We start from the raw sequence: 57,340 nt of genomic DNA, 5'->3' as shown, positions 1-57,340 counted from the left end.
GCAGCGTGACGTGCGCACCGATCGGCATGCCCTCGCGCAGCTTGAACTGGGCGATGGACTTGCGGGCGCGGACGACCGCCGGCTTCTGACCGGTGATCACGGTGAGGTCGCGGACGGCGCCTTCGATGAGCTTCGAGTCGCGCGCGGCCTCGCCGACACCCATGTTCACCTTGATCTTGGTGATGGTGGGCACCAGCATGATGTTCTCGAACTCGAACTGCTCGTTCAGCTTCGCGATGATCTCTTCGCGGTAGCGCTGCTTGAGGCGCGGGAGGGCCCGCTGTTCGGTCTCAGTGGTGTTCGCGGTCATCAGTTGTCCTCACCCGTCTCCTCGGAAGCGGCCTTGGCCGACTCCTTCTTGGCGGGCTTGTCGTCCTTGGAAGGCTTCTCATCCTTGAGCTTCTTGACGTTGCTCACGTGGATGGGAGCCTCCATGGTCTGCACGCCACCGGCCTTGGCACCGCGCGGACCCTGGTTGGTCTCCTTGCTGTGCTTCTTGACCATGTTGACGCCCTCGACCACCACGCGCTCGTCACGCGGGTGGGCGGCGATCACACGACCCTTGGCACCCTTGTCCTTGCCGGCGATGACCAGGACGAGGTCACCCTTCTTCACATGAAGCTTCGGCATTACAACACCTCCGGCGCGAGCGAGATGATCCGCATGAACTTCTTGTCACGCAGCTCACGTCCGACGGGACCGAAGATGCGGGTGCCCCGGGGGTCGCCACTGTCCTTGATGATGACGGCGGCGTTCTCGTCGAAGCGGATGTAGGAGCCGTCGGGCCGGCGGCGCTCCTTGACAGTGCGGACGATGACGGCCTTGACCACATCGCCCTTCTTCACGGTGCCGCCCGGGATGGCGTCCTTGACCGTGGCGACGATGATGTCACCGATTCCCGCGTAACGTCGGCCCGAGCCACCGAGAACACGGATGCAAAGGACTTCCTTCGCACCGGTGTTGTCGGCGACCTTGAGCCGCGACTCCTGCTGGATCACTTGAACTCCTGTTTGTCTCGCCGGTTCTCACCCGTGGTTTCGGGTGAGCCTTGCGGAACCTGCTGGTCTTTTTCCTCCGGCGACAGCCCTCGCGGACCGCCGTCGCAGGCGGGGCGAAGATCGCTTCGCCCCCTTGGACGCCATCATGGGGGGTGACGGTGTCACCCCCCACGAGGCGCGTTACCTACTTGGCCTTCTCGAGGATCTCGATGACGCGCCAGCGCTTGCTGGCGGACAGCGGCCGGGTCTCCATCAGGAGAACGCGGTCGCCGACACCGCAGGTGTTGGCCTCGTCGTGCGCCTTGTACTTGGTCGTCCTGCGGATGACCTTGCCGTACAGGGGGTGCTTGACGCGGTCCTCGACAGCGACCACGACAGTCTTGTCCATCTTGTCACTGACGACCAGACCCTCACGGGTCTTGCGGTAGTTCCGCGTCTCGGTCGTGGTTTCCGTGGCCTCAGCCATCGATCGACTCCTTCTCTACCGTGACGATTCCGAGCTCCCGCTCGCGCATCACCGTGTAGATACGGGCGATCTCGCGGCGGACGGCGCGCAGCCGCCCGTGGCTCTCCAACTGGCCGGTCGCTGCCTGGAAGCGGAGGTTGAACAGCTCCTCCTTGGCTTCCTTCAGCTTCGTGACCAGGGTGTCCTGGTCTTCCACCCGCAGCTCACCGGCGGTCAGGCCCTTAGCCATCACGCCTCACCCACTTCACGCTTGACGAACCGGCACTTCATCGGCAGCTTGTGCATCGCACGACGCAGGGCTTCGCGAGCCACCGGCTCGGCGACACCCGAAAGCTCGAACATGATGCGACCGGGCTTGACGTTCGCGACCCACCACTCCGGCGAACCCTTACCGGAACCCATGCGGGTCTCGGCGGGCTTCTTGGTGAGGGGGCGGTCCGGATAGATGTTGATCCAGACCTTTCCGCCACGCTTGATGTGACGGGTCATCGCGATACGAGCCGACTCGATCTGACGGTTGGTCACGTAGGAGTGCTCAATCGCCTGAATGCCGAACTCGCCGAACACGACCCTGGTGCCACCCTTGGCGGCGCCGTGACGGTCGGGCCGGTGCTGCTTGCGGTGCTTGACCCTGCGCGGGATCAGCATGGTCAGCTCCCTTCAGCACCCGGCTGCGCAGCCGGGCCGGTCTCGGGGGCGGCCTGCGAGGCCGCCTCGGTCCTGGGGGCGGCGGAGCCACCCGAAGCGCGGTCACCGCGGCCGGCGCCGGCACCACGACGGGCGCCACCGGCGCCACGACGGGGACGGTCGCCGCCACCGGCACCAGGGCCACGACGGTCGTCGCGGTCACGGCGCTGGCCCGCGCGAGCACCGGCGGCGGCCGCCTCGCGCTCGGCGCGGCTGGTCGGAGCCTCACCCTTGTAGATCCACACCTTCACGCCGATGCGACCGAAGGTGGTGCGGGCCTCGTACAGGCCGTAGTCGATGTCCGCGCGGAGGGTGTGCAGGGGCACGCGGCCCTCGCGGTAGAACTCCGAACGGGACATCTCGGCGCCGCCGAGACGGCCGGAGCACTGCACCCGGATGCCCTTGGCACCGCTCTTCATCGCCGACTGCATCGCCTTGCGCATGGCACGGCGGAACGAGACACGGCTGGACAGCTGCTCGGCCACACCCTGGGCGACGAGCTGAGCGTCGATCTCAGGGTTCTTGACCTCGAGGATGTTCAGCTGGACCTGCTTCTTGGTCAGCTTCTCGAGGTCACCGCGGATCCGGTCCGCCTCGGCGCCGCGGCGGCCAATGACGATGCCCGGACGGGCGGTGTGAATGTCGACCTGTACCCGGTCGGTGGTCCGCTCGATCTCCACCTTGGAGATGCCGGCCCGCTCCATGCCCTTCTTGAGCATGCGGCGGATCGCCACATCCTCGGCAACGTACGACTTGTAGAGCTTGTCGGCATACCACCGGCTCTTGAAGTCGGTCGTGATGCCGAGGCGGAACCCGTGCGGGTTAACCTTCTGACCCACTAGCGGGTCCTCCCCTTCGGCTCGCGGGACTCCACGATCACGGTGATGTGGCTGGTCCGCTTGTTGATCCGATAGGCACGACCCTGTGCACGGGGACGAAACCGCTTCAGCGTCGGGCCCTCGTCGACCCAGGCACGGCTCACGAAGAGCGTGTCACGGTCGAGCTTGAAATTGTGCTCCGCGTTGGCAATGGCGCTCGAAAGTACCTTGTACACGGTCTCGCTCGCCGACTGGGGAGCGAACTGCAGCACGGCCTGCGCCTCCGAAGCGGGCAGCCCGCGAATGAGGTCCACCACACGGCGGGCCTTCATGGGCGTGTGGCGCGCGAACCGCGCCTGAGCCCTGGCTTCCATCGCTTACTCCTCTTACCCTTCGTTTTGGTCGAGTCCGTCTCGCCCGTGACGATCGCTTCCGATCGTTCTCGGCTCGACGTCCTCTTCCTGAGGCGCTTATCGCCGGCTGCGGCGGTCTTCCTTGACGTGGCTGCGGAAGGTTCGCGTGGGAGCGAACTCACCCAGCTTGTGGCCGATCATCGACTCGGTGACGAACACCGGGACGTGCTTGCGGCCGTCGTGAACGGCGATCGTGTGACCAAGCATGTCGGGCACGATCATGGAGCGCCGCGACCACGTCTTGATGACGTTCTTGGTGCCCTTCTCGTTCTGGACATCCACCTTCTTCTGAAGGTGGTCGTCCACGAAGGGACCCTTCTTAAGGCTACGTGGCATTTTGGCTGCTCCTACCGCTTCTTCCGCTTGGTACGACGGCGGATGATCAGCCGGTCGCTGGCCTTGTTCGCCGCACGGGTACGTCCCTCGGGCTTGCCCTTGGGGTTGACGGGGTGACGACCGCCGGAGGTCTTACCCTCACCACCACCGTGCGGGTGGTCGACCGGGTTCATCGCGACACCGCGGACGGTGGGGCGCTTGCCCTTCCACCGCATGCGTCCGGCCTTACCCCAGTTGATGTTGGCCTGCTCGGCGTTGCCGACCTGGCCGATCGAGGCCCGGCAGCGGACATCGACCTGGCGCATCTCACCGGAGGGCATACGCAGCGTGGCGTACTGGCCCTCCTTGGCGAGGAGCTGGATCTGCGCGCCGGCGGACCGGCCCAGCTTGGCGCCACCGCCCGGACGGAGCTCCACCGCGTGGATGAAGGTACCGGTCGGGATGTTGCGCAGCGGGAGGCAGTTGCCCGGCTTGATGTCGGCCGTGGGGCCGTTCTCGATGTGGTCGCCCTGCTTGAGGCCGGTCGGGCAGAGGATGTAGCGCTTCTCCCCGTCGGCGTAGTGCAGCAGCGCGATGCGAGACGTGCGGTTCGGGTCGTACTCGATGTGAGCGACCTTGGCCGGAATCCCGTCCTTGTCGTGACGCCGGAAATCGATGATCCGGTAGGCGCGCTTGTGGCCACCACCCTGGTGACGGGTGGTGACTCGGCCGTGGACGTTACGGCCACCCTTGCTGTGCAGGGGTGCAAGCAGCGACTTCTCGGGCGTGCTGCGCGTGATCTCGGCGAAGTCCGAGACGCTGGCGCCGCGGCGACCCGGGGTCGTCGGCTTGAGTTTACGGATGCCCATCTTTTTCGTTCATCCTTCGTCGGTTAATCCGGTCGAATGCCCCTCACCAGACGGCGAGGGGCTTTCTCCCTGTACTTACTGAGCGAGCGCGTCAGCCGATCTGGCCGAAGATGTCAATCCGGTCGCCCTCGACCAGGCTGACGATGGCTCGCTTGGTGGCCGGGCGCTGGCCGTAGCCGAACCTGGTCCGCTTGCGCTTGCCCTGGCGGTTGATGGTGTTGACGCTGGCGACCTTGACACCGAAGATCTTCTCAACGGCGATCTTGACCTGCGTCTTGTTGGCCGTCTTCCGCACCAGGAACGTGTACTTGTTGTGCTCGTCGATCAGGCCGTAGCTCTTCTCGGAGACAACCGGCTTGATGATGATGTCGCGCGGGTCGGCGATCTTCTCCATCAGGCGTCTTCCTTCCCGCTCTTGCTCAGACGCGCCACGGTCTGGTCGTACGCGTCCTGAGTGAAGACGACGTCGTCGTAGCAGAGCACGTCGTAGGTGTTGAGCTGCCCGGCGTCCAGGAGGTGGACCTCGGGAGCGTTGCGCAGGCTCAGCCAGCTGAGCTCGTCACCCTCGTCGACGACGACCAGGACGCTGCGGGCCTTGGTGAGCCTGCGAAGCGACTCAAGAGCCGCCTTGGTCTTCGGGGTCTCCCCCTCGACCAGACCGCTGACCACGTGAACGCGGCCGCCGGTCGCCCGGTCGGACAGGGCCGCGCGCAGGGCGGCGGCCTTCATCTTCTTGGGAGTCTTCTGCGAGTAGTCCCGCGGAACCGGGCCGTGGACGGTGCCACCACCGGTGAACTGCGGGGCGCGGGTCGAACCCTGGCGGGCGCGGCCGGTGCCCTTCTGGCGGTACGGCTTCTTGCCGCCGCCTCGGACCTCACCGCGGGTCTTCGCCTTGTGGGTGCCCTGCCGGCGAGCGGCGAGCTGGGCCACGACGACCTGGTGGATCAGCGGGATGTTGACCTTCGTGCCGAAGATGTCCTCCGGCAGGTCGACGGTGCCGGCCTTCTCACCGCGTACGTCGAGGACGTCAATGGTGCTCACTTGGCAGCCCCCTTCTTGGCGGCGGTGCGGACCAGGACCAGGCTGCCGTTGGCGCCGGGGATCGCACCCTTGATCAGGATGAGGCCCTTCTCGGCGTCCACGGCGTGAACCTTGAGGCTCTGGACGGTCGTGCGGACGTTGCCCATCCGGCCCGCCATGCGCACGCCCTTGAAGACGCGGCCGGGGGTGGCGCAGCCACCGATGGAACCGGGCGAGCGGTGCTTGCGCTGCGTACCGTGCGAGGCGCCCAGACCCTTGAAGCCGTGGCGCTTCATGACACCCGCGAAGCCCTTGCCCTTGCTCTTGCCCGTCACGTCGACGAACTGGCCGGCCTCGAAGGTGTCGGCGAGGAGCTCCTGGCCCAGGGTGTAGTCGCTCGCGTCGTCGGTGCGGATCTCCGCGAAGTAACGGCGCGGGGTGATGTCGTGCTTGCGCAGGTAGTCGCCGAGCGGCTTGTTGACCTTCCGCGGGTCGACCTGGCCGAAGCCCAGCTGAACGGCGGTGTAGCCGTCCTTCTCGGCGGTGCGGACGCGGGTCACGACGCACGGGCCAGCCTCGACGACGGTCACCGGGACCATCCGGTTGTCCGCGTCGAAGACCTGGGTCATGCCGAGCTTCTTGCCCAGGACGCCCTTGATCTTGTTAGCCATGTCAGTGCGTTCCCTCAGAGCTTGATCGAGATGTCAACGCCGGCGGGAAGGTCGAGTCGCATGAGCGAGTCGACCGTCTTCGGCGTCGGGTCGATGATGTCAATCAGCCGCTTGTGCGTGCGCATCTCAAAGTGCTCGCGGCTGTCCTTGTACTTGTGCGGCGAGCGGATGACGCAGTACACGTTCTTCTCGGTCGGCAGCGGCACCGGGCCCGCGACCTTGGCGCCAGTCCTTGTCACCGTCTCGACGATCTTCTTGGCCGAGACGTCGATGACCTCGTGGTCATAGGCCTTGAGCCGAATGCGGATCTTCTGTCCCGCCATAATGGCCTCGGTGTCCTTCACTGTCGTCTGAAAAAGTTACGTGCGGCCTGTTGCCGCTATGTCGTGGCCGGCCCATCTGGACGGTCCCGCCACGTCGTGCCGGAGCACGTCTCGCCCTGGGGCGGCGTCTCCGCACATGCCCCACGTAGCAGACGCTGTGAGTCCGCGCTTTCTTCCGTGATCTGGCAGTGAGTTCGGTCATCCTTCGGCCGAACCAACTGCGAGATCACGGTTCGTGGGGTCCTGCCGGGGTTCGCGCCCTGCGGCGCGGTCCCCTCGTGGTGAGGCGGTCGGCCCTGTTTCGAGGGCCGACCGCCACTCCGCGATCGTACTACTTGATGATCTTGGTCACTCGACCCGCACCGACGGTGCGGCCACCCTCACGGATGGCGAACTTGAGACCGTCCTCCATCGCGATGGGCTGGATCAGCGCGACGTTCATCTCCGTGTTGTCGCCGGGCATGACCATCTCGGTGCCCTCGGGGAGGTTCACCACACCGGTCACGTCGGTCGTACGGAAGTAGAACTGCGGGCGGTAGTTGTTGAAGAACGGGGTGTGGCGGCCGCCCTCGTCCTTGCTCAGGATGTAGACCTGGGCCTCGAACTCGGTGTGCGGGGTGGTCGTGCCCGGCTTGATGATGCACTGGCCGCGCTCGACGTCCTCGCGCTTGATGCCGCGCAGGAGCAGACCGACGTTGTCACCCGCCTGCCCCTCGTCGAGGAGCTTGCGGAACATCTCGACACCGGTGACCGTGGTGGTGGTCTTGGTCTCCTTGATGCCGATGATGTCGACGGTCTCGTTGACCTTGACGATACCGCGCTCGATACGGCCGGTGACGACCGTACCGCGACCGGTGATCGAGAAGACGTCCTCGATCGGCATGAGGAACGGCTTCTCGGTCTCACGGGTCGGCTCGGGGACGTTCTCGTCCACGGCGGTCATGAGCTCGATGATCGAGTCGCCCCACTTGGTGTCGCCCTCAAGCGCCTTCAGCGCCGAGACGCGGACGACCGGCAGGTCGTCGCCGGGGAACTCCTGGGCCGAGAGAAGCTCGCGGACCTCGAGCTCGACGAGCTCCAGGATCTCCTCGTCGTCCACCATGTCGGACTTGTTGAGGGCGACGACGATGTAGGGGACGCCGACCTGGCGGGCCAGGAGGACGTGCTCCTTCGTCTGCGGCATCGGACCGTCGGTGGCGGCGACCACGAGGATCGCGCCGTCCATCTGAGCCGCACCGGTGATCATGTTCTTCACGTAGTCGGCGTGACCGGGGCAGTCCACGTGGGCGTAGTGGCGCTTCTCGGTCTGGTACTCGACGTGCGCGATGGAGATCGTGATACCACGAGCCTTCTCCTCGGGCGCCTTGTCGATCTTGTCGAACGGGGTCGCCTCGTTGAGGTTCGGGAAACGCTCGTGGAGCACCTTGGTGATCGCCGCGGTCAGAGTGGTCTTGCCGTGGTCGATGTGCCCAATGGTGCCGATGTTTACGTGCGGCTTGGTCCGCTCGAACTTGGCCTTGGCCACTGCTCTCTCCTTAGAGATTCTGACGTGACTTGCGTCTTCATATTCGGGATTGGGGAGGCCGGTCCCTCTCGGAACCGGCCGGCGAGAAAGCTCTCGCCCCGCACCCCTCCGGTGGCGGGGTGACGATCTCCTCGCCTCCCGCACCCGGAACAGCGCTGGGGCCTGCTCGCCCCGCACCCCTCCGGTGGCGGGGTGACGATCTCCTCGTTACCCGCACCCGGAATGGTGCTGGACTACTCGCCCCGCACCTTCGCGACGATCTCCTTGGCGATGTGCGCGGGCACTTCGGCGTAGGAGTCGAATTGCATGCTGTAGCTCGCACGCCCCTGCGTCTTGCTACGGAGGTCTCCCACGTAGCCGAACATCTCAGAGAGCGGCACGAGCGCCTTGATGATCCGGGCGCCGGAGCGCTCGTCCATCGCCTGGATCTGCCCGCGGCGACCGTTGAGGTCACCGATGACATCACCCATGTAGTCCTCGGGCGTGGTGACCTCAACGGCCATCATCGGCTCCAGGATTACGGCGTCCGCCTTGCGCGCGGCCTCCTTGAAGGCCATCGAGCCAGCGATCTTGAAGGCCATTTCGGACGAGTCCACCTCGTGGTAGGCACCGTCCTGCAGGGTGACCTTGACCCCGACCATGGGGTATCCGGCGAGAACACCGAACTCGGCCGCCTCCTGGGCGCCCGCGTCGACCGAGGGGATGTACTCCCTCGGGATGCGGCCACCGGAGACCTTGTTCGAGAACTCGTAACCGTCGTTGCCCTCGCCCAGCGGCTCAATGTCGATGATGACCTTGGCGAACTGGCCAGAACCACCGGTCTGCTTCTTGTGGACGTAGTCGACCTTCTCCACCTTGCGGCGGATGGTCTCCCGGTAGGCCACCTGAGGCCGGCCGATGTTGGCCTCGACCTTGAACTCGCGGCGCATCCGGTCGACGAGGATCTCCAGGTGGAGCTCGCCCATACCCCAGATGACCGTCTGCCCGGTCTCGTCGTCACGACGGACCTGGAAGGACGGGTCCTCCTCGGCCAGGCGCTGGATCGCGGTGCCCAGCTTCTCCTGGTCACCCTTGGTCTTGGGCTCGATGGCGACGCTGATGACCGGCGCCGGGAAGTTCATCGACTCCAGGACCACGGGGTGAGCCGGGTCGGCCAGGGTGTCACCGGTGGTGGTGTCCTTCAGGCCCATCACGGCGACGATCTGACCTGCGACGGCCGACGAACGCTCTTCGCGCTTGTTGGCGTGCATCTGGTAGATCTTGCCGATCCGCTCCTTGCGGCCCTTCACCGAGTTGGTCACCGCGGTGCCGGTCTCGAGCGTGCCCGAGTAGATGCGGATGTAGGTGAGGCGACCGAGGTGCTGGTCGCTCATGATCTTGAAGGCGAGCGCGGAGAACGGCTCGTTCACGTCCGCGTGACGCTCGATGACCTCGTCTTCCTTGCCGACCGCGTGGCCCTTGAAGGCCGGGATGTCGATCGGGGCGGGAAGGTAGGCGACGATCGCGTCGAGCAGGGGCTGGACGCCCTTGTTCTTGAACGCGGTGCCGGTCAGGACCGGGTTGATGGCGCTGGCCAGCGTCGCGCGGCGGATGGCCGCGACCAGCTGCTCCTCGGTGGGCTCGACACCCTCGAGGAAGAGCTCCATCAGCTCGTCGTCGTTCTCGGCGACGGTCTCGACGAGCTTGTCACGCCACTCGCGAGCGGCCTCGGCGTGCTCGGCCGGGATGTCGACGGTCTCGTACATCTCGCCCTTGGCCGCCTCGGCGCTCCAGAGCAGACCCTTCATCTTGACCAGGTCGATGATGCCCTTGAAGTCGGCCTCGACGCCCCAGGGAAGCTGGATGACGGCGGGGGTCGCGTTCAGGCGGCTGATCATCATGTCGACGCAGCGGTGGAACTCCGCGCCGACCCGGTCCATCTTGTTGACGAAGCAGATCCTGGGCACTTCGTAGCGGTCGGCCTGACGCCAGACCGTCTCGGACTGCGGCTCGACACCGGCGACGCCGTCGAACACGGCGACGGCACCGTCGAGGACGCGGAGCGAGCGCTCCACCTCGATCGTGAAGTCCACGTGGCCCGGCGTGTCGATGATGTTGATCGTGTGGCCGAGCCATTCGCAGGTCGTGGCAGCGGAGGTGATGGTGATACCACGCTCCTGCTCCTGCTCCATCCAGTCCATCGTGGCTGCGCCCTCGTGGACCTCACCGATCTTGTAGTTGATACCGGTGTAGAACAGGATGCGTTCGGTCGTCGTGGTCTTGCCCGCGTCGATGTGGGCCATGATCCCGATGTTACGGACCTTGGCCAGGTCAAGAGCGGTCGTGGTGGCCACTTCTCTCGCGTCCTCGTCGTCTCGTCGAACCCGCTGTTACCAGCGGTAGTGGGCGAAGGCCTTGTTGGACTCGGCCATCTTGTGGGTGTCCTCGCGCTTCTTGACGCTTGCGCCGAGGCCGTTGCTGGCGTCGAGCAGTTCGTTCATGAGGCGCTCGGTCATGGTCTTCTCGCGGCGGGCGCGGGAGTACTGCACCAGCCAGCGCAGGGCCAGGGTGGTGCTACGCGTCGCGCGCACCTCGACCGGGACCTGGTAGGTCGCGCCACCGACACGGCGGCTGCGGACCTCAAGGGTGGGCTTGACGTTGTCCAGCGCGCGCTTCAGGGTGACGACCGGGTCGTTGCCGGTCTTCTCCTTGGCGCCTTCGAGGGCGCCGTACACGATGGACTGGGCGATGGAGCGCTTGCCGTCCAGGAGCACCTTGTTGATGAGCGCGGTGACCAGGGGCGAGTTGTGAACCGGGTCAGCCATGAGCTGACGGCGGCCAGGAGAACCCTTGCGAGGCATTCTTACTTCTCCTTCTTCGCGCCGTAACGGCTACGGGCCTGCTTGCGGTTACGGACACCCTGGGTGTCGAGCGAGCCGCGGATGATCTTGTAGCGAACACCCGGCAGGTCCTTCACACGACCACCACGGACGAGCACGATGGAGTGCTCCTGGAGGTTGTGGCCGACACCGGGGATGTAGGCCGTGACCTCGATGCCGTTGGTGAGCCGGACACGCGCGACCTTGCGGAGCGCGGAGTTCGGCTTCTTCGGGGTCGTGGTGTAAACGCGCATGCAGGTGCCGCGTCGCTGAGGGCTGGCCTTGAGCGCCGGAGTCTTGGTCTTTGTGACCTTGTCCTGGCGGCCCTTGCGGACCAGCTGCTGAATCGTGGGCACCGCGTCTCCGTTCGTGCTAGCCGGTAATTCGAATGTGGTGCATTTTGCAGGTGCTGCCGGTGTCATGACCTGCGGTTCTTTCATCCCCTCCGACCCACGCGGTCGGGCGTGTCGCGTAAGTTTCGCGCCACATCCCGGTTAAGGCCGGTCCGGTGGAGGAGGCCATACGGCGCCTCTGCCGACCCCTCATCGGGAAACTGGCGACGCGCACGCATGAAGACCCATGAAGACATGGGCACGAAGGGAAAGACTACCCAGCCCAACGCAACACGTCAAAACGGCTGCACTCGCCAGGCGTCGGCGTTCGTGTCATGACTCCCGCGATCGGTTTCCGACCGACCGCTTCCGGGTCCGTGTCGAGTTTACCCGGCGCGAAGCACTTCTCCGGCCGTTCTCCGCATTAACGTGTGGCTTTCGCCGCAACATTCCGGTCAAGAAAGGTCCACATCCCCAGCTATCGGGTCGGCAGGCGGGAAAGGCGACGGTGCCGGAGGGAAAGCGACGGCGCCCGGCCCCCTTGAAGGGGACCGGGCGCCGTCTGCGACCACTCTGCCGTCAGCGACCGCTCAGCGGTCGTGCCGTTCAGCGGTTGTACTGACCGAAGTCGTACTCCTCCAGCGGCACGGCCTCGCCGGAGCCCGAACCGAAGGTGTAGTCGGCCGCGGAGCCGTCGTAGCCGCCGACGGTGTACATGGCGGCCTTCGCCTCCTCGGTGGGCTCGACCCGGATGTTGCGGTACTGGGGCATGCCCGTACCGGCCGGGATGAGCTTTCCGATGATGACGTTCTCCTTGAGACCGAGCAGCGAGTCCGACTTGGCGTGGATCGCCGCGTCGGTGAGCACTCGGGTCGTCTCCTGGAAGGACGCCGCGGACAGCCAGGACTCGGTGGCGAGCGAGGCCTTGGTGATGCCCATCAGCACCGGGCGTCCGGAGGCCGGCGTGCCGCCCTCCGCCACGCACTCGCGGTTGATCCGCTCGAAGCGCGGCCGCTCGACGAGCTCACCGGGCAGCATGTCGGCGTCGCCGGACTCCAGCACGTTCACGCGCTTGAGCATCTGCCGCACGATGATCTCGATGTGCTTATCGTGGATCGACACACCCTGCGAGCGGTACACCTGCTGGACCTCCGCCACAAGGTGCAGCTGCACGGCCCGGGGGCCGAGGATGCGCAGCACCTCGTTGGGGTTGACCGCACCGGCGATCAGCTGCTGGCCGACCGTGACACGCTGCCCGTCGGAGACGAGCATGCGCGACCGCATCGACACGGGGTACGCGACCTCCTCGGAACCGTCGTCCGGGACGATCACGATCTTCCGGGTCTTGTCGGTCTCGTCGATGCGGACCCGGCCCTCGGCCTCGCTGATCGGGGCGACACCCTTGGGGACGCGCGCCTCGAAGAGCTCCTGCACACGGGGCAGACCGTGGGTGATGTCGGCGCCCGCCACACCACCGGTGTGGAAGGTCCGCATCGTCAGCTGGGTGCCGGGCTCGCCGATCGACTGGGCGGCGATGATGCCGACCGCCTCGCCGACGTCCACGAGCTTGCCGGTCGCGAGCGAACGGCCGTAGCAGGTGGCGCAGACACCGATCTTGGCCTCGCAGACGAGGGCGCTGCGGGTCCTGACGGTCTCCACCCCGGCCTCGACCAGGGCGGTGACGTGGATGTCGTTGATGTCGACACCCATCGGCGCGATGATCTTGCCGTCCACCTCCACGTCCTCGGCGAGGATGCGGCCGTGCACGTTGCTCTCGGCGTTCTCCGCCTTGACCAGGTTGCCCTGGGCGTCGCGGTCGGCCACGTGCAGCGGGACGCCACGGTCGGTGCCGCAGTCGATCTCGCGGACGATGACGTCCTGCGCGACGTCCACCAGACGACGGGTCAGGTAACCCGAGTCGGCGGTCCGCAGCGCGGTGTCCGCCAGACCCTTCCGCTGACCGTGGGTGGAGATGAAGTACTCCAGCACCGACAGGCCCTCGCGGAACGAGGCCTTGATCGGACGCGGGATCGTCTCGCCCTTGGTGTTGGACACCAGGCCACGGATGCCGGAGATCTGCCGGACCTGCATCAGGTTTCCTCGGGCGCCCGACTGGACCATCATCCAGACCGGGTTGGTCTTCGGGAACGCCTTCTGCATGTCGTCGGTCACGTCACTGGTCGCGTGCGTCCAGATCTCGATGAGCTCCTGACGGCGCTCCTCGTCCGTGATCAGACCGCGCTCGTACTCACGCTGGACCTTGTCGGCCCTGCGCTCGTACGTCTCCATGATGTCGGCCTTGTTCGGCGGCGCGATGACGTCCTCGATGGAGATCGTCACACCGGCCCTGGTCGCCCAGTAGAAACCGGCGTCCTTGAGGGCGTCGAGCGCCGCGGCGACCTCGACCTTGGGGTACTTCTCGGCGAGCTCGTTCACGATGACCGAGAGCTGCTTCTTGCCGACCTGCGAGTTCACGTACGGGTAGTTCGCCGGCAGGGTCTGGTTGAACAGGCAACGACCCAGGGTGGTCTCCAGGCGGTAGCTGTCACCCGCCTCCCAGCCCTCGGGAGCGGCCCAGCCTCGGGGCGGCGGGACGTCTCCCTTCATCCGGATCTGGATCAGCGACTGGATGTCCAGCTCGCGGCGGTCGAAGGCCATGAGCGCCTCCGACACCGAGCCGAAGACCCGGCCCTTGCCGACACCGTTCTCGTCCTCGTCCTTGAGCGTGGTCAGCGAGTAAAGACCGATGATCATGTCCTGGGTGGGCATGGTCACGGGCTTGCCGTCGGCCGGCTTGAGGATGTTGTTCGTCGACAGCATCAGGATGCGGGCCTCGGCCTGCGCCTCGGCCGACAGCGGCAGGTGCACGGCCATCTGGTCACCGTCGAAGTCCGCGTTGAACGCGGTGCAGACGAGCGGGTGGATCTGGATGGCCTTGCCCTCGACCAGCTGCGGCTCGAAGGCCTGGATGCCCAGGCGGTGCAGGGTCGGCGCGCGGTTGAGCAGCACGGGGTGCTCGGTGATGACCTCTTCGAGGACGTCCCACACGACCGGCCGGGCACGCTCGACCATCCGCTTGGCCGACTTGATGTTCTGCGCGTGGTTCAGGTCGACCAGGCGCTTCATCACGAACGGCTTGAAGAGCTCCAGGGCCATCTGCTTGGGCAGACCGCACTGGTGCAGCTTCAGCTGCGGGCCGACGACGATGACCGAACGGCCGGAGTAGTCGACTCGCTTGCCCAGCAGGTTCTGGCGGAACCGGCCCTGCTTGCCCTTCAGCATGTCGCTGAGGGACTTCAGGGGGCGGTTGCCGGGACCGGTGACCGGGCGGCCACGGCGGCCGTTGTCGAACAGCGCGTCGACGGCCTCCTGGAGCATCCGCTTCTCGTTGTTCACGATGATCTCGGGGGCGCCGAGGTCGAGAAGTCGCTTGAGGCGGTTGTTCCGGTTGATCACCCGGCGGTACAGGTCGTTCAGGTCCGAGGTCGCGAACCGGCCACCGTCGAGCTGCACCATCGGGCGCAGGTCCGGCGGGATGACCGGGATGCAGTCGAGGACCATCCCGTTGGGCGAGTTGCGGGTGTTCAGGAACGCCGACACGACCTTGAGACGCTTGAGCGCGCGGGCCTTCTTCTGGCCCTTGCCGCTGCGGATCGTCTCGCGCAGGTTCTCGGCCTCAAGAGCGAGGTCGAAGTTGGTCAGACGCTCCTGGATCGCCTGGGCGCCCATGCCACCGCGGAAGTAGCGGCCGAAACGGTCGCGCATCTCGCGGTAGAGCAGCTCGTCGCCCTCAAGGTCCTGGACCTTGAGGTTCTTGAAGCGGCTCCAGACCTCGTCCAGCCGGTCCAGCTCGCGCTGGGCCCGGTCGCGCAGCTGCCGCATCTCACGCTCGGCGCCCTCCCGGACCTTGCGGCGCTGGTCGCCCTTGGCGCCCGCGGCCTCAAGCTCGGCCAGGTCGCTCTCCAGCTTGCGCTGGCGAGCCTCGATGTCGGCGTCACGGCGCTGCTCGATGTGCTGCCGCTCGACGGAGATCTTCGCCTCCAGCGACGGCAGGTCACGCTCGCGCATTTCCTTGTCAACGTGCGTGATCATGTAGGCCGCGAAGTAGATGACCTTCTCAAGGTCCTTCGGGGCCAGGTCGAGCAGGTATCCCAGCCTGGACGGGACACCCTTGAAGTACCAGATGTGCGTGACGGGCGCGGCCAGCTCGATGTGGCCCATCCGCTCACGACGCACCTTGGCGCGGGTCACCTCGACGCCACAGCGCTCACAGATGATGCCCTTGAAGCGGACGCGCTTGTACTTACCGCAGTAGCACTCCCAGTCGCGAGTCGGACCGAAGATCTTCTCGCAGAAGAGTCCGTCCTTCTCGGGCTTGAGCGTCCGGTAGTTGATGGTCTCCGGCTTCTTCACCTCGCCGTGCGACCACTGGCGGATATCGTCGGCGGTCGCGAGGCCGATCCGAAGCTCGTCGAAGAAGTTGACGTCGAGCACTATGTAATCCCCTCCTCAGCTTCTAGATCAGACCTCTTCGACGCTGCTCGGCTCACGCCGGGACAGGTCGATGCCGAGCTCTTCCGCGGCGCGGAAGACGTCCTCGTCGGTGTCGCGCATCTCGATGGACATGCCGTCGCTGGAGAGCACCTCGACGTTCAGGCACAGCGACTGCATTTCCTTGATGAGCACCTTGAACGACTCCGGGATGCCCGGCTCGGGAATGTTCTCGCCCTTGACGATCGCCTCGTAGACCTTCACGCGGCCGAGGACGTCATCGGACTTGATGGTGAGCAGCTCCTGCAGGGCGTAGGCGGCGCCGTACGCCTCCAGTGCCCAGACCTCCATCTCACCGAAGCGCTGGCCACCGAACTGGGCCTTACCGCCGAGCGGCTGCTGGGTGATCATGGAGTACGGACCGGTCGAACGAGCGTGGATCTTGTCGTCGACCAGGTGGAGCAGCTTCAGGATGTAGATGTAGCCGACCGAGATCGGGTGCGGGAACGGCTCCCCGGAACGGCCGTCGAACAGCTGGGCCTTTCCGTTCGCGCCGACCATCCGCCCGCCGTCCCTGTTGACCAGGGTGTTGTCGAGCAGACCGATGATCTCTTCCTCGTTGGCACCGTCGAACACCGGCGTGGCCATGTTGGTGCGCGGGTCGACCTCGGCGAAGCCCTTGTCGCGCAGCCGCTCGGCCCACGCCTCCTGGATGCCGCTGATGTCCCACCCTCTGGCGGCGATCCACCCGAGGTGGGTCTCCAGCACCTGGCCGACGTTCATTCGGCCGGGCACGCCCAGGGGGTTGAGGATGATGTCGACGGCCGTGCCGTCCTCAAGGAACGGCATGTCCTCGACCGGGAGGATCTTGGAGATGACGCCCTTGTTGCCGTGCCGGCCGGCCAGCTTGTCGCCGTCGGTGATCTTACGCTTCTGGGCCACGTAGACGCGGACCAGCTCGTTGACGCCGGGGGGGAGCTCGTCGCCCTCCTCGCGGCTGAACACGCGCACCCCGATGACCTTGCCCTGCTCACCGTGCGGCACCTTCAGTGAGGTGTCACGGACCTCGCGGGCCTTCTCACCGAAGATCGCGCGCAGCAGGCGCTCCTCGGGGGTCAGCTCGGTCTCGCCCTTGGGCGTGACCTTTCCGACGAGGATGTCGCCGGGGACGACCTCGGCGCCGATGCGGATGATGCCGCGCTCGTCGAGGTCGGCCAGGACCTCCTCGGAGACGTTCGGGATGTCCCGGGTGATCTCCTCGGGGCCCAGCTTGGTGTCACGGGCGTCGACCTCGTGCTCCTCGATGTGGATCGAGGACAGGACGTCGTCCTGCACCAGACGCTGGGAGAGGATGATCGCGTCCTCGTAGTTGTGGCCCTCCCACGGCATGAACGCCACGAGGAGGTTCTTGCCCAGGGCCATCTCGCCCTCGTCGGTGCAGGGACCGTCGGCGACGACCTGGTTCACCTCGATCCGGTCGCCTTCGGCGACGATCGGCTTCTGGTTGAAGCAGGTGCCCTGGTTGGAACGCTTGAACTTGGCGACCCGGTAGGTCGTACGGGTGCCGTCGTCGTTCATCACCGTGACGTAGTCGGCGGAGACCTCCTCGACCACGCCCGCCTTGTCGGCGGTGATGACGTCGCCGGCGTCGGTCGCGGCACGGTATTCCATGCCGGTGCCGACCAACGGCGCCTCGCTCTTGAGCAGCGGCACCGACTGGCGCTGCATGTTGGAGCCCATGAGCGCGCGGTTGGCGTCGTCGTGCTCCAGGAACGGGATCATCGCGGTCGCCACGGACACCATCTGGCGTGCCGAGACGTCCATGTAGTCGACCTCGGTGGCGCGCAGGGACTCGAACTCCCCGCCCTTCCTGCGGACGAGCACGCGCGACTCGAGGAACGTTCCGTCGGGACCGATGGGCGTGTTCGCCTGGGCGATGACGTGCCGGTCCTCCTCGTCCGCGGTCAGGTAGTCGACCTGGTCGGTGACCCGGCCGTCGACGACCTTGCGGTAGGGGGTCTCGACGAACCCGAAGGAGTTGACCCGGCCGAAGGAGGCCAGCGAGCCGATCAGACCGATGTTCGGTCCTTCCGGCGTCTCGATCGGGCACATGCGACCGTAGTGCGACGGGTGAACGTCACGGACCTCGAAACCGGCCCGCTCACGGGACAGACCACCGGGGCCCAGCGCGGACAGACGACGCTTGTGCGTCAGTCCGGCGAGGGGGTTGGTCTGGTCCATGAACTGGGACAGCTGGGAGGTGCCGAAGAACTCCTTGATCGACGCCACTACCGGGCGAATGTTGATCAGGGTCTGCGGCGTGATCGCCTCGACGTCCTGGGTCGTCATCCGCTCGCGGACGACGCGTTCCATGCGGGCCAGGCCCAGGCGGACCTGGTTCTGGATGAGCTCGCCCACCGTACGGAGACGACGGTTGCCGAAGTGGTCGATGTCGTCGGTCTCGACGACGATCGGACCGTTCGCGCCGGGCATCTCCGTCTCGCCGGCGTGGAGCCGGACGATGTATTCGATGGTGGCGACGATGTCGTCCTCGGCGAGCGTGCCCTGGGTGATCTCGCTGTCGACCCCGAGCTTCTTGTTGATCTTGTATCGGCCGACCTTGGCGAGGTCATAGCGCTTGGAGTTGAAGTACAGGTTCTCCAGCAGCGTCTGCGCCGACTCCTTGGTCGGGGGCTCGCCCGGGCGCAGCTTGCGGTAGATGTCGAGCAGAGCGTCGTCCTGGCCGGCCGTGTGGTCCTTCTCCAGGGTGGCGCGCATCGACTCGTACTGACCGAAACGCTCAAGGATCTGGTCGCTGGTCCAGCCGAGCGCCTTGAGCAGCACGGTGACGGCCTGCTTGCGCTTGCGGTCGATGCGAACACCGACGCTGTCGCGCTTGTCGATCTCGAACTCGAGCCAGGCGCCCCGCGACGGGATCACCTTGCATCCGTAGAGGTCCTTGTCCGAGGTCTTGTCGACACTGCGGTCGAAGTAGACGCCCGGGGACCGGACCAGCTGGGAGACGACGACACGCTCGGTGCCGTTGATGATGAATGTGCCCTTACCGGTCATGAGCGGGAAGTCGCCCATGAACACGGTCTGGCTCTTGATCTCACCAGTGGTGTTATTGATGAACTCCGCCGTGACGAACATCGGGGCGGAGTAGGTCATGTCCTTGTCTTTGCACTCATCGACTGAGTACTTGGGCGGCTCGAACCGGTGATCGCGGAACGACAGGGACATGGTCCCGGAGAAGTCCTCGATGGGACTGATCTCCTCAAAGATCTCTTCGAGGCCCGACTGGGCCGGAACGTCCTTGCGCCCGGCCTGGCGAGCCGCCTCGACCCGCCCCTTCCACTTCTCGTTGCCGAGCAACCAGTCGAAGGACTCGGTCTGAAGAGCGAGAAGGTCAGGAACTTCTAGCGGCTCCTGAATTCGTGCGAAAGACACACGACGGGGACCGGCGGGTACGGCGGAGGCGTTGCGCGAGGCTGCCAACAGATGTCCTTCCGAGGGCTCGCGGCGGACTGACTACACGCACGCCAGACGACCATGCATCAGAGCACCAAAAGAAGCGGGTCGTCAAAGGGCAGCGCAAAGGGGCAGTGTAGCCGAACGGCATACACCTGTCCACTTCAGTCTCGCTGCAAGCTCCACGTTGGTCGCAGCATCGCCCGTCAGAGCCGAAACGTCAAGCCCGGGAGCCGACATTTCGGCAGGGAAACAGCCGAGACCCTGGGAGTTTTCCCACCGAGCGACCTGCGTACACCACCACAGCGGAGACAATGCCCGACCTGGTGTGGCTGACGCTGAGTCACGCGGCGGATCGAACACCGGCCGATGGATCGACCGACGATCGACGCTGCCATGGCCGGTGTACCCAACCGCCAACCCACCCCAAACCAAGGCTTTACTAACAATTGAATAAAGCGACGCGCCGATCAGGGGGGCGGAGGGTCTCCGAGCAGGGTGGACAGCTCCGAGACCAGCCACCGGGAATCCTTTTTGATCATGATGAATCTGGCCCGGTTCTGGCTGACGACCCGGCGTGGCTCCTTCTCCCCCTCGGGGGTCCTGACCGTGCTCATGCTCATGAAGAGCAGCACCTCGACCCGGCCGGAACCTCCCGACTCCACCGACTCGACCCCGGCCCCGGTCACCGTGGCCTGCTGCACCGTCTTCTGTCTCCTGGCCTGTGGAGCGATGCTCCTGGCCAGCTGCCGGTAGTGCAGACTGAGCGCCCCGACGGTGTATTCGCTCGCTCTTGCGAAATCCTGTTCGATCGTACGATAGTCATACGACAGCATGTCGGGGGCGACCGAACGGGCCGCGGCGAGCGCCTCCCGGCCCGCCGTCTCGTCCGCGCGCAGCCGGCTCAGGTCGGTGAACATGATCCAGACGGCCGCCGCGAGCGCGAGCGCGACGGCGACCATGAGTCCGATCGCCAGCCGGGAGGCATGTCTCACAGCACCAGCTCCGCCTGGGACACGAGCCACGATCCCCCGACCTTGGTCACTTCCATGTTCCACCGGTAGAACCGCTCCTGCGGGGCGTCCTTGCTCCCGTCCCGCCGGATCACCGCGTCGCCCACCACCATCACCTGGGCCGTGCTCCCCTTCAACGAGACCAGCCCCGAGGCCCGCAGCGCACCCGTCTGGAGGATCTTGTCCTTCACCGTGCTCCTCTTGAGCTCCGCGGCGGTCCTGGCGTACTCGGCCCTGGCCACGCCCGTGGAGGTGTCGAGGATGCGCCCGATGTCCTCGTCGACGCTCCGGTAGCCGACGGAGAGCAGATGCAGGGCGTGGGCCCCCGCCGCCCTCAACGCGGCCTGCCGGTCGTCAGCGGCCGTCTGGGCGTCGCGCAGGGCGGCACCGATCCAGAACGCGGCGACGAGCAGCGCCACGATCAAAACTCCCAGCATCGGCCCCATGATCCTGAGAGGGCGACGGGAGCGGCGTGAGCGACGGGAACGATTGGCGTGCACTGCCATGCGTTCTCTCCCATCGCACGGTCTGCGGAACGCGGGCCGGCGAGCGCGGCCGTCTCACCGCGCCGGACGGTACGCTCCCCGATCGCCGGATCATAACCCGCCGCGCAGATCCGCATAACGGCCTTCGCCCACATGCCCCGGGCCATTTCGCCCACCCATTCACCCCGGCCCTCGAGACGACGAGGCGTCCGGCCCGGTGAGGATGGCCCTCCCCCGCCGCCGCCGCGCATCCCGGCCGGCCGCTTCCCGCCCCTCCCACCCGGGTCCGCGTATGGATCGCAGGAGGGCGGAAACACGAGAAGAGCGGGCCACCGGCACCAGGTGGACCCGCTCTTCTCGATGAAACGAACTACTTGACGGTCACCGAGGCGCCGGCGCCCTCAAGGGCGGCCTTGGCCTTCTCGGCCTGCTCCTTGTTGACCTTGCCGTCGAAGACGGACTTGGGAGCGCCGTCAACGAGGTCCTTGGCCTCCTTGAGGCCCAGGCTCGTCAGGGCGCGGATCTCCTTGATGACCTGGATCTTCTTGTCGCCGGCGGCCTCGAGGACGACCTCGAACTCGTCCTGCTCCTCGACCTCTTCGACGGCGGCCGCACCGGGGGCGGCGGCGGCGACGGCGACGGGGGCAGCGGCCTTGACGTCGAAGGTCTCCTCGAAGAGCTTCACGAAGTCGGACAGCTCAAGAAGAGTCATCTCCTTGAAAGCGTCGAGCAGCTCGTCGGTGCTGAGCTTCGCCATGATGGTTCCTCCATACGGATCTGAACTACTAAAGAAAGTCGGGACCGCGGTTTGCGTTAATCCCCTGTGACCGCCTGCGCGGACCTACTCGCCGGCGCCTTCGCGCTTGGCGCGCAGGGCCTCGGCCAGCTGAGCCATGTTGGTGGGCAGCGCGTTGAAGACGGCGGCCGCGTGGCCCTGCTTCGCCTTCAGGGCACCGGCCAGCTTCGCGAGGAGAACCTCGCGCGACTCAAGGTCGGCAAGCTTGCTGATCTCGTCCGGCGTCATCGACCTGCCGTCGACGACACCGCCCTTGATGACCAGGAGGGGATTGGCCTTGGCGAAGTCACGCAGACTCTTGGCAGCCTCGACCACGTCGCCGTTGACGAACGCGATCGCCGACGGACCCGCGAGCAGGTCGTTGAGCTGGTTGAACCCGGCCTCAGTGGCCGCGATCTTGGTCAGCGTGTTCTTCACCACGGCGAACTTCGCATTCTCACCGAGAGAAACGCGCAGCTGCTTGAGCTGGGCGACGGTGAGACCGCGGTATTCGGTCAGAACGGCAGCATTGGAGCCGTCGAAGCTGCTCTTCAGCTCAGCGACAGCCGTTGCCTTTTCTGCCTTCGCCATGGGCCTCCTTCCAGATGTGCCGCCGGGGCAAGGGCCCAGAAAAGCGAACAAGCCCCGGCGCAGGCGCACGGGGCTCACATAAGGAGGTTAGTCCAGATGAAAACTCACATCACAACCTACGCGGGCCGTCCACTGACGTGGATCCTTAAGTCATCAAGCCATGCGACTTGACGACGACCGGCGGTCTTCGGCGTTGACAGCTTACGCGCTGACGCCACGAATGCCAACTCGGCGCCACCTCAGCGCGATAAGCCGGAAAAACACGCTTTTGCCCCCTCCCGGCGTCGTCCCCGGAGCCTGCCCCGCCACGGGCGCCGAGAACAGCCCGGGAGGAGCCCTCCCCGGCAAAGGGCCACGCAAAAAGCCCACGCCCCCGGCCGGTGGGCCGAGGGCGTGGACTTCTGGGAAACGTCAGTTCCCGCCGCGGTGCTCGGGCAGGTCACCCACCTGGTCGGCGGGCGGGGCCGTGATCTCCACGGGCTCGTTGAACCCCTTGAAGAGCGCCGTCAGGTTGAACGACGCGTCCTTCTCGGAGCCGCTGAGCGTGACCTTGCGGGGCAGGCTCTGGGCGTCGGCCCAGAGGTCGAACTTCACGTTCTTGGCCTGCGAGAGCTGCTCCTGAAGCTTTTCACGCTTGGCCGGGTCGATCAGCTGGGCGGCCTCGGCGACCGGGAAGGTGCCGCTGTAGTGGGTCGTGTCGACCCCACCGACCGTCTCGGTGCCGACCGCCTTGACGTCCTTGGACGCGGTCAGCAGCTTCACGGTGCCCGCCAGGTCGAACTGCTGCGCCTGGTCCATGAACTTCCTGATCTCGGACTGCCCCTTGGCGTCGAGCTCGCTGAGCGACACCTTGGTCCACGGCTTGCTGGTGCCGGCGACCCTGTTGATGAGCTCGGACTTCACGTAGACCGTGTCACCCGACAGGATGGCCCGTGCCCCGCCGGGCACGTTCTGACCGCCGAAGGTGATCGTGTCGAGCCTGATGTCCGTCGCCAGCTGGGGCTTGCTCTGGTAGAGCATGCTGCCCTGGACCTTGCCCGCCCCCTTCTCCCCACCGGTGGCGTCGAGAACCACGTCCGCGGAGTAGGAGGTGACCTCCTCGGCCTTCTGAGCACTCTGCTGCACCGCGTCCGCCGCGGCGAGTTTGACGTTTCCGAGGGAGCCGGTGCCCTGCGCACCGCATCCCGCGACCGCGATGAGCGCGGCCGCTCCCAGTGCGACTGTGGGAGCCAATCGGCGCATTTTCGTCTCCACCCTTTCGTTCCCCCGGTGATCCATGACAACGACACTACGCGTCGGCAAAGCCGGGCGCGTCGTCCGGGAGAACGAAGAAAGGCCTCAACCGAATGGCCATTCGGTTGAGGCCTTCCTCAGAAGACGTCTGCTATCAGGCTGCCATCAGGCGTCGAGCTCGGCGGTCAGCGCCCGCGTCTGGTTGGGGTCGACCTGGATGCCGGGGCCCATCGACGTGGAGAAGACGACCTTCTTGACGTAGCGTCCCTTCGCCGCGGACGGCTTGAGACGCAGCACCTCTTCGAGGGCGGCGGCGTAGTTCTCGATGAGCTGGCGCTCGCCGAAGGACACCTTGCCGATGATGAAGTGCAGGTTCGCGTGCCGGTCGACACGGAACTCGATCTTGCCGCCCTTGATGTCGGTGACGGCCTTGCCGACGGCCGGGGTCACGGTGCCGGTCTTGGGGTTCGGCATCAGGCCACGGGGGCCGAGCACGCGGCCCAGACGACCGACCTTGCCCATGAGGTCCGGGGTGGCGACGACGGCGTCGAAGTCGAGGCGGCCCTTGGCGACCTCGTCGATCAGCTCGTCGGCACCGACGATGTCGGCGCCCGCGGCGCGGGCCTCCTCGGCACGGTCACCGGTCGCGAAGACCAGGACCCGGGCGGTCTTGCCGGTGCCGTGCGGGAGGTTGACGGTGCCGCGGACCATCTGGTCGGCCTTGCGAGGGTCGACGCCCAGCCGCAGGGCCACCTCGACGGTGGCGTCGAACTTGGCGACGTTGGTGTCCTTGGCCAGCTTGGCCGCCTGCGCCGGGGTGTACAGGGTCTCGCGGTCGACCTGCGCCGCCGCGGCGCGGAATCCCTTGCTGCGCTTCATGTGATCACTCCTGTGGATCCGAGTGTTCGTGGTGCGGGCCAGCGCCTGGCCCCTCCACTTACTTCGAAATTTTCCTGCCGGACGTCGCTCGTGCTCCGCCCGTTGTTCGGCCCCTCGACGGTCGCGCGGATCATGCTCTCGCGCTCGTGCCCGCGGGGCCCGGTCAGCCGTTTCGGCTAGTCGGTGATCGTGATGCCCATCGACCGGGCGGTGCCGGCGATGATCTTCTCGGCCGCCGCGATGTCGTTGGCGTTGAGGTCCTGCATCTTGGTCTCGGCGATCTGGCGCAGCTGCTCCTTGGTGAGCTTGCCCACCTTGTCCTTCTGCGGGACGGCCGAACCCTTGGCGACACCGGCGGCCTTCTTGATCAGCTCAGGCGCCGGGGGCGTCTTCGTGATGAAGGTGAAGGTGCGGTCCTCGTAGATGGTGATCTCAACGGGGATGATGTTGCCGCGCTGGGCCTCGGTGGCAGCGTTGTACTGCTTCACGAATTCCATGATGTTGACGCCGTGCGGACCGAGGGCGGTACCGACCGGCGGCGCGGGCGTGGCCTGGCCAGCGGGGAGCTGGACCTTGACCAAGGCTGCGAGCTTCTTCTTAGGAGGCATGCTTCTCTCCGGGTCCTTGCTTCTCTGAACGATGTTCCTGCCGGCCCCGCGCAGGCGGGGCCCACTCCGGCGGCTGAATTTCGGCCGGAGTGAAGAAGGAACCATCCCCGCGACCGCGGGGCAGACTGGTGAAGTCTACGCGACCGGTTTAGATTTTCGAGACCTGGTTGAACGAGAGCTCGACCGGGGTCTCACGACCGAAGATCGACACGAGCACCTTGAGCTTCTGCGACTCGGCGCTGATCTCGCTCACCGTGGCGGGCAGCGTGGCGAACGGGCCGTCCATGACGGTGACGGACTCGCCGACCTCGAAGTCGACCGTCGCGGCGGAGGCCTTCGCGGTGGACTTCTTCACCTCTTCCGAGGGCTCCGGCGCGAGCAGCTTGGCGACCTCTTCGAGGCTCAGCGGGCTCGGCTTGTTGGAGAGGCCCACGAAACCGGTCACACCGGGGGTGTTACGCACCGCGGACCAGGACTCGTCGGTGAGCTCCATCCGGACCAGGACATATCCGGGCAGCACCCGCTCCTTGACCAGCTGGCGCTTGCCGCTCTTGATCTCGGTCACGTGGTGGGTGGGCACCTCGACCTGGAAGATGTAGTCCTCCATGTTGAGGGACTGCGTGCGGGTCTCGATGTTCGACTTCACGCGGTTCTCGTAACCGGCGTAGGAGTGGATGACGTACCACTCGCCGAACAGGCTCCGCAGGTGCCGCTTGAACTCCTCGACCGGGTCGACGTCGGGAAGGACGTCACCGTCCTCGTCGACGGCGCCGACCGGGGCCTGCTCGGCCTCGCCCTCGGCGTCGGTGTCGGTCTCGGCGTCGACATCCCGCCCGTCGGACTCGTCAAGCGAATCCTCGGTGACGTCGACGGCCTTCTCCAGCTCGTCCTCGCGCTCTTCGCGGGACTCGCCGGCCGACTGTGCAGACTCGGACACGGTGCTCTATCTCTTTTCTTCGATGGCTTGTGGACTCATCGGCGAGGCTATCCGCCCGCCGGAGACCGCGGCTCAGGCTCCGCCGAAGATTCTCAGCACGCCCTCGGTGAACAGCGCGTCCAAAGCCGACACGATCCCGACCATGATCAGAACGAAGACCAGGACGATGATGGTGTACGAAATAAGGTCTTTGCGCGTAGGCCAGATGACCTTACGCAGCTCGGCGACTACCTGTCGGTAGAAAAGGGCGGGAGAAGTGCGCTTGGTCTTCTTCTCACCGCTCGGCTTGTCTGCGGTTTCGCCGCGCGTGTCGATCGCCACAGTCCTCACCTGAATCCATCGAGTCCAACGCACATAAGCGGCGCGCTGGACGCCTGATGCGCGGACCGCTCCTAGCAGGGCACGAGGGACTCGAACCCCCAACCGCCGGTTTTGGAGACCGGTGCGCTACCAATTGCGCTAGTGCCCTAAGACATGAACCACCATACATCGGTTGGACCGAAGTTTGTCCGTGGCTCACGGTCTTGACCGCCGGTTCACGCATACGGCGGAAAGACCATGCCGGAGTCTACGGGTGAATGGCCACCACGTCGAACCGGAGGACGCCGACGGGCGATCGTCCAGCTCAGAAGCCGTCGCCGGCGCTCAGGCGGCTCCCGGGACGACGTCCGCATGGTGGATACGCGGCGGAAACATCGGCACAGGTCTGTAACCATGGAGGTATGACCCGTCCTCGCATCTCAGCGCGCATCTCCGCGATCTCCGAGTCCGCCACGCTCGCCGTGGACGCCAAGGCCAAGGCAATGAAGGCGGCGGGCCGCCCGGTCATCGGCTTCGGCGCCGGTGAGCCGGACTTCGCGACCCCCGACTACATCGTCGAGGCGGCCGTCGAGGCGTGCAGGAACCCCAGGTTCCACAAGTACACCCCGGCCGGTGGCCTTCCCGAACTGAAGCAGGCCGTCGCCGACAAGACGCTCCGCGACTCCGGCTACCGGGTGGACGCGGCCCAGGTCCTGATCACCAACGGTGGCAAGCAGGCCGTCTACGAGGCGTTCGCCACCCTGCTCGACCCGGGTGACGAGGTCCTGGTCGTGGCCCCGTACTGGACGACCTACCCCGAGGCGATCAAGCTCGCCGGCGGCGTCCAGGTCGACGTGGTGACCGACGAGACCACCGGCTACCTGGCGAGCGTGGAGCAGCTGGAGGCGGCGCGCACCGACCGCACCAAGGTCCTGCTCTTCGTCTCCCCGTCCAACCCGACCGGCGCGGTGTACACCCCCGAGCAGGTCGCGGAGATCGGCCGCTGGGCCGCCGAGCACGATCTGTGGGTCGTCACGGACGAGATCTACGAGCACCTCACGTACGGCGACGCGACGTTCGCGAGCATCGCCACCGTGGTCCCTGAGCTGGGCGACAAGGTGGTGGTCCTGAACGGCGTCGCCAAGACCTACGCGATGACCGGCTGGCGCGTGGGCTGGCTGATCGGTCCCAAGGACGTCGTCAAGGCCGCCACCAACCTGCAGTCGCACGCCACCTCCAACGTCTCCAACGTCGCCCAGGCCGCCGCGCTGGCCGCCGTCACCGGCGACCTGTCGGCGGTGGCGGAGATGCGCGCCGCCTTCGACCGGCGCCGCCGGACCATCGTCAGGATGCTCAACGAGATCCCGGGCGTGGTCTGCCCCGAGCCGCTGGGCGCTTTCTACGCCTATCCCTCGGTCAAGGCGCTCCTGGGCAAGGAGTTCGGCGGCAGGCGCCCGGCGACCTCCGCCGAGCTGGCCGAGATCGTCCTGGAGGAGGCCGAGGTGGCGGTCGTCCCCGGTGAGGCCTTCGGCACCCCGGGATACTTCCGCCTGTCCTACGCGCTCGGCGACGACGACCTCGTCGAGGGCGTGAGCCGCCTCGCCAAGTTCCTCGGCCAGGCCGGCTGAACGCGACGGCCTGACCGCCCGGCGCGCCGGGTCCCCGGCAGGGCCCGCCGATCAGGACGGCCTCCCTGCCGGGCCCGCCGAGCGTGACCGGTTCCCCGCCGGGCGCGGGGTTTCCCGCGGGGACCGCCGATCAGGACGGCTCCCCCGCCGGTCGAACACGCCCTCCGTACGCGCCGGGCGGGGCTCAGTCCCGCAGGGCGTAGGCCACGGCGGCCTCGAGGTGGGCGGCCGAGCCCTCGTCGAAGGCCCGCGCGTAGGCGGTCTCGCCGATCAGGCACGTGGCGCGGGCACCGGCGGCCTCGCGGAGCGCGGCCATGGTGTGGGCCCCGGTGCCGGGGGGCCCGAAGGTGGTCCGGATACGTTGCGCGGCCCCCAGGAGCCAGGCCGCGCGTCCGCCGTCGCCCTCGGTGGCGGCGATCCTGGCGAGCTGGTCGATGGCGAGAGCGCTGCCGACCGTGTCCCGCAGCCGTCGTTTGACCTCCAGGGAGGCCCTGGCCGCCGCTGAGGCCTCCGCGAGGTCACCCCGGCCGAAAAGGGCGAGGGAGAGGACGTAGTCGTCCATGGCGCGCTGTGACAGCTCCCCTCGCGCCTCGTGGCCCGGACGCGCCTCGCGCAGGATCCTCACCGCCTCGTCGAAGTCGCCGCGGAAGGTGGCGGCCAGGGCGAGGAAGGAGGGCAGGAAGAACGTTCCCGGCGAGGTGGGGCCCAGCCCGTCGGCCACGCGCAGCGCGTACGCCCGCGCGTCCTTTCGATCCAGGTCTCCGGTGAACAGGCGGGTTTGCGCGAGGGCGAGAAGGGCGTGTGCCTCGGCGTCGCCGTCACCGTACCGCTGGGCGCTCTCGACGGCCTCCTCCGCCCGGTCGCGCGCCAGGGACATGTCGCCCTGGATGAGCGCGAGATGGGCGACGACCCAGAGCGGCCTGGACCTCGCCCTGTCGGGGGCGGGGACGGCGGCCAGGGCGCGGCCGAGATAGTGGCGGCCCTCCCTGACGAACCCCAGCCGGCACCAGAGCACCCACAGGGCTCCTGCCAGCTCCAGAGCGCCGCGGTGGTCGCCCGCGCCGAGACAGCGGTCGAGGGCCGCGCGGATGTCGGGCAGTTCCCGGTGCGCCCAGCAGGTCCATTCGAGCTGGCGCGGGCCGTACCATTCGGCGTCCATGCGCCGGGCGGTGGACAGGTAGTGATCGCGATGCCTGCGGATCATCAGGGCGCCTTCGCCCAGCTCGTCGAGCCAGTCGCGCCCGTAGTCCCTGATGGTGTCGAGCAGGCGGTAGCGGTCACCCACGCGGGCGACGACGGATTTGGCCACGAGCGCGGCGAGTGCGCCGGGGACGTCGGGCAGGCGCTCGTCCTCGCACACGCCACGCGCCGCCTCGGCGTCGAACGCCGCGGGAAAAACCGACAGGCGGGCCCAGAGCAGACGTTCGGCGGGGGTGCACAGCTCGTGGCTCCAGCCGGCGGCGGTGCGGAGCGTGTGGTGGCGGACGGGGAGTCCCTCGCCGTCGGTCAGCGGCTTGAAGTGGACGTCGAGCTGGTCGGCGAGCTGGGTCGCCGACAGGCCGCGCATCTGGCTGGCGGCCAGCTCGATGGCGAGCGGCATGCCGTCGAGCCTGCGGCAGAGCCTGGCGACGGCCATCATGGCCCGCTCGTCCGTACGGAATCCGGGGGCCACGGCCCTGGCGCGGTCGAGGAAGAGGCTCGGCGCGTCGTGGTCCGCGAGGTCGGCGGTCTCGGGCGGGGGGACGGGGAAGGGTTCGACGAGCATGACGACCTCCAGCGGCAGGCCGAGCTCCTGGCGGCTGGTCACGATGATCTGAACGTCGGGCGCGCCGGTCAGGAGGGCCACGACCAGGGCGGCGCAGGAGTCGACCAGGTGCTCGCAGGTGTCGAGGACGATGAGGAGCCGCCGGTCGGTGAGATGCTCGACGAGGGAGTCCAGGGCGGGACGTTCGGCCGGGGTGTGCAGGCCGAAAAGTCCGGCGACGCCGTGGATGAGCAGGTCGCCGTCGGTCTCGGCGGAGAGCTCGGCCACCCAGACGCCGTCGGGGTAGTCGTCACGGACGTTCCTCGCGGCCCGCAGGGCCAGACGCGTCTTGCCGACGCCCCCGGGGCCGCGCAGGGTGAGCAGGCGTGTCCGGGTCAGGAGTTTCGCGATCTCGTCGAGCTCGGTGGTGCGGCCGACGAAACTGTTCATCTCGGCCGGCAGGTTGCCGCAGCGCGTCAAGAAAGCTCCCCCTGGAGTGCGTGTTCCACGGCGTCGCGCAGGCTGATCGAACTTCCCCGCGCCTCCAGCCGCTCGAACTCCGTCCTGCCCATGCGCCCGCGCAGCCTCAGCTCGGCCGTGCGCAGCTGCGTCGCGATCACGGGTGAACGGCTGGGCGGCACGTCGGCGCTCCGCCACGCGGCGCGGGAGGCTCCGAACATGGTGGCGGCGAAGGTGTCGTCGGAGCACGCCTCGGCGATCACGACGAACACCTCCAGTGCCTCCATCAGGGAGATGCTGTCGCCGAACAGGCGGGCCCCGCGCAGGGAGCCGCAGGCGGAGTCGAGCGCGGAGACGGTGTTGCCCAGGGAGTGCTCGGCCTGGGCCAGGAGGAGGTCCAGGCGGATGAGGGTCCAGTAGTCGCCGCAGGACTCGCAGAGCTCGCGTCCCTCGCGCAGGACGGAGACGGCCTGCTCATGGTGGTCGGCGAGCATCATCGCGGTGGCGACCACGGTGTAGGTGGGCAGGAAGCCCGGGAAGACGTTGCCGGTGGAGCGGTGGCGCACCCTGGCGTGCTTGATGAGCCTCAGGGCCTCGACCACATCGCCCTTGACCACGGCCAGGTGGGCCTGGAACTGGCTGACGTAGGCCGTGGCGTAGCCGTCGGCGTCCTCGGCGGCGCATTCGGTGAGGATGCGTTCGGCGCGTTCGAGGTCGCCGCGCTGGATCGAGACCCAGGCGTGCACCCAGAGTGCCTTGACCCGTTCGGGGCTGGGGGTGTGATCGAGGTCGAGGCCGCGCTGGAGGAGGTCGTCACCGGGTGCCTGCATGCCGCAGCACGCCCACAGGAACCACAGGTTGCCGACGAGGTCGAGTCCTCTTCGGTATTCCGGTGGCCGGGAGTAGCAGTATTCGATGGCGCCACGCATGTTGCCGCATTCGAGGACCAGCCTGCGGTACCACTCGAGCTGGCGGCCCTGCCAGCTCATCTCGGCGCGGGCGGACAGGGCGAGGAAGTGGTCGCGGTGGCGGCGCTGGATCTCGTCGGTCTCGCCGAGCCGGTCGAGCCAGACCACCCCGAACTCGCGGACGGTGTTGAGCAGGCGATAGCGGACTCCGCCCTCGCCCTCCTCGCGGACGAGGACCGATTTGTCGAGCAGGCCGAGCAGCCCGTCGAGGACGTCCTTGGCCGCGAGGGCGCCGCCGGCGCAGACCTCCTCGGCGGCCTCGATGTCGAAGGTGCCCGCGAAGACCGAGGCCCGCGCCCACAGCAGGCGTTCGGCGGGGGTACAGAGTTCGTGGCTCCAGCCGAGGGCGACGCGCATGGAGCTGTGCCGCCGGGGAGCGGCGGCCCGCGCGGGCGGGGCGGCGCCGAATCCGACGGCGTGGATCTCGCGTTCGGCCGCGGGGACCGTACGGCCTTCGAGGGACGCGGCGAGCTCGTCCGGCGAGGTGACGTGACCGTCGAAGGCGGTGATCCCCGCGGTGGAGATCGGGCGGCCGTCGAGGGTGGCGGCGAGCACGTCGAGGGTGCCGAGACCGCCGGGGGTGCCCTCGGCCACGGCGAGCCGGATCGCGAGCGGCAGGTTGTCGAGGCGCTTGCAGAGCTCGGCCGGATCCGTGCCGCCGAACCTGCCACCGGCGAGGGCGGTGATCAGCCGGACGGCGTCGGCGTCCGGCAGGCCGCCGACCGGGTAAAGGTGCTCGCCGGGCAGGCCGAGCCGCTGTCTGCTGGTGGTCAGGACGCGCAGTCCCTCGACCGAGCGCAGCAGCAGGCCGACCAGGATGCCCGTCGCGCCGACGACGCGGTCACAGGTGTCGAGGACGAGCAGGGTCCGGCGCGTGAGGAACTCGTCCACCAGGGCCCGCAGCGCGGGGGTGCCCGGCCCGCGGCGGGCGCCGATCGCGTCCGCGAGCGTCTCGGTCAGGGAGTCGAGGTCGGCGGGCGCCTCCGACAGCTCCACGATGTGGACGCCGCCGGGGAACGCGGGTTCGAGGGTGCGGGCGAGCCGCAGGGCGAGACAGGTCTTCCCGACCCCCGCGGGGCCGGTCAACGTGACGTGCCGGACCCTTTCGAGCAGTGCGGATACGTCTGCGAGTTCTGTCTCCCTGCCGACGAAGACATCCGCTTCCATGGCAGCCCCAGCGTCCTGACAATGTGTGCCTCCACGGTCGCACGGCGACATGGTCCACTGAAAGCCCGTTTCCTAAATTTCCTCGATATAACGGGGGATGGGATATGGGCGGGTGTGCCGTGCCCCCGCAACGCCTGCCCGAAATAACACATAAAACCCTATAAATAACCAATCGGGAAAAGTCGCGGGAAATGTCGGGAAAGGCGAGCGGGGTTCCGGCCCTGTTCAGCGGGCCTGCCCGCCTGCGCGGTGCCCATGACGATCTCGACGGCGAGGCCCCCGTGCTCCGTCCACACGAGCGTGAGCGTACCCGGCCCGCCGCCCGCGTCGAGCTCACCGCCCTCCCCCGGGCCTCCGCGCGGCGATCTTCCCCCTCCCCGGGACGTGAACGGACCTTCAGATCGCGCCAAAAACATCGGGGTCGTCGATCGGCGCCCTTGAAGGTACGGCACCATATTGAAATGCCACGTCCCCTCAGCGAACTGCCCAAGGCGCACCTGCACCTGCACTTCACCGGCTCCATGCGGCACTCGACCCTCGTCGAGCTCGCCCGCGAGCACGGGTTACACCTTCCCGACGCGCTCGAGGAGGACTGGCCGCCCCGGCTGCGCGCGACCGACGAGCGAGGCTGGTTCCGCTTCCAGCGGCTGTACGACATCGCGCGCTCGGTGCTGCAGCGGGAGAGCGACGTCTACCGGCTGCTGCGCGAGGCCGCCGAGGACGAGGCCGCCGAGGGATCGGGCTGGCTGGAGATCCAGATCGACCCGTCGGGATACGCGTCGAAGTTCGGCGGTCTCACCTCGGCGATGGAGCTGATGCTCGACGCGACCCGCAGGGCGGCGGACCACGCGGGGATAGGGATCGCCGTCGTGGTGGCGGCGAACCGTACCCGCCACCCTCTCGACGCCAAGACCCTCGCCCGCCTCGCCACGCACCACATGGACGAGGGCGTGGTCGGGTTCGGGCTCTCCAACGACGAGCGACGCGGCCGGGCCCGCGACTTCGACGGAGCCTTCCGGCTGGCCAAGCGCGCCGGGCTGCTCGCCGTACCGCACGGCGGGGAACTGCTGGGCGCGGCCAGCGTGGCCGAGTGCGTCGACGTGCTGGACGCCGACCGGGTCGGGCACGGGGTGCGGGCGGCCGAGTCGCCGAGGCTCATGGAACGCCTCGCGGCCCGGGGGATCACGTGCGAGGTCTGCCCGACGTCCAACGTCGGCCTCGGGGTGGCCGAGCGCGCCGAGGACGTACCGCTGCGGCGCCTGTTCGAGGCGGGGGTGCCGATCGCGCTGGGCGCCGACGACCCGCTGCTGTTCGGTGCCAGGCTGCTGCCCCAGTACGAGCTCGCCAGGCAGGTGTACGGCTTCTCCGACCCGGAGCTGGCCGAGCTGGCCCGCCAGTCGGTGCGGGCTTCGGCGGCCCCGGACGACGTGCGCAAGAAGCTCCTCCAGGGGATCGACGACTGGCTGGCGTCATCGGGCTGAACGGACGCGCCTCCCCCTCCGACGCATCCGGCCGACGCCGGAGAGCCTCCCGCTCGGACACACCCCGCCGACGCCGGAGAATCGAGCGGGCGAGCACCCGCCCGGCCGACGTCAACGAGCCGAACGGACGGATTCCCGACGTACCACGCACCCCGTCGGCCACCGGCACACCCCCGAGAAGGCGTCAGCGGACCGAGCGGGCGATCTCCTGCGCACGGCCGAGCTCCCCGACGCCCTCCAGGCGCAGGCCGACCCGCCCTCGCTGCCAGATGAGGGTGGGTCCCGCCGGACGGGGACGGACCTCGGCCCTCCCTCCGCTCCTGGGCAGGTAGGTCAGGCCGTGGTGGGCCGGGATCCACTGTGCCTTCACCGCACCCACACCGGCGTCCTCCGGCCAGGGCGGGCCCAGTTCCTTTCTGAAGACGAGGTGGAGGCTGCCGTCGTACTCGTCCAGCCTGAGGCCGGGCCAGAACAGCGACACCACCCGGCCTCCGTCGCTCACCCTCACCTCGGCGGGATCGCCGAGCGCGGCCGGGACGGAGACGGGGAACGCCACCTGCTCCCTCGCCTGTTCCAGGGTGACCCGGCGCTCACCGGGCAGCGGCTGGGGCACCCCGGACGGCAGCGGCCCGGGGCCGCCGATCCTGAGCTCGACTCCCGCGAAGCGCAGGATCTCCGCGACCGCGGCCCTTCCCGCGGGTGTCGCCCCCAGGAGGAGGGCCGCGAGGATCGCGACGGCGGCGACCACCGCCCGCCGCCGTACCCGCCCGCCGTCTCGCAGCGCCTCCCACGCGCGCCTGAGCACGCGGGGACCTCCGGGGACGGCGGGTGCCTCGGGAGCGGGACTCTCGGGAACGGGGCTTCCAGGAGCGGCGGGCGCCTCGGGATCGGGCGTCCCGGAGTCCGGTGCCGACGCGGCGGGGGCGAGTTGTGATCGGAGCCGGGCTCGTACGGCCCGCGCGACGTCGTCCGGGGGCGGGGAGGGGACGTCGATGGACTCCCCGAGGGCGAGGAGCCGGGCTTCGAGGTCGTCAGGTGAGGTCACGGGCCACCTCCTCACGCAGACGGGCCAGGCCGCGGGAGGTCCGCGACTTGACGGTACCGACGGGAAGATCGAGCACCTGGGCGGTCTCGGCCTCCGACAGCTGTAGGAAGTACCGGCAGACCACGGTCTCGCGTTCCCGTTCGGGCAGCGTACGCACCGCGTCGAGGAGCCGCGCCCTCAGGTCGGTCGCGACCGCCGCCTCCTCGGGTCCCTCGCCCGGCGGGGGAACGAACTCGGTGAGCCGCACGGTCAGCCTGTCGCGGCGTCCACGGGAGCGGGTCAGGTTGTGCGTCTCGTTGGCCACGATCCGCAGCAGCCAGGGGCGGAAGTGCGCGTCCCTGCGAAAGGAGGCGAGATGACGGTACGCCTTGACGAACGCCTCCTGGACCACGTCCTCGGCCTCGTCGGCGGCGCCGAGCATGGCCGCGGTGCGGTGCGCGAGCACGCTGTAACGGGCGACCAGCACCTCGTAGGCGTCCAGGTCACCGGCGAGCGATCGGGTGATCGCCTCATCGTCGTCCGTCGGGGGGCTCCTTCGCGAATGTTGGGAGAGATTCCACCGCATCCGAGCCCTTCGCGAAAGCCCTCTTCTCCTCGTGAAGCCTCGCGCTCGTGGGCGAGACCGTGATCCCGTCCGCCCGGGTGCTCCCTTTGGATTCGGAGGACGGGGCCGAGAGTGGCCTCTTCGGATTCGGAGGACATCCGGAGGGCACGGTGGCCGACAGCGGCGGAAGGCACCGGGGCGAGGGCCTCTCGCAGGACCTCTCGCAGGACCTCTCAGAGGAGCTCTCGGAGGACCTTGCCGTGCAGGGCATGGGCGACGGCCTCGTCTCTGTGAAGGGCATAGGCGACGGCCTCCTCCGGGTCGGCCTGATAACCCTCGGCGAAGACCGCGTCGTAGGTCTCGTCTCCGAGCAGTTGCCTGGCCGTCCGCTCGGCGACGGTCCTCGGCTCGGACATGCCCTCGGAGCCGAAACCCTGGAGCCCGAAGGTGGCCCACAGCCGTACCCCCGCTCCCTGGAGCCTCGCCGTACGCCGGCCGTCGCCCTCGACCGCGGCGATCACCGCGAGCTGGTCGACCGCGAGCGCCACGCCGGTGGCGTCGCGCAGGCGCCACTTGACGTCGAGCGACTGCCGGGCGGCCTCCGCGGCCTCGTCCACCCGTCCAAGACCCAGCTGCGCGATGGACAGGACGTAGTCGCCACAGGCGCGGGCCCAGCGCTCGCCGCGCGCGTCGCAGAGCCGCTGCGCCTCCTTGAGCACGGAGACGGCCCTGGCGAACTCTCCACGCCAGGTGACCGCCGTCGCCGCGGTCACCAGGGCGAGGGGTTCGCTCACGGTGGCGGCCTCGGCGCGGCGGAAGTACTCGCGGACGAGCTCGACGCGGGGCTCGACGTCCTCCAGGGCGCCGGCGCACAGGGAGCTGCTGGCCAGCCTGAGCTGAGCGTGCCCGGCCGCCGCGTAGTCGCCCCAGTCGAGGGCCGCCGACAGCGCCGCCTCCGCGCGACGACGGCCCACCTCCGGCTCGCCCTGGGCGATGGCCACGCAGCCGTCGGCCCACAGGAGCCTGGGCAGCCCGGGATCGCTGACGGGGGCCGCCTCGATCGCCCTCGCCATGTGGTAGCGGCCCTCGTTCAGCCGTCCCAGGCAGAACCAGAGGATCCAGAGCGTTCCCGCGAGTTCGACGGAGGTCGGGGAGGCGGGGTCGAGGGCGAGGCGGAGGTCGGTCATGGAGAAGGCGAGCCTCGCCGCCCACTCCTCCTGCCCGGGGCCGTACCAGTCGGCCTCGGCCCTGCGCGCCAGGTCGAGGTAGTGGTGGCGGTGCCGCCGCGTCAGCCGGGCCTCCTCACCGAGCAGGGCGAGCCGTTCCCTGCCGTACTCCCGCACCGTGGAGGGCTGCCGGTAGCCTCCGGGCACGGGGACCAGGAGGAACCTCCGCTCCAGGCTCTCCAGCAGGTCCGGTACGCCGCTCAGCGGGTCGTCGCCGCACACCCACTCGGCGGCGGCCGCGTCGAAGTCTCCCGCGAAGACCGAGAGCCGCGCCCAGAGCAGGCGTTCCCGCGGGTCGCAAAGCTCGTGGCTCCAGCTGATCGCCGCGCGCACGATTCGGTGGCGGGGGGCCGGTGTCCTGCCGTGGGGGATCTCGAAGTGGTCCTCCAGGTGATCGGCGAGCCGCTCCACCGGCAGGGATCCCAGCCCTCCGGCGGCCAGCTCGACGGCGAGCGGTACGCCGTCCAGCCGCCGGCAGATCCTGGCCGCGGCCGCCACACCGGCCTCGGTCGTCTCCAGGCCGGGAACCACGCTCCTGGCCCGGTCGAGAAAGAGCCGCAACGCGTCGTCCGCCCCCGCGCCTTCCAAGACGGCGCCTTCCGGGACGGCGCCTTCCGGCCATCGGACGGGAGGCCCCGGGGCGGGTGCCTCGAAGGGCCCGACGGGGAGCAGCGCCTCCTGAGGAAGCCCGAGAGGCCGACGAGAGGTGGTGACGATCCGTACGCCGGGCGCCCCCGCCAGGATCTCCCTCACGAGGGCGCGGCAGGCGGGCAGGAGATGCTCGCAGGCGTCGAGGATCAGCAGGAGTCTCCTGCCCGCGAGGAACTCGACGAGCGTCTCGGCCTGTGACCGCGCGGACCGCTCGGGAAGGCCCAGGACCGCCGCGACCGTGTGGGCGAGCAGATCGCCGTCGCGCTCGCCGGAGAGCTCCACCAGCCAGGTGCCGTCCGGGTGATGTTCCTCCCGCTCCCGCGCGGCCCTGACCGCGATTCGTGACTTGCCGATGCCGCCGACACCGGTGACCGTGACCAGCGGAGTATCGGCCAGGAGTTTCAGCAGCCGCCGCACCTCGCCTTCCCTGCCGATGAGGTCGTTCGTCTCCGCGGGCAGGTTCCCGCGCCACCACCGGGTCTGTTCCATTGATTCGCGCTCCTTTCTCCACTCACCGGGAATCGCACCGTTTCCACATCACGAACGGGTCGGCCGCCCATTTCCCAGGAGGGTTTCTTTGTCCTGCGGTGCAAATCTCACCGCCGGGTCGAGGTCGAACTTCCCCCGTTCGACGTGAAGCGCGGAAATGCTGGTGCTTTATGGCTGATTCGGCGGAGCCGGTAATCGAGGTGAGGCCGGACCCGCCGTCCTCCGCCGGCGGTGCCGATCCTCGTCGCGAAAGATCGCTCGTCACGGGGCCGCGACGTCGGCCGTGAAGCGTTTAAGGGGTCGCCGCGGGGGAAGCGCCACTAGACTCTGGCTGTCCCTGGCCGTGGCCTCGCCCCGGCCTTTCCGTAAGCGAGCTGGACGGAACCGCATGTCTGGGTATGACCGCGTAGTGCAACCCGCGGCCGGTGACGAGGCCCTGGAGAACCACCTGGGTGGGGACGAGGCCAAGAACTACCGGCAGTACGAGCTCGACATGGTCGCCCCGCACGTGGGCCGGTCCATGCTGGAGATCGGCTCCGGGCTTGGCCACTTCGCCGAGTCCTTCCTGCCCCGCCTCGACCGGCTGGTGGTCAGCGATTTCGACCCATACTGCGTGGAGCAGCTGCGGAAGCGTTTCGAGGGCCGCGACGACATCGACGTGCTCCAGTTCGGCCTGCCGACCGAGATCCCGATCGGTGAGAAGGTCGACACCGTCGTGATGATGAACGTCCTGGAGCACATCGAGGACGACGTCGAGGCCCTGCGCTCGCTCGCCAAGGTCACCCTCCCCGGCGGCCGGATCGTGATCTGGGTGCCCGGCTACATGCAGCTGTACGGAGACTTCGACCGCAAGGTCGGCCACGTCACCCGCTACACCCCCGCCACCCTGCGCAGCACGGTCTCCAAGGCGGGCCTGGACATCGACGTGCTCAAGCCGATCAACTTCCTGGGCGGCATCGCCTGGTGGGCCGCCGTCCGCCGCGGCGGCGTCGGTTACCCCGACCCCCGCCTGGTCAAGATCTACGACCGTACCGTGGTGCCCCTCACCCGCTTCATCGAGCGCTTCGTCCGCCCGCCGTTCGGACAGACCGTCTTCTGCGTCGCCCGCGTTCCCAAGTAACCCCCTGCTCGAACAGCCCGCGTCATCCCGTGCGGTGCCGCTCCCGGATTTCCGGGGCGGCACCGCACGCGGTTTTTAATGGGTTGCACGCCTCGGCGACAGCACCGTATGTTCGTCCGCATGTGGATCAACTCCTAAGAGCCGGCGTCGATCAGCCTTCGCTGATCCGCCCGCACTCAGCCCTCCGGCCCCGTTCGTCCGACGTGGCAGCTGAGTTGTCCGACCCGGGATCGCGCCGCGTCGTCACATTCTTCGAGGAGTCCTCATATGCGAATTCATCCTGCCCACAAGTCCGCCCAGAAGCGTGGCGGGAAGTCCAGGACCACCAAAACCCCCAAGCCGCGCACCCCGCTCCCCGAGCACGTCGTGCCCGCGGCTCCGCGGCACATGCCGATGCCTCCGATGCCGACGAGGCCGACCCGGCAGCCGCGCCGGATCCCGGGCAAGGGGGGCCGCTGACCTGCGGGTCCTTTTCGGGAAAAGCCCCGGTCCCGGGAGGTCTCCCTCCCGGGACCGGGGCTTTTCCCGGATCTCATGGGCGCCCCACGGACGCCCCCTCGGTGAATCAGGTCGTCACAGACGCTCGATGATCGTGACGTTGGCCTGGCCGCCGCCCTCGCACATCGTCTGCAGCCCGTACCGGCCGCCGGTCCGCTCCAGTTCGTGCAGGAGCTTGGTCATCAGGATCGCGCCGGTGCCGCCCAGCGGGTGGCCCAGGGCGATGGCGCCGCCGTTCGGGTTCACCTTGGCCGGGTCGGCGCCCAGGTCGTTGATCCACGCCAGCGGGACGGGGGCGAACGCCTCGTTGATCTCGGTGACGTCGATGTCCTCGATGGACAGGCCGGCCTTCTTCAGCGCCTTCCGCGTCGCGGGGATCGGCGCGGTCAGCATGTATACCGGGTCGTCGCCGGTGAGCGCGAGGGTGACGATGCGCGCCCTGGGGGTGAGGCCGTGGTCGCGGACGGCCTGCTCGGAGGCGATCAGGAGCGCTCCCGAGCCGTCGGAGATCTGCGAGGAGGTGGCGGCCGTGATCACGCCGTCCTCCTTCAGCGTCTTCAGCGACGCCATCTTCTCCAGCGTGGTGTCCGGGCGCGGGCCCTCGTCGTCCTCGACACCGTTGATCGGGGCGATCTGGTCCTTGAAATGACCGTTAGCGACGGCCTTCGAGGCCCGCTGGTGGCTCTCGTACGCGAACCGCTCCAGCTCTTCGCGCTTGAGGCCCCATTTCTGGCACATGAGCTCCGCGCCGCGGAACTGGGAGATCTCCTGCTTGCCGTAGCGCTCCACCCATTTGTCCCCGAAGGGGAAGGGCATGCCCTTCTCCAGCGCGGCGGTGATGCTCGACCCCATGGGGACGATGCTCATGGATTCCACCCCGGCCGCCACGACGAGGTCCTGGGTGCCGGAGAGCACGCCCTGTGCCGCGAAGTGGATCGACTGCTGGGAGGAGCCGCACTGCCGGTCGATGGTCACACCGGCGACGTTCTCCGGGAGGCCCGCCGACAGCCACGCGTTACGCGCGATGTCCATGCTCTGCGGGCCGAACTGCATGACACAGCCCATGATCACGTCTTCGACCGCGGACGGGTCGACGCCCGTACGCTCGATGAGCGCGCCGAGGGTGTGCGCGGCCAGATCGGTGGGATGGACGGTGGACAGACCGCCCTTCTTCTTGCCGACGGGGGTGCGGACCGCCCCGACGATGTACGCCTCTGCCACAGTGCCTCCTGCTCGCGAACCCGAGCCGCCTACGAAACCGAGCAACATTCGGTTGATAGGAGGTTACAACAGAACCTTCGTCCGTGCCCTGAACGGGAACCGCCCGCGCGACGGCGAGGCCGATCGCACCTTTCGGCACATGGGCAGGGGACCGCTCAGGCTCTCCTGCTGCTCGTCATGGTCGCGTAGGCGATGACGTTGTCGGTGTAGTGACCGGTCGAGCGATTGTAGGTGCCGCCGCACGTGATCAGGTGCAGCTGAGGGGTCGACGACCGGCCGTAGACCCGCTCCGTCGGGAACACCGACTTCTCCGCCTGTTCCAGCCCGCCGACGGTGTAGACGGCGATGATCCCGTCCTTGCGGTGCACCTCGATGACGTCGCCGTTGCGGATCTCGTCGAGACGGCTGAACACCGCGCTTCCCGCGCGCGTGTCCTTGTGCCCGAGCATCACCGCGGGACCCGCCTCCCCGGGGGTGGGACCAGAGCGGTACCAGCCGACCAGGTTCGGATCGCCGACCGGTGGCACCTCGATGGCGCCCTTCTTGTCGAGCCCGACGGACTTCACCGGCGCGTTCACCCCGAGCCGCGGGATGACGAGGCGCACCGGGGACGAGGGCTGCATGGCCGGGGCCGCGGGCAGGCTGGGCAGGGGCGGCGGCACGGTCGGTGCCGCCTGGAAGTAGGGGTTCGCCGGCGCCGCGGCCAGGTCGCGGGGCGGCAGCGTGGTGCGCTGGTCGGCCAGGCCGTACTCCTCGGGCGCGGCCAGCATGTAGAGCAGGCCCACCAGCACCGTGACCACCCCGGCGATCCCGGCGAGGATGAGCACCGACCGCATCATCCGCCCGCCGGCGAGAGGCTCCTGTCCGGGCGGCCATCCCTCGTACGGCGAGCCGTACGGAGGGGGACCGGACTGCGGGTACGGCGGCTGGACGGGAGGAACCGGCCGGTAGTGGGGAACCGGGCCCTGGGAGTGCTGCCCGGAGGGCGGCCAGCCGCCCGGAGGTGGGGTGGTCATCCGGCCACCCCGATCAGCCGCGACCGACGGTGCGACGTCGCAGCACGAGCCCGCCGATCCCGGCGAGCGCCACCATCAGCGCACCACTGAACATGATCATCCGAGCGTCGGGGCCGGCGTCGCCGCCGCCACCGGTGGAGGCGGCGCCCTTGGGAGTCTCGTCGATCTGTTCGTCGGTATCGGGATCGGGGGAAGGCTTGGCGGTGTGGGTCCGGGTGACGGTGAGCGTCGGCCGGGGAGACGTCGGGGTGGCCGAAGGGGTCGCCGACGGCGAGGGGGTCGCCGACGGACTCGCCGAAGGGCTGGCGGACGCGCTGGGAGTGCCCGTTCCCACGGTCACCCGCAGCGCGGCGGCGGTCGCCTGGGCGGGGTCGGGAAGGGTGCAGTCGAGCAGTTCGGCCTCGTCCGCGGCGCCCGTCCCGGCGCCGGTCTTGAGGAGCAGGGTGAACGCGCCGGGCTCGAAGGCGACGACACCCGTCGCGAGGGGGGTCACCGTGATGAGGACGGGGGGCGCGGTGACCGCCTGCCCCGCGACGGGGGGAGCGGCGGTGACCAGGATCTGGCGGAGTTCGCTGGGGCTCGCCAGAACTCCGCTGGGAGTCGCATTGATCTGCACCTCGGCGTCGGCGACGAGGCTCGCACCCACCGGGGCGGGCGCGGACGGGGTAAGGGTGGGAATCGTGGCCGGCTGACCGATCTTCCAGGTCGCCACGAGGGGGGCGTTCGTCACCGCCGACGTCGGACCGGTCAGATCCATCTGGAACGTGTACGTCGCCGACGGCGACACAGCGCCGGCGAGCGTGCAGGTGTAGGCGACCGGCTTGGGCACGGCGTACATGGAGGCGAGTGCGGGGAACGCACCGAAGACGCCCGCGCCCACCGTAGCGATCACGGCTGTCTTGGCCGCGACACGCAGCCGCGTCCTGGACTTCAGCACGGTTTCTCCCCGTTCCAGATCGATCGGTCGGCGCACCGGCCGCCCAAGGCTTACAGATTGCGGTCAAGGTTCGGCATAGATCCTACGAACAGAGACCGGGACACGCGAGCAAGTCGGCTAAACGGACACAAATTCCCATCTATCCCACAGCAAACGACACCGTACATGGGTAAAGCGCCCAACGGGGGACCGGACGGGCACCTATCAGATACCGGACAGGAGCGAAGACGCCTCCCCGCGTCCGACCGAGGCACCCGCCTCGCGCCCGGCCATCCGGCGGGACGGCGGCCCGGCATCGGCAATCAGCGCCTGGATATACAGAAAAGACCAGGTCAAGACTGGTGATATCCGGCCTGAAGATCACCATCTGTGGAGCGTCATCGGGCAGGCTGGAGTCTGCGGGAGATCCAATTCGGACGCCCGGAACCCCCTCCTGGATGCGGAAATATTTCATCGATTCGGACACAGTGATCATCGGCCCTACCGCCCGCGCCCCGCGCGGCGGCGGGCTGGAACGACCTCCGGCGAATCGACCGGCTCCCGTTCGGAGAGGAGCGGACGGATCAGTGTTCTCCCCGAGTTCTTCTCCCCACCGGAAGGATTGAGATGAGCACCCCGGTCGCACCGCGGGCGCGTCGCGGGCAGGTCTCCCGTCGGCGGATCCCGACGAGATGGGTCGCCGTCGCCCTCGCGGTGGCCGTCCTGGTCGCCGTCGGGTTCAGCACGCGATACCGCTCGGTGGAGTCGGTCGCGGCCTCGGGTCCCGGCCCGTTCGACGCGGCCGCGTACGGAGCACGGACCTACGAGGCCATGGTCGTACCCGCGATCAGGAGGAAGGCCGTCGAACTGCCCGTACTGGTGAAGGCCATGACCACCGACGCGGAGGGGGCGGGGAGGCTGTACGGCGTCCGGCAGGGCGACGGCCCCTACACCTTCGCGGTCAAGGGCACCGGCACGGCCGGGGCGGTGAGGTCCGGGCTGATGCCCGTGACCGTGCCGGGGCTGCCCTCGGACACCCGGGTGTCGCTACAGGTCGGTCCGGTCATCAATGGCACGGCGCTGCGGGACGCGGTCGGATTCATCACCTTCGGACAGTTCCTCAGCCAGGTGGAGTACGCCGACGCCGCCACCGCGCTGAACGACCAGATGCGGGAGAAGCTGCTCAGGCACCTGGACGCGCCGCGACTGAAGGGCAGGAAGATCTCCTTCGTCGGGGCCTTCAGCTTCCTCACCCCCTCCGTCGTGACCATCACCCCGGTCTCGATCAAGGAGGTCTCGTGAAGATCTCCGCCGCCACCGTCCTGAGCGCCCGCGACGTCACCAAGCTCTACGGGAACACGCCCGCGCTCAGGGGAGTCGACTTCGACGTCGCCGCCGGCCGGGTGACCGCGCTGTTCGGCGAGAACGGGGCCGGCAAGTCGACCCTGATGAGAATCCTGTCCGGGAGCGAGCACCCCACCTCCGGCCATGTCGAGCTCGACGGCGAGCCCGTCAGGTTCGCGTCGCCCCGTGACGCCGCCGACCAGGGCGTCTCGATCGTCCACCAGGGCCTCAGCCTCTGCCCCAACCTGAGCATCCAGGACAACCTCTTCCTGGCCAGGGAGATCTGCGGAGGGGCGTGGGTGATCGACCGCTCGTCCCAGCGGGCCACCACCACGGCGATCCTGCACAGTCTGAAGGAGTATCCGGACCCCGACCTGCCCGTCGGCGACCTGATGCCGGGCGAGCAGCAGATCGTCGAGATCGCGCGGGCACTCCTCCAGGAGGCCCGAGTGCTGATCATGGACGAGCCCACCTCGGCCCTCACCGCCCCTGAGATCGAGGTCCTGTTCCGGGTCATCAAGGAGCTGACCGCGAACGGGGTGGCGGTCGTCTACGTCTCCTCGCACCTGGAGGAGGCGCTGCAGATCGCCGACGACGTCGTCGTCCTGCGTGACGGGCGGCTCGTCGCCACGGCGGACGCCGAGAGCGTCTCCGTCCGGTGGCTCCTGGAGCGCATGACCGACCGCGACCGGGACGACCTTTTCCCGTGCCACGCGCCGGTCAGCGGGCAGGAGGTGCTGAGCCTGCGCGGCCTCGTGGTGGCCGACCCGGTCAATCCCGGTCGTCTCGCGATCGACGACCTCTCCCTCACCGTCAGGGAGGGCGAGATCGTGGGAATCTACGGCCTGACTGGCGCCGGCCGCACCGAGTTGCTGGAGGCGCTCGCCGGCCTGATCCCCTCGCAGTCGGGCGAGATCCTGCTCTGTGGCGTCCCGCTGGAACACGCGGGGATCCGCGACCGCATCGCCCAGGGCGTCGCCCTGGTCCCCGAGAACCGGTGGCGCGACGGCCTCGTCCCGACGATGTCGGTCGGGGAGAACCTCTCCCTGGCCCGGCTGGGCACCTTCGTCCACCGGTTGTTCTTCTCCCGTGCCCGCGAACGGGAGGTCGTCGACCAGATGATCACCGACATCGACGTCGGGCGGGAGGACACGCGGGCGTCCGTCGCGTCCCTGAGCGGTGGCGACCAGCAGAAGGTGATCATCGGCAGGGCTCTGCTGACCGCCCCTCGGGTGCTCCTGCTGGACGAGCCCTCGCGCGGCGTCGGCACCGACGCCAGGGCGGAGATCTTCGAACTCCTCGCGGCACACGCGGAGCGCGGCCTGGCCGTCGTCTTCAGCACGTCGGACGCCGAGGAGGCCCTGCGCGTCCCCGACCGGTTGCTGGTGCTCGCCCGCGGCGTCCTCGCCGGTGAGTTCCGGCGCGGCGAGACGGCCAGAGAGGAGCTGATGAGGGTGGCGGACGGCACCACCGTCGGCGCGGGCGAGGAGACGGCGGAGTGACGTCTCGGGAAACGTCTCCCCCGTCGACGTCCCCGGACCACCCCCCGCCCGAGGCGGTCACGGCCGAGGCGCGCCGCTTGTCGCTGGTGAACAACCTGTTCGAGTTACGGGCGCTCATCGCCCTCGCGGTCGTGGTGGCGGTCTTCGGCCTGCTGTCCGACTCCTTCCTCACGGTGCCGAACCTCGTCACGATGACCAAGCACGTCGCGATCACCGCGATCATCGCGCTCGGCATGCTGCTCGTCATCGTCAAGGGCGGCATCGACCTGTCGGTGGGCTCGATCGCCGGGCTCTCCGGGGTCGTCGCCGGCGAGTTGCTCGGAGGGCTCGGTCTCGGGTTCGCCGACGTGGTCGCCTACCCGCCCGTCTGGGGGGTGATCGTGCTCTGCGTCACGGTCGGCATGCTCGTCGGCCTGGTGAACGGCATCGTCATCACCCGCTTCGACGTCGCGCCGTTCATCGCGACGTTCGGCATGCTGTACGTGGCGCGGGGAATCGCGCTGCTGATCTCCAATGGCTCGACCTACCCCGATCTGGGCGGCGACCCCGGGCTCGGCAACACCGGTTTCCACGTTCTCGGTAACGGGCGCGCGCTCGGCCTCCCGACGGGCCTGTGGATCATGATCTTCCTCGCCGTCGCCGTCACGCTCGTGCTCGGCAGGACGCCGTTCGGGCGATGGCTGTACGCCACGGGCGGCAACGAGCGTGCCGCGGAGCTCTCCGGGGTCCCGATCAGGTACGTCAAGACGGCCGTGTACGTGATCTCCGGCGCCTGCGCCGCGCTCGCGGGCCTGATCATCGCCTCGGAGCTGACCGCGGCGGCACCACTCGCCGGTGAGATGTACGAGCTCAACGCGATCACCGCGGTGATCCTCGGCGGCGCCGCGTTGAGCGGCGGGCGCGGCACGGTGCGAGGCACCCTCATCGGAGCCCTCGCCATCGGTCTCCTCTCCGACGGCATGGTGCTCGTGGGCGTGTCGACGTTCTGGCAGATCATCGTGAAGGGGGTCGTGCTCGTTCTCGCCGTGATCCTGGACCGGGGGCAACAGCGGATCCGGCGGCGCGGGGCCACCGTGTCGGCGATGGCCGCCGACAGACGAGCGGGCTGATCCGCCGACGTCACCCGATCTCGGGGGCCCCGAGCGGGATCGGCATCTCGGGGGCCCCAACGGGATCGGCGCCGATCTTGGCCCCTCTTTGGCTCCCCGGTGATTCTCGAACCAACAGGATTGCCGCTTCTTTGAGAATTTCAGATTGGCAGGAAATCCGCCCCTCATCAGGGAATTGACAGGATAAACGCATGGCAGTCGAAGCGTTCGGCAGCGATATCACGCTGCGTATCAACGGTGCCGACCACCCCGTCTCCCTGGACAACCGGGTGACCCTCCTGGACGCGCTACGGGAGCGTCTCGGACTGACCGGGACGAAGAAGGGGTGCGACCACGGGCAGTGCGGGGCATGCACGGTCCTGCTGGACGGCCGCCGGGTGAACAGTTGCCTCACGCTCGCCGTCGCGGTCGCCGGACAGGAGATCGTCACCATCGAGGGGGTGGCCGCCCTCGCCCCCGGGAGTGATCTGCACCCCGTACAGCAGGCGTTCCTCGACCAGGACGGTTTCCAGTGCGGCTACTGCACACCGGGCCAGATCTGCTCCGCCATCGGCGCGCTCGGCGAGGCGGAACGGGGCTGGCCGAGCCATGTCACCGAGGACGTCGCCGCCGGTGTCGCCTCCGGCCGCGACCTGGACGCCGAGGAGGTCCGCGAGCGGATGAGCGGCAACCTCTGCCGCTGCGGAGCGTACGCCGGAATCGTCGAAGCCGTCCTCGACGTGGCCGGCGGTGAGAACCGGGAGCCGGTTCTCACCGGGCGGAACCCCGAGGGAACGCGATGAGACCCTTCACCTACGAGCGCGTCACCGACCCCGACGCCGCCGTCACCGCCCTCCTGGACGGCACCGACGCGATGTTCCTCGCCGGCGGTACCAACCTCGTGGACCTGATGAAGCTCGGCGTGGCGAGGCCCGCGACGCTGGTGGACGTCACGCGGCTGCCGTACGACCGGATCGAGCACCGGGCCGACGGGAGCGTGCTCATCGGGGCGATGGTGCGCAACAGCGATCTGTCCGGCGACCGGGGCATCAGGGAACGTTTCCCCGCCGTCTCCCAGGCGGTGCTGGCCGGGGCCTCGGGGCAGCTGCGGTCGATGGCCACCACCGGCGGTAACCTGCTGCAACGTACGCGCTGCCCGTACTTCCAGGACATCACCAAGCCGTGCAACAAGCGCGAACGGGACACCGGCTGTTCGGCGATCGGCGATACCGATCACCGCGACCTGGGGGTGATCGGCACCTCCGTCGCGTGCGTGGCCACCCACCCCTCCGACATGGCGGTGGCGATGGCCGCCCTCGACGCCGTGGTGCACATCAGACTCGCGGAGGGCGAGGAGCGGGCGGTGCCGCTCTCCCGCTTCTACCTGCTGCCCGGCGACACCCCCGACCGGGAGACCGTGCTCGGCCCCGGTGACCTGATCACCGGGGTCGAGTTGCCGCCGCCCCCGGACGGCGCGGTCATGCTGTACCGCAAGGTCCGCGACCGCTGGTCCTACGCGTTCGCGGTGGTCTCGATCGCGGCGGTGGTCACGACGGAGGCCGGCGGGTCGCTGCGGGAGATCCGCCTCGCGCTGGGCGGAGTGGCCCCCGTGCCGTGGCGGGCCAGGGAGGCCGAGGGGATGCTGACCGGCCACCGGCCGACCAGGGCACTGCTGCTCGCCGCGGCGGAGGCGGAGTTCGCGGCGGCGAGTCCCCTCCCCGGGAACGAGTTCAAGATCGACCTCGCCGGCGACCTGATCGCGGCGAGCGTGCGCGATCTCACGAGACCGGCGGGGTCCGCGGGGAGCTTCACGCGGGAGGAGCGGGGATGACCGTCGACAGGGTGCTCGACAAGGTGGTGGGCGGGGCACCGGCCAGGATCGAGGGACGCGACAAGGTCACCGGCGCGGCCCGTTACGCGTACGAGTACCCCGTACCGAACGCCGTCTACGTCTGGCCGGTGCAGTCCACGATCGTCCGAGGGCGGGTGCGCTCCGTCGACGGCGCCGCAGCGCTCGCCCTTCCCGGGGTGATCACCGTACTGGACAGTGGCAACGTCTTTCGGCTGCGTCCCGCGCAGGACGCCGAGCTGGCCGTTCTGCAGTCGGCCGACGTCGCCTACCGGGGGCAGATCGTCGCCGCCGTGGTCGCGACCACCCTGGAGTGCGCCCGCGAGGCGGCGTCGGCGGTGCGCGTGGACTACGAGGAGGACGAGGAGTACGACGTCGAACTGGATCCCGGCAACCCGCGGATCCTCTCTCCTGAGACGGTCAACGCGGGCTTCGCGGGGACGGTCGACCGGGGTGACGCCGAGAGCGCCCTCGCGTCGGCGCCGGTCCGCGTGGACGCCGTCTACACGACCCCGACCGAGCACGCCAGTCCGATCGAGCCGCACGCCACGATCGCGTTCTGGGAGGGCGAGACCCTCACGCTCTACAACGCCGACCAGGCACCGTGGAAGTCGGCGACCACGATCGCCCGGCTGTTCGGTCTTCCCGAGGGCGCGGTGAGCGTCGTCGCCGACCACATCGGCGGCGGTTTCGGGTCGAAGGCGGCGACCCGTCCGCCGACCGTGCTGGCGGCGCTGGCCGCGTACGCCGTGAGACGACCGGTCAAGGTGGCGATGACCCGGCAGCAGATGTTCGCGCTCGTCAGCTACCGGACGCCCACCCTGCAGCGCGTACGTCTGGGAGCCGAGCGGGACGGCAGGCTGACCGCGGTGTGGCACGAAGCGCTCCAGCAGAGTTCGAAGCTCGTCGAGTACACCGAGCAGACGGTCGCGGCCAGCCGCGTGATGTACGCGGCGCCCAGCAGCCACACCGCTCACCGGCTGCTGCGGCTGGACGTGCCGACCCCCTCGTGGATGCGTGCCCCCGGTGAGGCGCCGGGGATGTTCGCCCTGGAGTCGGCGATGGACGAGCTGGCGTACGCACTCGGGATGGACCCCGTCCAGCTGCGAATCGTCAACGAGCCTTCGGCCGACCCCGAGTCGGGACTCCCGTTCAGCAGCCGCAACCTGATCGCCTGCCTGCGTGAGGGTGCGGCGCGCTTCGGCTGGGCCGGGCGCGACCCCACGCCCGGCGTCCGCGAGAAAGGCGACCGGCTCCTCGGCACCGGCGTCGCGTCGTCGACCTACCCAGTCTTCACCATGGCCTCCACCGCGACCGCCTACGCCCAGCCCACCGGCAGGTTCGTGATCGAGATCGCCGCGGCCGACATCGGCACCGGTGCCCGCACCGCGCTGACCCAGGTGGCCGCCGACGAACTCGGCGTGCCGATGGACCTGGTCACGGTGAAGGTGGGCCGCAGCGTCTTCGGTCCCGCGCCGGTCGCCGGGGGCTCCATGGGCACCTCCTCGTGGAGCTGGGCGGTGAGCAAGGCGTGCCGTGCGCTGGTGAAGGAACTCGACGAGCGGTCCGGCGTCCTCCCTCCCGAAGGACTGGAGGTGCGGGCGGACACCACCGAGGACCTCGCCGCCGCCAAGCGCCTCTCACGCCACTCGTTCGGGGCACAGTTCGCCGAGGTCAGCGTGAACGTCGACAGCGGACAGGTCCGTGTCGAGCGGCTGCTGGGGGTCTTCGCGGCCGGCCGGATCGTGAACGCCAGGACGGCGCGCTCGCAGTTCCTGGGCGGCATGACGATGGGGATATCCATGGCCCTGCACGAGGCCCTGCGGATGGACCCCCGGTTCGGCGACTTCGTCAACCACGACCTGGCCGGGTACCACATCGCGGCGAACGCCGACGTCCGCGGCATCGAGGCCCACTGGATCGACGAGCAGGACGACGAGCTCAACCCGGTCGGCGTGAAGGGAATCGGCGAGCTGGGGATCGTCGGCACCGCCGCGGCGATCGCGAACGCCGTCTTCCACGCGACCGGCTTCCGGCAGCGCGACCTGCCGATCACTCTTGACCGGGTACGGGCGGCCATGCGCACCGGCTGACGGAAGACCGCAGCGGGCGAACCGACCCGCGCGTCGGCACCCGGCGACACCACGCGGCACCCGACCTGTCGCGTGCGGGCCCCCGCCGGATACCGGCGGCACCGCGCCATCCGACCGGTACGCCGGCCCCGGCACCCGGCCGGCCGCGCGTCAGCCTCCGCCGCGCAGCTGGTCCCGTATGGCGCGTGCCAGCCCGGGGTCGTCGGCGATGACTCCGTCCACGTTGAGCCGGTACAGGCGCTGCAGCCACCTCTTCACCCCTTCGGCGGCGCGCCCGCCGGAGGCGCCGCTCCCGAGATCCGCCCGAAGCCGCGCGAACCTGCGAACCGTCGTGGCGTGGACGAGGAGCCCTTCCCGCTGGGCGTTCCCGACGAGCGTGGCGGGTGACACCGATCTCCCGCTGAGACCCGCGGGACCGATCCGCTTGGTGACCAGACCGATGCCGTCGGCGTACTTGGCGACCTCCCGCAGTCCCGCCGGGGTGACCATGTCGTCGTAGGTGAGCGGATCACCCGCGCTCGCGAGGTCGTACGGGGCGCCGGTCGCGCCGACGAACTGGATGAGCCGCAGCCGGGTGAGGGAACGCAGCCGCCTGAGATTCCCCGCCTCGAAGGACTGGATGAACGCCGGGTCCCGCTCGTCGTCCCATCCGTAGCGCGCGAAGGTCTCCAGGAGAGGCTCCTCCAGGGGCAGCCCGATCGAGGCGAAGTAGGTGGGGAACTTGGTCTCCGCGTAGACACCCACCCCGTGTTTCCGCGCCAGCTGGACCACCTCGTCGAGCGTCGGGATGCGCTCCATCCCGTCGTACGCCGTGTTCTCCCGCCGCTCCTTGGAAAAGCGCTCCCTGGCACGGAGGGTACGCAACTCCTCCAGGGTGAAGTCCTCGGTGAACCAGCCCGTGTGCCGGATGCCGTTGATGACCTTGGAGGTCCTGCGGTCGGCGAACTCGGGATGTCCGGCGATGTCGGTGGTCGCCGAGAGCTCGTTCTCATGCCGGGCGACCAGCACGTGGTCCTTGGTCGAGACGAGGTCCGGCTCGATGTAGTCGGCGCCCATCGAGATGGCGACCGTGTAGGCGAGAAGCGTGTGCTCGGGCCGGAAGGCACTGGCTCCGCGATGCGCGATGATGATCGGCGCGACTTCGTGACGGCCGAAATGCCGTGCCTCCGGGTTCGCCGGAGAGCTCGCGGACCGCCCGTCCGCGGAACTCCCGGAGCTCGCGGGCCGGTCGGCCACGGAGTCATCGAATCGCCCGTCCGCAGGGCTCACGGACCGCCTGCCCGTCGAATCGACGTGGTGAAGGGCGCCGATCACGGTCATCCCTATGAATACGGCCAGCACACCGGCCCGCGCCTTGTTCACCCGCGTACACCCCCCGCTCCGGTTCAGCAGGGGGACACATCCGCATAAGCGGCTATACCCGGACTGGAGATGCAATTAACGATCAGAAGTGATTTCTAGCCGAGATAACAGCACATGACCACTTCCTGCGACATTTCACCACATATATCCCGATATTGCTGTCCACAAAAAAAGAGTGAGCGACTGATCACTCACTCCCCGACGAAGAGAAACGCGGGCCGGTCGACGGATCGGACTTCCGGGCCGCGACCTCGGATCACCACTCGCCCCGTGACCCGTTCCACCGCCCCTGCCGATACCCGTCCCTGTGCCGATGCCGCCTCACGCCGTCCCCGGCCCACACCGGTCGTCCCGGCTCCCGGCCCCTGTGCCGCCAGGCACCCGCCCCCTGCCGTCCGGCCCCATGGCCCTCTCGCCACCCGGCCCGCGGACCTCGACGCCGAGACTCCCACGCCCCCGGTCGCTCACGGTCCCGGTCGTCACCGCCCTCGGCGTCCGGGTCCGGCCGCGGGGAGTCCCGGACGCCGCGACTCCCGAACCCTCGCCCCTCGCCGCGTTCGCCCTCCGGGCCCCGACGCCAGAAACCGCGATCACCCTGGTGTTTCCACCCCGGATATCGCCGCCCTGTCTCCCACGCCCTGTGCCGTCCGCCGTCGGAGTGTCTCGGCCGCCCGGATCCCCAGTTTCCCTTGCGTTCGACGGTCGTCCTCGAACGTTCGGCCGTCCGCCCGCCGTTGCCCCAGTTCTTGGTCGTCCAGCCCCCGGCGTGCTTCGGCGTCGAATGCGCGAAACGTTTGCCGCCCCACCCCGTGGATCGATCGTGCCCCTTCGGGTGTTGTACCGCGCCAATAGCGGCCATCCCTATGAGTACGGCTACGACCCCGGCCCGCACGATGCTCACCTGGACACACCCCCGCCTTCTGATCATTCGGGGGGATGCCTCTTATCGAAGAACTTCCTACCCGGATTGACGAGGAGGCTAACGAGCGGCGAGAACGTCGCGACCCGCGAATTCGCGGCGTATCGCACCCGATCCGGGAGACACCGCACCCGGCAGCGGGCCGGACACGGTGGACTCAGGCGCGCCGGGTCTTCGACAGGGTCGCGTAGACGATGATGTTGTCGGTGTAGTGGCCGGTCGCGCGGTTGTAGACACCGCCGCAGGTGATCAGCCGCAGCGTCGCCTCACCGGTGTTGCCGTAGACCCGCTTGGACGGGAAGGCCGTCTTGCTGACCTGTTCCACACCGTCGACCGTGAACTCCGCGAGACTTCCGTCGGACCGGGAGACCTTGATCTTGTCCCCTCGGCTGATCTCCTTCAACCGGCTGAAGACGGCGGCGCCCTTCTTGGTGTTCACGTGCCCGAGGACCACCGAGGGCCCCTGCTGCCCGGGGATCGGGCCGTGCTTGTACCAGCCCGCCTGGTTGGGCCTGCTCAGCGGAGGCGTCTGGATCTCCCGTTTGGAGTCGACGCCGAGCGCCATCAGCGGGGCGAGCACGCCGATCTTCGGGATGGCGATCCGCCGGGGCTGCACGCCGTCGCTCTTCAGCGGCTCCGGAGGCATGGTCACCGGCAGTGGCGGCGCCGCCGTGGGCGCGGCGGCCGTGAGCGGGGCGTCCAGCCCGCCCGGTCCCACCGAGGAGGGCACCACTCCCACCGGCTGCTGGCCGGCGGCCGGGACCTCCTGGATCTGGATGTTGCTGTCCGCCGCCTGCGGCACGGGCGGCCCGTACGGCGCGTCCTCCACCGCGGGGGGCAGGTAGGCGAGCAGCCCCGCCATGATCGCGGCCACCCCGCCGAGCGATCCCGCCACGAGGAGCCCGGCCATCAGCATGCTCCCCTTGGGCTTGGGAGCGGGGCCGGTGCCGTGATAGGGGTCGGGACCGCCCTGACCAGGTCCTTGATACATCCGGCGTCTCCTTCAGCTGTCCCTCTGGCCACGCGCGTGTGCCGCCCGCCGCCTCATCAAGGCCACACCGCCCAGCGCGCTTCCCGTCACCATCGCCGTGCCCGCGCTGAGCAGCCCCAGCCCGGAGCCACCCTCGGGAGCCTCACCCGTCTGCGCCCCGCCGCTGGGCGTGATGATCACCTGCGGCGCGGTGGGGGTGGCCCTGGTGGGGGTGACGGTGGCGGTCACGGTGAGGGTCGGCTTGGGCGTCGAGGTGGTGGTGCTCCTGGTGGTGCTGTTCGGCCCGGGCGTCTGGTTGCCGGCCCCGGTCTGGGTGTTCGTCGGGGTGGGGGTGGCCGTGCCCGTCGGGGTGCTCGTCGGAGTGGCCGTGGGGCTGCCCGTGGGCGTAGTGCTGGGGGTGACGCTGGGGTCCGGGGAGCCCGTCACGCTGGGCGAGGGGGACACGCCCCGCTCGGAGATCGTGACGTCCACCGAGACCGGCGCGCTGACGAGCGAGCACGTGGCCCGGTAGTCGGCCGGCGGGTTCTGCAACTCCCTCGTGATCACCCGGAAGGCGTCGACCTGCGCGAACTTTCCGGCCTCCCGGTTCGTGACCTGGATGGTGTGCTCGCCGTACTTGAGGCCGTTGAACCTCCACAGCGTGAGCCCGCCCCGGTGCGCGGCGTTCGTCGGCGTGCCGTCGGCGTCCTTCGAGGCGTCGATGAAGGCCGGCGTGGCGTCCTGGCCGTCGATCTTGAAGCCGACCTCTCCCGCCTCGATGCTGCGCCGGGCGACGTACTCGATTCCGGTGCCGGTGAACGTGAAGGTGGCGAAGGAGTTCACCTTGTCGGTGCGGTGCAGGTCGCGGCCGTAGTCGCCGATGCTGAGCGCCTCGTCGTTCAGCTCGTACCAGTCGCCCGCCGCGTGATACTTCACCCGGGGGTCGTCGTTGTTGACCATGACCTCGCCGGCCGGGGGCATGAAGTCCACGAACAGCTTCCGGGGGGAGACCTTGAGGGTGCCCGCCTGGTCGGTGTGGGCGGCGTCGGAGATTCCCTCGGGGAGTTTCAGGATGCTGCCCGGCTGCAGCTTGCCCGGCTGGTCAACGACACCCTTCGGCTGCAGGACGCCGATCCAGCTCCCGGACATCTGCACGTTCCCGGTGACCAGGACCTTGCCTCCGGGGCCGAAGTAGTCCGGCGAGCCGAACCTGGCCGGGTCGCCGTTCTTGTAGTTGAGGTCCCAGCCGATGTTGAGCGGCTCCCCGACGGTGAGCGTCGTGGGGATCGACACCTTGGTCCGGAGGTTCACCGTGCTGCCTCCCAGGGCGATCCCCCCGGTGCAGCTGTAGTCGACCACGAGTTCGGCAATGCCGGAGCCGGACGCGCCGGACGCGCCGGATGGCAGCGCGACGAGCGCACCACCAAAAAGGCACAGGGCCGAAACCGCGAGGGACCTACGGAGCCCAGATCGCCACCGAACCACCACATACTCCGATCACGAAGGCTGCCGTCAACAGGCATACCCATAGCACACCGAGGGTAGATCGTACGGTTTGAACCATCTTCGGCGCAGCGAGATCGTGGGTGGATTCGAAGACCGTGGCGTACTTGTGATCTGGATATACCTCTACATACCACAGCAAGCCACGCTAACAGCGCGATATCGGCTGTACCTGCTAGTAACAGAATTGTATTCTGTATCACGAGCCGTCGCGAGTCGTCACGAGTCCCAAGGAGGCACACCATGCAGCGAGACCTCTTCGAGGAGGAGCACCGGCTCTTCCGAGAGACCGTGCGCGAGTTCCTGGCCCGCGAGGTCGCGCCCCACCACGATCAGTGGGAGAAGGACGGCATCGTCCCTCGCGAGGTGTGGAAGAGGGCCGGAGAGATCGGGATGTTCGGCTTCGGGGTGCCCGAGGAGTTCGGCGGTGCGGGAATCACGGACTTCCGCTACAACGCCGTGATCGTCGAGGAGGTGATGGCGATCGGCGCGACCGGCCTGGGCTACTCGCTGCACAACGACGTGATGGCCCCGTACTTCGTGGACCTCACCAACGACGAGCAGAAGGCCCGCTGGCTGCCCGGGTTCGCCTCCGGCGAGCTGATCACGGCGGTCGCGATGAGCGAGCCCGGCGCGGGCAGCGACCTGCAGGGCATCAGGACGACCGCCGTACGCGACGGCGACCACTACGTGGTCAACGGCCAGAAGACCTTCATCACCAACGGCATCAACTCGGACCTGGTCGTCGTCGTGGCGAAGACCGACCCGGACGCGGGCGCGCGGGGCATCTCCCTGCTCGTCGTCGAGCGGGGCATGGAGGGCTTCAGCAGGGGCCGCAACCTGGAGAAGATCGGCATGCACGCCCAGGACACGGCGGAGCTGTTCTTCGACAACGTCCGGGTTCCCGCGGCCAACCTGCTGGGCCCGCAGGAAGGGCAGGGCTTCTTCCAGCTCATGGCCAACCTGCCGCAGGAACGCCTCTCGATCGCGGTGATGGCGGTGGCGGCGGCGGAGACGGTCCTGCGGACGACGATCGAGTACTGCAAGAACCGGACGGCCTTCGGCCGGAGCATCGGCGGCTTCCAGAACACCCGTTTCGTGCTGGCCGAGCTGGACACCGAGGTGGACATCGCCCGCCTCTATGTGGACAGGTGCATCCTCGCCCTCAACGCGGGGGAACTCACCGCCGTGGACGCCGCCAAGGCGAAGTGGTGGACCACGGAGCTGCAGACCAAGGTCATCGACCGCTGCCTCCAGCTGCACGGCGGCTACGGCTACATGATGGAGTACCCCGTCGCCAAGGCCTGGATGGACAGCCGCGTCCAGACCATCTACGGCGGCACCACCGAGATCATGAAGGAGATCATCGGTCGCTCCTTCGGCTTCTGAGACCGGCCTCAGAGCCCGATCGGAGACGCCGGGCGCGGATCCCCGGCTTCAGCCGGGAAGGTAGGGCCCGGAACGGGAAGACGCTCCAGGACCGGCTCCTTCCGCTCATAGGACTCCGGCCCGAGGACGCCCGGCTCCTGAGAGGTCCGGGACGCCCCGCGAAGAGCCGCCGTCCACGCCCTCGCGGGGCGGCGGCTCCCCGTGACCGGCCGGGGCCCTCACCCCTCGGTGATGTCCTCGACCTGGGTGGCCACCCCGTCCTTGATCGTCACCTTGGCGAACAGCGCGCCCCTCTTCTTGATCGCCGCCTGCAACTGCTCCATCGAGCAGCTGTACGGGGCCTGCCCCTCCCTGCAGACCAGCCCCCGCGCGTCGCGCACGACCGTGAACGGCAGCAGGAGGGCCTTCACCTCCCGGTCGCTCTCCGCGGTCACGGTGATCCCGTCCACCCCGCGCAGGGCGATCTTCCCTCTTATCGTGGCGTCGACGTCCCGGCCCCCGGGAACGCTCACGGACGGCGACGCCGTGACGGGATCGTCGGGCTCCGTCGACGCGGAGGCGGCCGGGGTCGGCGTGGGGGAAGGGGAGAGCGTGGCGGAGGCCACGGGAGACGGAGTGACCGAGGCGGTCACGGTAACGGTGGCGGTCGCCGGCGCGCCGGAGGCTCCGCTCCCACCGGAACACGCGGAAAGGGCTGCGGCCAGGGCTGCCACCAGCAGGGCACGCGTTGCCTTCGAGGTCCTGTTCACGAAAGGTAACGATCCCATGGGTCGGGGATTGCGTTTACCAACCGCGAAGACGGCTTCGGCGCCGCATACTGGTCAATGGAGACTCCCCCGAGGTGGTGACGATGGACAGCGGACTGATTCTGCTGATCTTCCTGGCGTTCCTGTTCGCCTGGGGCCTGAACCGGGTGCGGCGTGCCTTCCGGCTCGGCCCGGTCGCGTACATCGGCGTCATGGCCGTGTTCGTCATCGCGATGCTCGCCATCTGGGGACAGACCGTCCGCTGACCCCTCCCTCCGGTCCCAGACGACGCCCTCCCGAGCCGTGAATCCGCGAAAAAGCCCC

53 protein-coding genes and 1 tRNA gene (1 of these 54 only partly in view) are annotated in these 57,340 nt (G+C 68.5%); 12 read left to right on the top strand and 42 right to left on the bottom strand.

Annotated features, from left to right (window positions below; all coding sequences use genetic code 11):
* The 30 genes from rplE to ACFY3V_RS15670 form a co-directional block, all read right to left on the bottom strand.
* Window positions 1-310, bottom strand: the 5' portion of a protein-coding gene (rplE, locus tag ACFY3V_RS15815; RefSeq protein ID WP_350943275.1) for a 50S ribosomal protein L5. The gene continues 269 nt to the left of window position 1, outside the view; only the first 310 of its 579 coding nucleotides appear in the window; it begins with the start codon at window positions 308-310; its stop codon lies off the left edge, out of view.
* Window positions 310-630 (bottom strand): 50S ribosomal protein L24, encoded by a 321-nt coding sequence (gene rplX, locus ACFY3V_RS15810; protein WP_350943274.1) that lies wholly within the window; start codon window positions 628-630, stop codon window positions 310-312. Before rplX ends, rplE begins: the two co-directional genes overlap by 1 nt.
* Window positions 630-998 carry a 50S ribosomal protein L14 gene (gene rplN / locus ACFY3V_RS15805; RefSeq protein ID WP_012887841.1) on the bottom strand — a complete coding sequence of 123 codons (369 nt, stop codon included), beginning with the start codon at window positions 996-998 and terminating at the stop codon, window positions 630-632. Before rplN ends, rplX begins: the two co-directional genes overlap by 1 nt.
* A 184-nt stretch (window positions 999-1,182) precedes the next feature.
* A complete protein-coding gene (rpsQ, locus tag ACFY3V_RS15800; protein WP_326635528.1) occupies window positions 1,183-1,464 on the bottom strand; it encodes a 30S ribosomal protein S17 in 282 nt (93 codons plus the stop codon).
* Window positions 1,457-1,693, bottom strand: a complete 237-nt coding sequence (gene rpmC / locus ACFY3V_RS15795; protein WP_030912909.1) for a 50S ribosomal protein L29 — start codon at window positions 1,691-1,693, stop codon at window positions 1,457-1,459. The genes rpsQ and rpmC overlap by 8 nt, the downstream gene beginning before the upstream one ends.
* Window positions 1,693-2,112, bottom strand: coding sequence for a 50S ribosomal protein L16 (rplP, locus tag ACFY3V_RS15790; RefSeq protein WP_350943270.1), 420 nt, complete (start codon window positions 2,110-2,112; stop codon window positions 1,693-1,695). Before rplP ends, rpmC begins: the two co-directional genes overlap by 1 nt.
* A 2-nt stretch (window positions 2,113-2,114) precedes the next feature.
* A complete protein-coding gene (rpsC, locus tag ACFY3V_RS15785) occupies window positions 2,115-2,990 on the bottom strand; it encodes a 30S ribosomal protein S3 (protein ID WP_350943269.1) in 876 nt (291 codons plus the stop codon).
* Window positions 2,990-3,343 (bottom strand): 50S ribosomal protein L22, encoded by a 354-nt coding sequence (rplV, locus tag ACFY3V_RS15780; protein ID WP_030912916.1) that lies wholly within the window; start codon window positions 3,341-3,343, stop codon window positions 2,990-2,992. The genes rpsC and rplV overlap by 1 nt, the downstream gene beginning before the upstream one ends.
* A 96-nt stretch (window positions 3,344-3,439) precedes the next feature.
* Window positions 3,440-3,718 carry a 30S ribosomal protein S19 gene (gene rpsS, locus ACFY3V_RS15775; RefSeq protein WP_012887835.1) on the bottom strand — a complete coding sequence of 93 codons (279 nt, stop codon included), beginning with the start codon at window positions 3,716-3,718 and terminating at the stop codon, window positions 3,440-3,442.
* An 11-nt stretch (window positions 3,719-3,729) separates the two neighbouring features.
* On the bottom strand, window positions 3,730-4,566 hold the full coding sequence (gene rplB / locus ACFY3V_RS15770) for a 50S ribosomal protein L2 (protein ID WP_350943268.1): 837 nt from the start codon (window positions 4,564-4,566) through the stop codon (window positions 3,730-3,732).
* A 91-nt stretch (window positions 4,567-4,657) separates the two neighbouring features.
* Window positions 4,658-4,960 carry a 50S ribosomal protein L23 gene (gene rplW / locus ACFY3V_RS15765; protein WP_030912923.1) on the bottom strand — a complete coding sequence of 101 codons (303 nt, stop codon included), beginning with the start codon at window positions 4,958-4,960 and terminating at the stop codon, window positions 4,658-4,660.
* Window positions 4,960-5,607, bottom strand: coding sequence for a 50S ribosomal protein L4 (rplD, locus tag ACFY3V_RS15760; protein ID WP_350943267.1), 648 nt, complete (start codon window positions 5,605-5,607; stop codon window positions 4,960-4,962). Before rplD ends, rplW begins: the two co-directional genes overlap by 1 nt.
* Window positions 5,604-6,257 (bottom strand): 50S ribosomal protein L3, encoded by a 654-nt coding sequence (gene rplC, locus ACFY3V_RS15755; protein ID WP_329089937.1) that lies wholly within the window; start codon window positions 6,255-6,257, stop codon window positions 5,604-5,606. The genes rplD and rplC overlap by 4 nt, the downstream gene beginning before the upstream one ends.
* Before the next feature lie 14 nt (window positions 6,258-6,271).
* Window positions 6,272-6,580 (bottom strand): 30S ribosomal protein S10, encoded by a 309-nt coding sequence (gene rpsJ, locus ACFY3V_RS15750; RefSeq protein ID WP_030912931.1) that lies wholly within the window; start codon window positions 6,578-6,580, stop codon window positions 6,272-6,274.
* Window positions 6,581-6,911: 331 nt separating this feature from the next.
* Entirely contained in the window at window positions 6,912-8,105 is a 1,194-nt protein-coding gene (gene tuf / locus ACFY3V_RS15745) for an elongation factor Tu (protein ID WP_350943265.1), read from the bottom strand.
* Window positions 8,106-8,338: 233 nt separating this feature from the next.
* Window positions 8,339-10,387, bottom strand: a complete 2,049-nt coding sequence (fusA, locus tag ACFY3V_RS15740; protein WP_389774235.1) for an elongation factor G — start codon at window positions 10,385-10,387, stop codon at window positions 8,339-8,341.
* Window positions 10,388-10,474: 87 nt separating this feature from the next.
* Window positions 10,475-10,945, bottom strand: a complete 471-nt coding sequence (gene rpsG / locus ACFY3V_RS15735; protein ID WP_350943262.1) for a 30S ribosomal protein S7 — start codon at window positions 10,943-10,945, stop codon at window positions 10,475-10,477.
* A 2-nt stretch (window positions 10,946-10,947) separates the two neighbouring features.
* Window positions 10,948-11,319, bottom strand: a complete 372-nt coding sequence (gene rpsL / locus ACFY3V_RS15730) for a 30S ribosomal protein S12 (protein ID WP_012887826.1) — start codon at window positions 11,317-11,319, stop codon at window positions 10,948-10,950.
* 582 nt (window positions 11,320-11,901) lie between these two features.
* The gene (locus ACFY3V_RS15725) at window positions 11,902-15,789 is read right to left on the bottom strand and encodes a DNA-directed RNA polymerase subunit beta' (RefSeq protein ID WP_350943261.1); all 3,888 of its coding nucleotides are present in this window, start codon (window positions 15,787-15,789) and stop codon (window positions 11,902-11,904) included.
* Window positions 15,790-15,816: 27 nt separating this feature from the next.
* A complete protein-coding gene (gene rpoB / locus ACFY3V_RS15720) occupies window positions 15,817-19,284 on the bottom strand; it encodes a DNA-directed RNA polymerase subunit beta (RefSeq protein WP_362895974.1) in 3,468 nt (1,155 codons plus the stop codon).
* 443 nt (window positions 19,285-19,727) lie between these two features.
* Window positions 19,728-20,252, bottom strand: a complete 525-nt coding sequence (locus ACFY3V_RS15715) for a hypothetical protein (RefSeq protein WP_350943259.1) — start codon at window positions 20,250-20,252, stop codon at window positions 19,728-19,730.
* Window positions 20,249-20,707 (bottom strand): hypothetical protein, encoded by a 459-nt coding sequence (locus tag ACFY3V_RS15710; RefSeq protein WP_362895972.1) that lies wholly within the window; start codon window positions 20,705-20,707, stop codon window positions 20,249-20,251. Before ACFY3V_RS15710 ends, ACFY3V_RS15715 begins: the two co-directional genes overlap by 4 nt.
* 418 nt (window positions 20,708-21,125) lie before the next feature.
* Window positions 21,126-21,512 (bottom strand): 50S ribosomal protein L7/L12, encoded by a 387-nt coding sequence (gene rplL, locus ACFY3V_RS15705; protein WP_350943257.1) that lies wholly within the window; start codon window positions 21,510-21,512, stop codon window positions 21,126-21,128.
* 84 nt (window positions 21,513-21,596) lie between these two features.
* Window positions 21,597-22,121, bottom strand: a complete 525-nt coding sequence (gene rplJ / locus ACFY3V_RS15700) for a 50S ribosomal protein L10 (RefSeq protein ID WP_350943256.1) — start codon at window positions 22,119-22,121, stop codon at window positions 21,597-21,599.
* Between the two features lie 411 nt (window positions 22,122-22,532).
* Window positions 22,533-23,363 (bottom strand): LppX_LprAFG lipoprotein, encoded by an 831-nt coding sequence (locus ACFY3V_RS15695; RefSeq protein ID WP_362895970.1) that lies wholly within the window; start codon window positions 23,361-23,363, stop codon window positions 22,533-22,535.
* A gap of 156 nt (window positions 23,364-23,519) precedes the next feature.
* Window positions 23,520-24,233 carry a 50S ribosomal protein L1 gene (gene rplA, locus ACFY3V_RS15690; protein WP_350943254.1) on the bottom strand — a complete coding sequence of 238 codons (714 nt, stop codon included), beginning with the start codon at window positions 24,231-24,233 and terminating at the stop codon, window positions 23,520-23,522.
* A gap of 176 nt (window positions 24,234-24,409) precedes the next feature.
* A complete protein-coding gene (gene rplK, locus ACFY3V_RS15685; RefSeq protein WP_350943253.1) occupies window positions 24,410-24,841 on the bottom strand; it encodes a 50S ribosomal protein L11 in 432 nt (143 codons plus the stop codon).
* A 148-nt stretch (window positions 24,842-24,989) separates the two neighbouring features.
* A complete protein-coding gene (gene nusG, locus ACFY3V_RS15680) occupies window positions 24,990-25,778 on the bottom strand; it encodes a transcription termination/antitermination protein NusG (RefSeq protein ID WP_389773794.1) in 789 nt (262 codons plus the stop codon).
* A gap of 72 nt (window positions 25,779-25,850) precedes the next feature.
* The gene (gene secE, locus ACFY3V_RS15675; protein ID WP_329089906.1) at window positions 25,851-26,099 is read right to left on the bottom strand and encodes a preprotein translocase subunit SecE; all 249 of its coding nucleotides are present in this window, start codon (window positions 26,097-26,099) and stop codon (window positions 25,851-25,853) included.
* Window positions 26,100-26,174: 75 nt separating this feature from the next.
* Window positions 26,175-26,247: transfer RNA gene (locus ACFY3V_RS15670), tRNA-Trp, on the bottom strand.
* Between the two features lie 253 nt (window positions 26,248-26,500).
* Between ACFY3V_RS15670 and ACFY3V_RS15665 the strand changes: the two genes are divergently transcribed.
* A complete protein-coding gene (locus tag ACFY3V_RS15665; RefSeq protein WP_389773790.1) occupies window positions 26,501-27,706 on the top strand; it encodes a pyridoxal phosphate-dependent aminotransferase in 1,206 nt (401 codons plus the stop codon).
* Between the two features lie 184 nt (window positions 27,707-27,890).
* On the opposite strand, the gene ACFY3V_RS15660 is transcribed toward ACFY3V_RS15665, so the two are convergent.
* Together ACFY3V_RS15660 and ACFY3V_RS15655 are read right to left on the bottom strand one after the other, a co-directional pair.
* A complete protein-coding gene (locus tag ACFY3V_RS15660; protein WP_389773787.1) occupies window positions 27,891-29,900 on the bottom strand; it encodes an ATP-binding protein in 2,010 nt (669 codons plus the stop codon).
* 26 nt (window positions 29,901-29,926) lie between these two features.
* A complete protein-coding gene (locus tag ACFY3V_RS15655; protein WP_389773784.1) occupies window positions 29,927-32,044 on the bottom strand; it encodes an ATP-binding protein in 2,118 nt (705 codons plus the stop codon).
* Window positions 32,045-32,505: 461 nt separating this feature from the next.
* On the opposite strand from ACFY3V_RS15655, the gene ACFY3V_RS15650 reads away from it, so the two are divergent.
* On the top strand, window positions 32,506-33,525 hold the full coding sequence (locus ACFY3V_RS15650) for an adenosine deaminase (RefSeq protein ID WP_350943246.1): 1,020 nt from the start codon (window positions 32,506-32,508) through the stop codon (window positions 33,523-33,525).
* Between the two features lie 184 nt (window positions 33,526-33,709).
* On the opposite strand, the gene ACFY3V_RS15645 is transcribed toward ACFY3V_RS15650, so the two are convergent.
* From ACFY3V_RS15645 to ACFY3V_RS15635, 3 genes are all read right to left on the bottom strand, one after another.
* Window positions 33,710-34,570, bottom strand: coding sequence for a hypothetical protein (locus ACFY3V_RS15645; protein ID WP_389773781.1), 861 nt, complete (start codon window positions 34,568-34,570; stop codon window positions 33,710-33,712).
* Window positions 34,557-35,135: a sigma-70 family RNA polymerase sigma factor gene (locus ACFY3V_RS15640; RefSeq protein WP_362895958.1), complete on the bottom strand. Its 579-nt coding sequence runs from the start codon at window positions 35,133-35,135 to the stop codon at window positions 34,557-34,559. Before ACFY3V_RS15640 ends, ACFY3V_RS15645 begins: the two co-directional genes overlap by 14 nt.
* Window positions 35,136-35,347: 212 nt before the next feature.
* Entirely contained in the window at window positions 35,348-37,480 is a 2,133-nt protein-coding gene (locus ACFY3V_RS15635) for an ATP-binding protein (protein ID WP_389773777.1), read from the bottom strand.
* 409 nt (window positions 37,481-37,889) lie between these two features.
* On the opposite strand from ACFY3V_RS15635, the gene ACFY3V_RS15630 reads away from it, so the two are divergent.
* Together ACFY3V_RS15630 and ACFY3V_RS15625 are read left to right on the top strand one after the other, a co-directional pair.
* Window positions 37,890-38,600 carry a methyltransferase gene (locus ACFY3V_RS15630; RefSeq protein ID WP_362895954.1) on the top strand — a complete coding sequence of 237 codons (711 nt, stop codon included), beginning with the start codon at window positions 37,890-37,892 and terminating at the stop codon, window positions 38,598-38,600.
* Between the two features lie 267 nt (window positions 38,601-38,867).
* Window positions 38,868-39,059 carry a hypothetical protein gene (locus ACFY3V_RS15625; RefSeq protein ID WP_362895952.1) on the top strand — a complete coding sequence of 64 codons (192 nt, stop codon included), beginning with the start codon at window positions 38,868-38,870 and terminating at the stop codon, window positions 39,057-39,059.
* A gap of 114 nt (window positions 39,060-39,173) precedes the next feature.
* Here the strand turns inward: ACFY3V_RS15625 and ACFY3V_RS15620 are convergent, their stop codons facing one another.
* From ACFY3V_RS15620 to ACFY3V_RS15610, 3 genes are all read right to left on the bottom strand, one after another.
* On the bottom strand, window positions 39,174-40,319 hold the full coding sequence (locus tag ACFY3V_RS15620) for an acetyl-CoA C-acetyltransferase (protein ID WP_350943240.1): 1,146 nt from the start codon (window positions 40,317-40,319) through the stop codon (window positions 39,174-39,176).
* Window positions 40,320-40,474: 155 nt separating this feature from the next.
* Window positions 40,475-41,335 (bottom strand): class F sortase, encoded by an 861-nt coding sequence (locus tag ACFY3V_RS15615; RefSeq protein ID WP_362895949.1) that lies wholly within the window; start codon window positions 41,333-41,335, stop codon window positions 40,475-40,477.
* A 13-nt stretch (window positions 41,336-41,348) separates the two neighbouring features.
* Window positions 41,349-42,272: a hypothetical protein gene (locus tag ACFY3V_RS15610; RefSeq protein WP_389773772.1), complete on the bottom strand. Its 924-nt coding sequence runs from the start codon at window positions 42,270-42,272 to the stop codon at window positions 41,349-41,351.
* Window positions 42,273-42,878: 606 nt separating this feature from the next.
* Here ACFY3V_RS15610 and ACFY3V_RS15605 point away from each other — a divergent pair.
* From ACFY3V_RS15605 to ACFY3V_RS15580, 6 genes are all read left to right on the top strand, one after another.
* A complete protein-coding gene (locus tag ACFY3V_RS15605) occupies window positions 42,879-43,553 on the top strand; it encodes a DUF2291 domain-containing protein (protein ID WP_362895945.1) in 675 nt (224 codons plus the stop codon).
* On the top strand, window positions 43,550-45,097 hold the full coding sequence (locus tag ACFY3V_RS15600; RefSeq protein WP_362895943.1) for a sugar ABC transporter ATP-binding protein: 1,548 nt from the start codon (window positions 43,550-43,552) through the stop codon (window positions 45,095-45,097). Before ACFY3V_RS15605 ends, ACFY3V_RS15600 begins: the two co-directional genes overlap by 4 nt.
* Window positions 45,094-46,206 carry an ABC transporter permease gene (locus tag ACFY3V_RS15595; RefSeq protein ID WP_362895941.1) on the top strand — a complete coding sequence of 371 codons (1,113 nt, stop codon included), beginning with the start codon at window positions 45,094-45,096 and terminating at the stop codon, window positions 46,204-46,206. Before ACFY3V_RS15600 ends, ACFY3V_RS15595 begins: the two co-directional genes overlap by 4 nt.
* 191 nt (window positions 46,207-46,397) lie before the next feature.
* Window positions 46,398-46,988 (top strand): 2Fe-2S iron-sulfur cluster-binding protein, encoded by a 591-nt coding sequence (locus ACFY3V_RS15590; RefSeq protein ID WP_362895939.1) that lies wholly within the window; start codon window positions 46,398-46,400, stop codon window positions 46,986-46,988.
* Window positions 46,985-48,016, top strand: coding sequence for a xanthine dehydrogenase family protein subunit M (locus ACFY3V_RS15585; RefSeq protein ID WP_362895937.1), 1,032 nt, complete (start codon window positions 46,985-46,987; stop codon window positions 48,014-48,016). Before ACFY3V_RS15590 ends, ACFY3V_RS15585 begins: the two co-directional genes overlap by 4 nt.
* Complete coding sequence (locus ACFY3V_RS15580; protein ID WP_389773766.1) at window positions 48,013-50,127, top strand: xanthine dehydrogenase family protein molybdopterin-binding subunit; 2,115 nt, start codon at window positions 48,013-48,015, stop codon at window positions 50,125-50,127. The genes ACFY3V_RS15585 and ACFY3V_RS15580 overlap by 4 nt, the downstream gene beginning before the upstream one ends.
* 150 nt (window positions 50,128-50,277) lie before the next feature.
* Here ACFY3V_RS15580 and ACFY3V_RS15575 read toward each other — a convergent pair whose 3' ends face one another.
* From ACFY3V_RS15575 to ACFY3V_RS15565, 3 genes are all read right to left on the bottom strand, one after another.
* On the bottom strand, window positions 50,278-51,363 hold the full coding sequence (locus ACFY3V_RS15575) for a glycerophosphodiester phosphodiesterase family protein (protein ID WP_389773763.1): 1,086 nt from the start codon (window positions 51,361-51,363) through the stop codon (window positions 50,278-50,280).
* A gap of 1,202 nt (window positions 51,364-52,565) precedes the next feature.
* Window positions 52,566-53,399 (bottom strand): class F sortase, encoded by an 834-nt coding sequence (locus ACFY3V_RS15570; protein WP_350943226.1) that lies wholly within the window; start codon window positions 53,397-53,399, stop codon window positions 52,566-52,568.
* A 12-nt stretch (window positions 53,400-53,411) separates the two neighbouring features.
* Window positions 53,412-54,737: a hypothetical protein gene (locus ACFY3V_RS15565; RefSeq protein ID WP_389773760.1), complete on the bottom strand. Its 1,326-nt coding sequence runs from the start codon at window positions 54,735-54,737 to the stop codon at window positions 53,412-53,414.
* A 387-nt stretch (window positions 54,738-55,124) separates the two neighbouring features.
* Between ACFY3V_RS15565 and ACFY3V_RS15560 the strand changes: the two genes are divergently transcribed.
* Entirely contained in the window at window positions 55,125-56,270 is a 1,146-nt protein-coding gene (locus ACFY3V_RS15560) for an acyl-CoA dehydrogenase family protein (protein ID WP_362895929.1), read from the top strand.
* 218 nt (window positions 56,271-56,488) lie between these two features.
* Here ACFY3V_RS15560 and ACFY3V_RS15555 read toward each other — a convergent pair whose 3' ends face one another.
* A complete protein-coding gene (locus ACFY3V_RS15555) occupies window positions 56,489-57,019 on the bottom strand; it encodes a hypothetical protein (RefSeq protein ID WP_362895927.1) in 531 nt (176 codons plus the stop codon).
* 101 nt (window positions 57,020-57,120) lie between these two features.
* Between ACFY3V_RS15555 and ACFY3V_RS15550 the strand changes: the two genes are divergently transcribed.
* Entirely contained in the window at window positions 57,121-57,282 is a 162-nt protein-coding gene (locus tag ACFY3V_RS15550) for a hypothetical protein (protein ID WP_350943219.1), read from the top strand.
* Window positions 57,283-57,340 lie beyond the last annotated feature (58 nt).

It is taken from the genome of Streptosporangium sp. NPDC000095 (assembly GCF_042899335.1).
Taxonomy (GTDB): Bacteria; Actinomycetota; Actinomycetes; order Streptosporangiales; family Streptosporangiaceae; genus Streptosporangium.
The sequence above is the reverse complement of the archived record's forward strand: the minus strand, read 5'-3'. Positions and strand labels throughout refer to the sequence as shown.

Bases quoted from the DNA above. Each gene is read 5' to 3' on its own strand.
- fusA (WP_389774235.1), bottom strand. From the start codon at position 10,387: ATGGCCCACATCGACGCGGGCAAGACCACGACGACCGAACGCATCCTG.
- ACFY3V_RS15635 (WP_389773777.1), bottom strand. From the start codon at position 37,480: ATGGAACAGACCCGGTGGTGGCGCGGGAACCTGCCCGCGGAGACGAAC.
- ACFY3V_RS15650 (WP_350943246.1), top strand. From the start codon at position 32,506: ATGCCACGTCCCCTCAGCGAACTGCCCAAGGCGCACCTGCACCTGCAC.
- ACFY3V_RS15615 (WP_362895949.1), bottom strand. From the start codon at position 41,335: ATGACCACCCCACCTCCGGGCGGCTGGCCGCCCTCCGGGCAGCACTCC.
- ACFY3V_RS15570 (WP_350943226.1), bottom strand. From the start codon at position 53,399: ATGTATCAAGGACCTGGTCAGGGCGGTCCCGACCCCTATCACGGCACC.
- ACFY3V_RS15605 (WP_362895945.1), top strand. From the start codon at position 42,879: ATGAGCACCCCGGTCGCACCGCGGGCGCGTCGCGGGCAGGTCTCCCGT.
- rplC (WP_329089937.1), bottom strand. From the start codon at position 6,257: ATGGCTAACAAGATCAAGGGCGTCCTGGGCAAGAAGCTCGGCATGACC.
- ACFY3V_RS15660 (WP_389773787.1), bottom strand. From the start codon at position 29,900: ATGAACAGTTTCGTCGGCCGCACCACCGAGCTCGACGAGATCGCGAAA.
- ACFY3V_RS15655 (WP_389773784.1), bottom strand. From the start codon at position 32,044: ATGGAAGCGGATGTCTTCGTCGGCAGGGAGACAGAACTCGCAGACGTA.
- ACFY3V_RS15550 (WP_350943219.1), top strand. From the start codon at position 57,121: ATGGACAGCGGACTGATTCTGCTGATCTTCCTGGCGTTCCTGTTCGCC.
- rplX (WP_350943274.1), bottom strand. From the start codon at position 630: ATGCCGAAGCTTCATGTGAAGAAGGGTGACCTCGTCCTGGTCATCGCC.
- rpsS (WP_012887835.1), bottom strand. From the start codon at position 3,718: ATGCCACGTAGCCTTAAGAAGGGTCCCTTCGTGGACGACCACCTTCAG.
- rpmC (WP_030912909.1), bottom strand. From the start codon at position 1,693: ATGGCTAAGGGCCTGACCGCCGGTGAGCTGCGGGTGGAAGACCAGGAC.
- ACFY3V_RS15695 (WP_362895970.1), bottom strand. From the start codon at position 23,363: ATGCGCCGATTGGCTCCCACAGTCGCACTGGGAGCGGCCGCGCTCATC.
- rplV (WP_030912916.1), bottom strand. From the start codon at position 3,343: ATGGAAGCCAGGGCTCAGGCGCGGTTCGCGCGCCACACGCCCATGAAG.
- ACFY3V_RS15560 (WP_362895929.1), top strand. From the start codon at position 55,125: ATGCAGCGAGACCTCTTCGAGGAGGAGCACCGGCTCTTCCGAGAGACC.
- ACFY3V_RS15640 (WP_362895958.1), bottom strand. From the start codon at position 35,135: ATGCGGTGGAATCTCTCCCAACATTCGCGAAGGAGCCCCCCGACGGAC.
- rplA (WP_350943254.1), bottom strand. From the start codon at position 24,233: ATGAAGCGCAGCAAGGGATTCCGCGCCGCGGCGGCGCAGGTCGACCGC.
- ACFY3V_RS15710 (WP_362895972.1), bottom strand. From the start codon at position 20,707: ATGCTGGGAGTTTTGATCGTGGCGCTGCTCGTCGCCGCGTTCTGGATC.
- ACFY3V_RS15590 (WP_362895939.1), top strand. From the start codon at position 46,398: ATGGCAGTCGAAGCGTTCGGCAGCGATATCACGCTGCGTATCAACGGT.
- rplW (WP_030912923.1), bottom strand. From the start codon at position 4,960: ATGGAGAAGATCGCCGACCCGCGCGACATCATCATCAAGCCGGTTGTC.
- ACFY3V_RS15665 (WP_389773790.1), top strand. From the start codon at position 26,501: ATGACCCGTCCTCGCATCTCAGCGCGCATCTCCGCGATCTCCGAGTCC.
- rplK (WP_350943253.1), bottom strand. From the start codon at position 24,841: ATGCCTCCTAAGAAGAAGCTCGCAGCCTTGGTCAAGGTCCAGCTCCCC.
- rpsQ (WP_326635528.1), bottom strand. From the start codon at position 1,464: ATGGCTGAGGCCACGGAAACCACGACCGAGACGCGGAACTACCGCAAG.
- rpsJ (WP_030912931.1), bottom strand. From the start codon at position 6,580: ATGGCGGGACAGAAGATCCGCATTCGGCTCAAGGCCTATGACCACGAG.
- rpsG (WP_350943262.1), bottom strand. From the start codon at position 10,945: ATGCCTCGCAAGGGTTCTCCTGGCCGCCGTCAGCTCATGGCTGACCCG.
- rplP (WP_350943270.1), bottom strand. From the start codon at position 2,112: ATGCTGATCCCGCGCAGGGTCAAGCACCGCAAGCAGCACCGGCCCGAC.
- ACFY3V_RS15585 (WP_362895937.1), top strand. From the start codon at position 46,985: ATGAGACCCTTCACCTACGAGCGCGTCACCGACCCCGACGCCGCCGTC.
- ACFY3V_RS15625 (WP_362895952.1), top strand. From the start codon at position 38,868: ATGCGAATTCATCCTGCCCACAAGTCCGCCCAGAAGCGTGGCGGGAAG.
- rplB (WP_350943268.1), bottom strand. From the start codon at position 4,566: ATGGGCATCCGTAAACTCAAGCCGACGACCCCGGGTCGCCGCGGCGCC.
- rplL (WP_350943257.1), bottom strand. From the start codon at position 21,512: ATGGCGAAGCTCAGCACCGACGAGCTGCTCGACGCTTTCAAGGAGATG.
- rplJ (WP_350943256.1), bottom strand. From the start codon at position 22,121: ATGGCGAAGGCAGAAAAGGCAACGGCTGTCGCTGAGCTGAAGAGCAGC.
- ACFY3V_RS15580 (WP_389773766.1), top strand. From the start codon at position 48,013: ATGACCGTCGACAGGGTGCTCGACAAGGTGGTGGGCGGGGCACCGGCC.